This window comes from Nostoc sp. CHAB 5836, from assembly GCF_020829445.1.
GTDB lineage: Bacteria > Cyanobacteriota > Cyanobacteriia > Cyanobacteriales > Nostocaceae > Nostoc.
On the sequence record NZ_JAIVFV010000024.1, the window covers coordinates 1 to 57,671 of the forward strand.

Annotated in this window: 46 protein-coding genes; 13 read left to right on the forward strand and 33 right to left on the reverse strand. The window is 41.9% G+C overall.

What is annotated here, in order from left to right; genetic code table 11:
- Nucleotides 1–211 precede the first annotated feature (211 nt).
- Complete coding sequence (locus LC605_RS07345) at nucleotides 212–2,218, forward strand: AarF/ABC1/UbiB kinase family protein (protein ID WP_229546902.1); 2,007 nt, start codon at nucleotides 212–214, stop codon at nucleotides 2,216–2,218.
- A 375-nt stretch (nucleotides 2,219–2,593) separates the two neighbouring features.
- Here LC605_RS07345 and LC605_RS07350 read toward each other — a convergent pair whose 3' ends face one another.
- Together LC605_RS07350 and LC605_RS07355 are read right to left on the reverse strand one after the other, a co-directional pair.
- Nucleotides 2,594–3,028: a hypothetical protein gene (locus LC605_RS07350; protein WP_229546903.1), complete on the reverse strand. Its 435-nt coding sequence runs from the start codon at nucleotides 3,026–3,028 to the stop codon at nucleotides 2,594–2,596.
- Between the two features lie 155 nt (nucleotides 3,029–3,183).
- Complete coding sequence (locus tag LC605_RS07355) at nucleotides 3,184–6,195, reverse strand: valine--tRNA ligase (RefSeq protein ID WP_229546904.1); 3,012 nt, start codon at nucleotides 6,193–6,195, stop codon at nucleotides 3,184–3,186.
- Between the two features lie 57 nt (nucleotides 6,196–6,252).
- Here LC605_RS07355 and LC605_RS07360 point away from each other — a divergent pair, with 57 nt between their 5' ends.
- Nucleotides 6,253–6,675 (forward strand): GxxExxY protein, encoded by a 423-nt coding sequence (locus LC605_RS07360; protein ID WP_229546905.1) that lies wholly within the window; start codon nucleotides 6,253–6,255, stop codon nucleotides 6,673–6,675.
- Nucleotides 6,676–6,823: 148 nt separating this feature from the next.
- On the opposite strand, the gene LC605_RS07365 is transcribed toward LC605_RS07360, so the two are convergent.
- Entirely contained in the window at nucleotides 6,824–7,942 is a 1,119-nt protein-coding gene (locus LC605_RS07365; RefSeq protein WP_229546906.1) for a phosphotransferase enzyme family protein, read from the reverse strand.
- Between the two features lie 279 nt (nucleotides 7,943–8,221).
- Here LC605_RS07365 and LC605_RS07370 point away from each other — a divergent pair, with 279 nt between their 5' ends.
- Nucleotides 8,222–9,316, forward strand: a complete 1,095-nt coding sequence (locus tag LC605_RS07370; protein ID WP_229546907.1) for a phosphotransacetylase family protein — start codon at nucleotides 8,222–8,224, stop codon at nucleotides 9,314–9,316.
- A 61-nt stretch (nucleotides 9,317–9,377) separates the two neighbouring features.
- Here LC605_RS07370 and LC605_RS07375 read toward each other — a convergent pair whose 3' ends face one another.
- On the reverse strand, nucleotides 9,378–9,872 hold the full coding sequence (locus tag LC605_RS07375; protein WP_229546908.1) for a DUF4188 domain-containing protein: 495 nt from the start codon (nucleotides 9,870–9,872) through the stop codon (nucleotides 9,378–9,380).
- A gap of 94 nt (nucleotides 9,873–9,966) precedes the next feature.
- On the opposite strand from LC605_RS07375, the gene LC605_RS07380 reads away from it, so the two are divergent.
- The 4 genes from LC605_RS07380 to LC605_RS07395 all read left to right on the forward strand — a co-directional run bounded on the left by LC605_RS07380 (nucleotide 9,967) and on the right by LC605_RS07395 (nucleotide 12,204).
- Nucleotides 9,967–10,515: a PadR family transcriptional regulator gene (locus LC605_RS07380; RefSeq protein WP_229546909.1), complete on the forward strand. Its 549-nt coding sequence runs from the start codon at nucleotides 9,967–9,969 to the stop codon at nucleotides 10,513–10,515.
- An 81-nt stretch (nucleotides 10,516–10,596) separates the two neighbouring features.
- Nucleotides 10,597–11,100 carry a DNA recombination-mediator protein A gene (locus LC605_RS07385; protein WP_194045056.1) on the forward strand — a complete coding sequence of 168 codons (504 nt, stop codon included), beginning with the start codon at nucleotides 10,597–10,599 and terminating at the stop codon, nucleotides 11,098–11,100.
- A gap of 87 nt (nucleotides 11,101–11,187) precedes the next feature.
- Entirely contained in the window at nucleotides 11,188–11,586 is a 399-nt protein-coding gene (locus LC605_RS07390; RefSeq protein WP_229546910.1) for an MAPEG family protein, read from the forward strand.
- Between the two features lie 126 nt (nucleotides 11,587–11,712).
- Nucleotides 11,713–12,204, forward strand: a complete 492-nt coding sequence (locus tag LC605_RS07395) for a YajQ family cyclic di-GMP-binding protein (protein WP_229546911.1) — start codon at nucleotides 11,713–11,715, stop codon at nucleotides 12,202–12,204.
- A gap of 426 nt (nucleotides 12,205–12,630) precedes the next feature.
- Here the strand turns inward: LC605_RS07395 and LC605_RS07400 are convergent, their stop codons facing one another.
- Nucleotides 12,631–13,188, reverse strand: a complete 558-nt coding sequence (locus tag LC605_RS07400; protein WP_229546912.1) for a glutathione S-transferase family protein — start codon at nucleotides 13,186–13,188, stop codon at nucleotides 12,631–12,633.
- A 6-nt stretch (nucleotides 13,189–13,194) separates the two neighbouring features.
- A complete protein-coding gene (locus LC605_RS07405) occupies nucleotides 13,195–13,659 on the reverse strand; it encodes a hypothetical protein (RefSeq protein ID WP_229546913.1) in 465 nt (154 codons plus the stop codon).
- 45 nt (nucleotides 13,660–13,704) lie between these two features.
- Between LC605_RS07405 and LC605_RS07410 the strand changes: the two genes are divergently transcribed.
- Nucleotides 13,705–13,878, forward strand: a complete 174-nt coding sequence (locus tag LC605_RS07410) for a hypothetical protein (protein ID WP_229546914.1) — start codon at nucleotides 13,705–13,707, stop codon at nucleotides 13,876–13,878.
- Nucleotides 13,879–14,207: 329 nt separating this feature from the next.
- Complete coding sequence (locus LC605_RS07415; protein WP_229546916.1) at nucleotides 14,208–14,933, forward strand: tetratricopeptide repeat protein; 726 nt, start codon at nucleotides 14,208–14,210, stop codon at nucleotides 14,931–14,933.
- Between the two features lie 268 nt (nucleotides 14,934–15,201).
- On the opposite strand, the gene LC605_RS07420 is transcribed toward LC605_RS07415, so the two are convergent.
- Together LC605_RS07420 and psaM are read right to left on the reverse strand one after the other, a co-directional pair.
- Complete coding sequence (locus tag LC605_RS07420; protein ID WP_229546917.1) at nucleotides 15,202–15,612, reverse strand: hypothetical protein; 411 nt, start codon at nucleotides 15,610–15,612, stop codon at nucleotides 15,202–15,204.
- A gap of 406 nt (nucleotides 15,613–16,018) precedes the next feature.
- Nucleotides 16,019–16,108 (reverse strand): photosystem I reaction center subunit XII, encoded by a 90-nt coding sequence (psaM, locus tag LC605_RS07425; protein WP_040630342.1) that lies wholly within the window; start codon nucleotides 16,106–16,108, stop codon nucleotides 16,019–16,021.
- A gap of 344 nt (nucleotides 16,109–16,452) precedes the next feature.
- On the opposite strand from psaM, the gene LC605_RS07430 reads away from it, so the two are divergent.
- Nucleotides 16,453–17,730 carry an FGGY-family carbohydrate kinase gene (locus LC605_RS07430; protein ID WP_229546918.1) on the forward strand — a complete coding sequence of 426 codons (1,278 nt, stop codon included), beginning with the start codon at nucleotides 16,453–16,455 and terminating at the stop codon, nucleotides 17,728–17,730.
- An 826-nt stretch (nucleotides 17,731–18,556) separates the two neighbouring features.
- Here the strand turns inward: LC605_RS07430 and LC605_RS07435 are convergent.
- From LC605_RS07435 to LC605_RS07545, 23 genes are all read right to left on the reverse strand, one after another.
- Nucleotides 18,557–19,678, reverse strand: a complete 1,122-nt coding sequence (locus tag LC605_RS07435; RefSeq protein ID WP_229546919.1) for a glycosyltransferase family 4 protein — start codon at nucleotides 19,676–19,678, stop codon at nucleotides 18,557–18,559.
- Nucleotides 19,679–19,721: 43 nt separating this feature from the next.
- Nucleotides 19,722–21,164, reverse strand: coding sequence for an O-antigen ligase domain-containing protein (locus LC605_RS07440; RefSeq protein WP_229546920.1), 1,443 nt, complete (start codon nucleotides 21,162–21,164; stop codon nucleotides 19,722–19,724).
- 194 nt (nucleotides 21,165–21,358) lie between these two features.
- A complete protein-coding gene (locus LC605_RS07445; RefSeq protein ID WP_229546921.1) occupies nucleotides 21,359–22,297 on the reverse strand; it encodes a glycosyltransferase family 2 protein in 939 nt (312 codons plus the stop codon).
- Nucleotides 22,215–23,444: a glycosyltransferase family 4 protein gene (locus LC605_RS07450; RefSeq protein WP_229546922.1), complete on the reverse strand. Its 1,230-nt coding sequence runs from the start codon at nucleotides 23,442–23,444 to the stop codon at nucleotides 22,215–22,217. The genes LC605_RS07445 and LC605_RS07450 overlap by 83 nt, the downstream gene beginning before the upstream one ends.
- Before the next feature lie 134 nt (nucleotides 23,445–23,578).
- Nucleotides 23,579–24,571: a glycosyltransferase family 2 protein gene (locus LC605_RS07455; RefSeq protein ID WP_229546923.1), complete on the reverse strand. Its 993-nt coding sequence runs from the start codon at nucleotides 24,569–24,571 to the stop codon at nucleotides 23,579–23,581.
- 473 nt (nucleotides 24,572–25,044) lie between these two features.
- A complete protein-coding gene (locus LC605_RS07460) occupies nucleotides 25,045–26,211 on the reverse strand; it encodes a glycosyltransferase family 4 protein (protein WP_229546924.1) in 1,167 nt (388 codons plus the stop codon).
- Between the two features lie 373 nt (nucleotides 26,212–26,584).
- Nucleotides 26,585–27,424, reverse strand: coding sequence for a hypothetical protein (locus tag LC605_RS07465; protein ID WP_229546925.1), 840 nt, complete (start codon nucleotides 27,422–27,424; stop codon nucleotides 26,585–26,587).
- A 132-nt stretch (nucleotides 27,425–27,556) separates the two neighbouring features.
- The gene (hepA, locus tag LC605_RS07470) at nucleotides 27,557–29,398 is read right to left on the reverse strand and encodes a heterocyst formation ABC transporter subunit HepA (RefSeq protein WP_229546926.1); all 1,842 of its coding nucleotides are present in this window, start codon (nucleotides 29,396–29,398) and stop codon (nucleotides 27,557–27,559) included.
- Between the two features lie 385 nt (nucleotides 29,399–29,783).
- Nucleotides 29,784–30,515, reverse strand: coding sequence for a heterocyst development glycosyltransferase HepC (gene hepC / locus LC605_RS07475; protein WP_229546927.1), 732 nt, complete (start codon nucleotides 30,513–30,515; stop codon nucleotides 29,784–29,786).
- Between the two features lie 897 nt (nucleotides 30,516–31,412).
- Nucleotides 31,413–33,641: a polysaccharide biosynthesis tyrosine autokinase gene (locus LC605_RS07480; RefSeq protein WP_229546928.1), complete on the reverse strand. Its 2,229-nt coding sequence runs from the start codon at nucleotides 33,639–33,641 to the stop codon at nucleotides 31,413–31,415.
- Nucleotides 33,642–33,959: 318 nt separating this feature from the next.
- Nucleotides 33,960–35,060: a glycosyltransferase gene (locus tag LC605_RS07485; protein WP_229546929.1), complete on the reverse strand. Its 1,101-nt coding sequence runs from the start codon at nucleotides 35,058–35,060 to the stop codon at nucleotides 33,960–33,962.
- A gap of 275 nt (nucleotides 35,061–35,335) precedes the next feature.
- The gene (locus LC605_RS07490) at nucleotides 35,336–36,649 is read right to left on the reverse strand and encodes an NAD(P)H-dependent oxidoreductase (protein ID WP_229546930.1); all 1,314 of its coding nucleotides are present in this window, start codon (nucleotides 36,647–36,649) and stop codon (nucleotides 35,336–35,338) included.
- Between the two features lie 252 nt (nucleotides 36,650–36,901).
- Entirely contained in the window at nucleotides 36,902–38,116 is a 1,215-nt protein-coding gene (locus tag LC605_RS07495) for a glycosyltransferase (RefSeq protein WP_229546931.1), read from the reverse strand.
- Nucleotides 38,117–38,207: 91 nt separating this feature from the next.
- Nucleotides 38,208–38,765: a dTDP-4-dehydrorhamnose 3,5-epimerase gene (rfbC, locus tag LC605_RS07500; RefSeq protein ID WP_229546932.1), complete on the reverse strand. Its 558-nt coding sequence runs from the start codon at nucleotides 38,763–38,765 to the stop codon at nucleotides 38,208–38,210.
- Between the two features lie 254 nt (nucleotides 38,766–39,019).
- The gene (locus LC605_RS07505; RefSeq protein ID WP_229546933.1) at nucleotides 39,020–39,865 is read right to left on the reverse strand and encodes a phytanoyl-CoA dioxygenase; all 846 of its coding nucleotides are present in this window, start codon (nucleotides 39,863–39,865) and stop codon (nucleotides 39,020–39,022) included.
- 50 nt (nucleotides 39,866–39,915) lie between these two features.
- Nucleotides 39,916–40,923 carry a glycosyltransferase family 2 protein gene (locus tag LC605_RS07510; protein ID WP_229546934.1) on the reverse strand — a complete coding sequence of 336 codons (1,008 nt, stop codon included), beginning with the start codon at nucleotides 40,921–40,923 and terminating at the stop codon, nucleotides 39,916–39,918.
- A 126-nt stretch (nucleotides 40,924–41,049) separates the two neighbouring features.
- The gene (locus LC605_RS07515) at nucleotides 41,050–42,321 is read right to left on the reverse strand and encodes a class I SAM-dependent methyltransferase (RefSeq protein WP_229546935.1); all 1,272 of its coding nucleotides are present in this window, start codon (nucleotides 42,319–42,321) and stop codon (nucleotides 41,050–41,052) included.
- 313 nt (nucleotides 42,322–42,634) lie between these two features.
- On the reverse strand, nucleotides 42,635–43,663 hold the full coding sequence (locus tag LC605_RS07520; RefSeq protein ID WP_229546936.1) for an NAD(P)-dependent oxidoreductase: 1,029 nt from the start codon (nucleotides 43,661–43,663) through the stop codon (nucleotides 42,635–42,637).
- Nucleotides 43,664–44,005: 342 nt separating this feature from the next.
- Complete coding sequence (lhgO, locus tag LC605_RS07525) at nucleotides 44,006–45,220, reverse strand: L-2-hydroxyglutarate oxidase (RefSeq protein WP_229546937.1); 1,215 nt, start codon at nucleotides 45,218–45,220, stop codon at nucleotides 44,006–44,008.
- Between the two features lie 201 nt (nucleotides 45,221–45,421).
- A complete protein-coding gene (gene rfbF / locus LC605_RS07530; RefSeq protein ID WP_229546938.1) occupies nucleotides 45,422–46,195 on the reverse strand; it encodes a glucose-1-phosphate cytidylyltransferase in 774 nt (257 codons plus the stop codon).
- An 889-nt stretch (nucleotides 46,196–47,084) separates the two neighbouring features.
- The gene (locus tag LC605_RS07535) at nucleotides 47,085–49,253 is read right to left on the reverse strand and encodes a tetratricopeptide repeat protein (RefSeq protein WP_229546940.1); all 2,169 of its coding nucleotides are present in this window, start codon (nucleotides 49,251–49,253) and stop codon (nucleotides 47,085–47,087) included.
- A 57-nt stretch (nucleotides 49,254–49,310) separates the two neighbouring features.
- Nucleotides 49,311–50,093 carry a PP2C family serine/threonine-protein phosphatase gene (locus LC605_RS07540; RefSeq protein ID WP_229546941.1) on the reverse strand — a complete coding sequence of 261 codons (783 nt, stop codon included), beginning with the start codon at nucleotides 50,091–50,093 and terminating at the stop codon, nucleotides 49,311–49,313.
- Nucleotides 50,094–50,143: 50 nt separating this feature from the next.
- A complete protein-coding gene (locus LC605_RS07545) occupies nucleotides 50,144–50,818 on the reverse strand; it encodes a VWA domain-containing protein (protein WP_229546942.1) in 675 nt (224 codons plus the stop codon).
- Between the two features lie 751 nt (nucleotides 50,819–51,569).
- On the opposite strand from LC605_RS07545, the gene LC605_RS07550 reads away from it, so the two are divergent.
- Both LC605_RS07550 and LC605_RS07555 read left to right on the forward strand, forming a co-directional pair.
- The gene (locus LC605_RS07550) at nucleotides 51,570–53,012 is read left to right on the forward strand and encodes a response regulator (RefSeq protein WP_229546943.1); all 1,443 of its coding nucleotides are present in this window, start codon (nucleotides 51,570–51,572) and stop codon (nucleotides 53,010–53,012) included.
- 56 nt (nucleotides 53,013–53,068) lie between these two features.
- Complete coding sequence (locus LC605_RS07555; protein WP_229546944.1) at nucleotides 53,069–53,269, forward strand: type II toxin-antitoxin system VapB family antitoxin; 201 nt, start codon at nucleotides 53,069–53,071, stop codon at nucleotides 53,267–53,269.
- Nucleotides 53,270–53,388: 119 nt separating this feature from the next.
- Here the strand turns inward: LC605_RS07555 and LC605_RS07560 are convergent, their stop codons facing one another.
- On the reverse strand, nucleotides 53,389–53,628 hold the full coding sequence (locus tag LC605_RS07560; RefSeq protein ID WP_229546945.1) for a type II toxin-antitoxin system Phd/YefM family antitoxin: 240 nt from the start codon (nucleotides 53,626–53,628) through the stop codon (nucleotides 53,389–53,391).
- Between the two features lie 142 nt (nucleotides 53,629–53,770).
- Nucleotides 53,771–54,247, reverse strand: coding sequence for a hypothetical protein (locus tag LC605_RS07565; RefSeq protein ID WP_229546946.1), 477 nt, complete (start codon nucleotides 54,245–54,247; stop codon nucleotides 53,771–53,773).
- Nucleotides 54,248–55,183: 936 nt separating this feature from the next.
- Here LC605_RS07565 and pheT point away from each other — a divergent pair.
- Nucleotides 55,184–57,634, forward strand: a complete 2,451-nt coding sequence (gene pheT, locus LC605_RS07570) for a phenylalanine--tRNA ligase subunit beta (protein ID WP_229546947.1) — start codon at nucleotides 55,184–55,186, stop codon at nucleotides 57,632–57,634.
- Nucleotides 57,635–57,671: the final 37 nt, after the last annotated feature.

Below are 57,671 nucleotides of genomic sequence, written 5' to 3' on the forward strand. Positions count from 1 at the left end.
CAAAAGCTAGATGGCTAGTAGAGGCGACTGCGGTTGAGACGGGAAACCCAAAAGACGAATAAAACCGTCGTTGTTGTAGTTGAAATTGGAAGCCCCTTTTTCAGCGAAGCAAAAAGGGGTACTTCACTCCCAAATTGAATTGCCCGATGACCAATCCCTCAACATATTGTTACAATACTTAACGTGATCGTTCTGACTGGTGGCCTTCTTCATGATTGTTAAGACACTTCCCCCTAGTTCCCGACCGATTCAGGAGGACAGTAGCAACGGCACAAATGGCCGAGGCGAACTGGACGTTATTGATATAGTGCCAGAAAATGGTACGCAAAGCTTAGTTGTGCGTAGGCATAGCCCGTCGCAGACGTCGCCAAGACTCTTAGCTGCCCAAAAAGTCAGGACAACAGCCCAACCGGAGACGCTTTACGATCCCGTAGGCATAGCGGCGCATTACCAAAACAGAAAAGTGCAAGTTGTCCGGCGGATTTTCGCGGTGTTAGGGCCAGCTCTATCCTTTGTTTTTGGGTTGTGGTCGGATAGTAAACGGGGAATTGTCGTCAAAAATGACCGCCGCCGAGCCACTCAATTACGAGTATTGCTGACTAAACTGGGGCCTGCTTACATCAAAATTGGACAAGCCTTATCCACCAGACCAGATCTGGTTCCTCCCGTATACCTAGAAGAATTAACTAAGCTACAAGACCAATTACCGCCTTTTCCCAACGAAATTGCTTATCAGTTTATCAAAGAAGAACTAGGCGCACCTCCAAAAGAAGTTTACGCCGAACTCTCGGCCCAGCCAATTGCTGCGGCTTCATTGGGGCAAGTCTATAAAGGCAAGCTAAAAACTGGTGAAGAAGTCGCCGTTAAAGTCCAACGCCCCGACTTAAGAGAGGGAATCACCATTGACTTGTATATATTGCGTAACCTCGCTGCTTGGGTGCAGAAAAAGGTTAAGCGGGTAAGAAGTGATTTAGTTGGGATTCTCGATGAATTAGGCGATCGCATTTTTGAAGAGATGGATTACATCCACGAAGGCGAAAATGCGGAGCGATTTTTCCAGTTATACGGTCACATGAAAGACATATATGTACCGAAGATTTACTGGGAATATACTAATCGCCGCGTCTTGACGATGGAGTGGATTAACGGCACTAAATTAACCCAGACTGAAGAAATTAGCGCCCAAGGCATAGATGCTCGTTACCTAATTGAAGTAGGTGTCCAGTGTTCGTTGCGTCAGTTGCTAGAACACGGATTTTTCCACGCCGACCCCCACCCTGGTAATTTATTAGCAACACCAGATGGTAAATTGGCTTATCTCGACTTTGGAATGATGAGCGAGATTCAGCCAGCACAGCGTTATGGATTAATTGAAGCGATCGTCCACGTTGTCAACCGGGACTTTGAAGGATTAGCAAAAGACTACGTTAAGTTAGATTTCTTATCACCAGAAACCGATTTAACACCAATTATCCCAGCTTTTGCGAGAGTCTTTGCTGATGCTGAAGGAGCCAGTGTTGCCGATCTTAATATTAAAAGCATCACCGATGAACTATCGGCTTTGATGTATGAGTATCCTTTCCGTGTACCCCCCTACTACGCCTTAATTATTCGCTCCCTGGTGACGCTGGAAGGTATTGCAATATTTATAGATCCGAACTTTAAAGTTCTCAGTGAAGCTTATCCCTACGTTTCTAAACGCCTGTTAACTGATCCAGCACCGCAATTAAGAGCATCATTGCAAGATTTGCTATTTAAAGATGGTAGATTCCGTTGGAACCGCTTAGAAAACTTGTTAAAAAATGCGCGTAATAGTCAAGACTACGACTTTAATTTAGTGCTGAATCAGGGGATTGAATTTCTGGCATCTGAACGCGGTGCTTTTATTCGTGACAAGTTAGTAGATGAATCTGTTAACGGACTCGATGCTTTAGGTAAAAATGTTTTGCATAACTTCACCTATTTACTGCGGGAACGCGTTGGGTTGACAGCAGTTAATGAAACTCCGGCGGCGACAGTTGAGCAACAACAAACCTTGGAGCATATCAAACGTATATTAGGTATTCTCCGAGAAACACGGGGCTTTGATCCAATGCAACTTGTGCCCCAAATAGCCCAGTTATTGGTAAATTCCGATGTACAGCGTTTGGGTCAACAAATTGCCAACCGCTTTACGCAAAAAGCTGTAGCCAAGTTAATTCGGCAATTGTTGGCATGAAAATATGGTGCGCGGAAGATCCCCCCAACCCCAATACGGTTTACAAAAGGGCTGAAACTCTTTTTTTTACGAACCACAGAGGCGCAGAGAACACGGAGAGAAGAGAGAAGGAGGAAATGCTTAACCGAACCGTATTGGGTTGGGTTGAACTTTAGTGTTACCCAACAAATGCCCGAAAATGTTGGGTTTCGTTCCTCAAACGCCACGTGCTTCAAGTCGGGGAACCGCAAGGGCGCAGTGGCTCCCCAACCTACGCAAATTTATTTTTACGGCTTAACCCAAGCGTATTGGTTTATAAATGGTTTCTAATACAGTTTGATTTTAAGATTCCTGTTAATGGGCGCACAAGAGTAGGGGAGAATAATTTTTAACCTCTCATCCCTCATCTTGGGGATAACCATTTTTCTCGCGTTTGAGGCTTTCTTCTAAGGCTTGAATTTGTTCACGTCTGGCTTCTAATTCTAAGGAACGCCGTGCTAAGTCTTGGTTTTGCAACGTCAGGGATCGTCGCCAATCTTCTGCTCGCTCGGCTTCTTGGTGCAAAAATTCCGGAGTAATGCCCATAGTGAGGTAGTTTTGTACCAGATGGAGTACCCAGCTGGCGGCATCTTCTATTCTTTTAATCTCGCCTGTTGGGGAAAGTTGCACTAAAACAAGCAAGTTTTCACTCATGATCTTTCCCTTTCCTAGCAGAATAGGAGTCTCTTCTGGAATTATCGCCCACAAATTATCAGCTTCTTCACGTGCCAATAAGCGTAACTCGTACTGGTCTAAAAAATCGTTTTTACGCACCTGGGCTAGATATAGCATGAGGGTCGCTTCGCTCCAATTCAAAATTAAAAATTCAAAATTAATAAAAAAAATTGATATTGATATTTAGATTTTGTTAATTGGTAATGGGTAATTAGGAATTATTGACATTCCCATGACCCATTACAGTTATCCTAAGCTACGGAGACGATCGCCTACGACAACCCATTCAGGCGATCGCGCAAAATTTCAGCTTGCTTCTGTGCTTCTGCTAAAGCATCCCGCGCCCCCTGTACCACGTCGGGTCTAGCTCTATCAACAAAACTAGGATTGTTTAATCTGGTAGTTAGGGACTCAACTTCTACTTCAGCTTTACTCAAGCTTTTCTCTAGTTTGGCACGCACGGCTTCAATATCTACCACACCGCTAAGAGGAATTAGCACTTGTATTGTACCAATTACACCAGCACAGACGCTTTGCGGCTTGCCGTCAGGCATCGCATTTTCTGGTTCTTGTGGTTGTTCTAATTCTCTCTGCGGGAAAAAGCGTCCCCATAAACTTTGTCTTGCTTCAGCAGTGAGTAAATTTTGGCTAACAAACCAAGCTGTGTAACCAAAACCAACTAGTTCAAAGAAAGTTCCGACGATGGGAATGTCATCAATGGCATTTCCCGCAGCTAAACCTAATCTAGCAAAGACAATGGCGACGATCATTAAACCAATTGTCTTCAAACCCCTCTGAGGTTTTTTAGCAGCAACAGTTTGACTTTTTTCTTTGTCAGTAATGGTTAAAATCTCAACTTTCGCCAAATCTTTAATATAAGACTGTCCAGCAGTGAGAATTTCTCGCTCCTTTTCACTTTCAGTTTGCAAATTCGCTGTTACTTTAACCCCTGGTTTAATATCCGCTTCAGCACGCAAATTCCGAATTGTGCGGATAGTACCAATCAGTAATTCAAACTGTTCTTCTAAAACTGAATTAATTAAATTTGCATCCACCTGGGGATAGATTTGTAATGGCAAAGTTTCCGGGGAATCTGCTGGTTGTTGGGTGAGAGTTTGCCAAATTTCTTCGGTAATATGAGGCATCAACGGATGAAGCAGTTTTAAAATTCCTTCCAATATGTAGCCGAGGGTTTGCTGTGCTACCCGCCGCGATGCTGGATCGGCATCTGCTTGCAATCTGGATTTTACCAGTTCAATATATTGATCGCAGAAATCTCCCCAAATAAATTCGTACAATCCCTTAGCTGCTTCCCCTAAACCGTAATTATCGATGTAATTGGTGGTTTGTTTGACAACTTGATGATACCGCGAGATCATCCAGCGATCGCTCAATTCGATAGCGACTGGATTCCCCAATTGTTGCGGCGTCTGTCCATCCAAATTCATCATGACAAACCGGGCAGCATTCCACAACTTATTTGCAAAGTTGCGGGACGCCTCTACAGAAGCTGATTCATCCTTTTTGCGATCGTACTCCAAGCGGATATCTTGACCCGCACCAGCCACTTCCCTAATTAGGGTATAGCGCAAGGCATCAGTACCATATTTGTCAATCAGTAACAATGGGTCAATGCCATTACCTTTGGTCTTTGACATCTTCTGGCCTTTTTCATCCAGCACCAAGCCATGAATGTAAACCGTTTGGAAAGGCATTTGCTGCGTAAAATACCCAGCCATCATGGTCATTCTGGCTACCCAGAAAAAAATGATGTCAAAGCCTGTTACCAAAGTGGTCGTTGGGTAGTAAGTTGCTAAATCCTGAGTTTGTTCTGGCCAGCCCAAAGTCGAAAACGGCCAGAGTCCAGCAGAAAACCAAGTATCTAGCACATCTGGGTCTTGTTCTAAGTTGACATTTTCACCAAATTGTGCCTTAGCTTTCTCCCAAGCTTCAGTTTCCGATTTTGCCACCACAAAGGGCGTGTTATCGGTAATTTGCCCACCTGTTTCACTGATAGCGTACCAAGCCGGAATTTGGTGTCCCCACCATAATTGGCGAGAGATACACCAATCTTTGAGTTTTACTAGCCAATCACGATAGACCTTAGTCCAGCGTTGGGGGACAAACTGTGGAGAAGTTTGCTGGTCGAGGAATTCGAGAGTCTTGTCAGCTAGGGGGCGAATTTTGACGAACCATTGAGTTGAGAGGAGAGGTTCAATAGGTACTTTACCGCGATCGCTGTAGGGAATAGTATGCTTATAATCTTCAATCTTCACCAAAAAGCCATCTGCTTCTAGGCGAGAAACCACATTTTTTCTGGCAACAAAGCGGTCTTGTCCTTGAAACTCCCCGGCATTGGCGTTGAGAGTGCCGTCTTTATTCATAATGTTGATTAACGGCAGATTGTGACGCTTACCCATGTCAAAATCATTCTGGTCATGGGCGGGAGTCACCTTCACGCAGCCTGTGCCGAAAGTGGGGTCAACGAATTCATCGCCAATGATCGGAATTTCTCGTTGTACAATGGGCAGAGTTAAAGTTTTGCCAATGAGATGTTTGTAGCGATCGTCATTGGGATTAACTGCTACAGCTGTATCACCCAGCATCGTTTCTGGTCGAGTTGTCGCCACCTCTACAAAACCGGAACCATCGGTGAGGGGATAGCGAAAGTGCCAGAGATTTCCATTTACCTCTTGATTTTCCACTTCTACATCAGACACAGCAGATTGAGAAGCTGGACACCAGTTAACTAAATATTCACCACGATAAATTAAGCCTTCCTCGTAGAGGCGAGTAAATGCCTCGACAACAGCTTTAGACAAACCCTCATCCAGGGTAAACCTTTCCCGTGACCAGTCCACCGAGACACCCAAACGTCGCAGCTGATTCAGAATCGTTCCCTCAGACTCCGCCTTCCATTGCCAAGCGCGTTCTAGGAATTTTTCGCGCCCCAATTCGTAGCGAGTCTTACCCTCTGTCTTGAGTTGCTTTTCCAGCATACTATGCACAGCAATGCTGGCATGGTCAGTTCCCGGTAGCCATAGGGTATTGCGTCCCTGCATCCGGTGGTAGCGCACGAGGGTATCAATCAACGCACTTTCAAAGGCGTGACCCATGTGTAAGCTGCCGGTGACATTGGGGGGGGGAATGACGATGCAGTAGGGTTCGCCGCCTTTGTTGGGGTCAGCTTTGTAAACTTGGTTGTCTTCCCAGAATTTTTGCCACTTGGCTTCGGTGGAAAAGGGGTCGTAGAGGCTGGGGAGATTGGCAATGGTTGCGGTCATGCGGGAAAACTAAGGAAGGACTTTAATAAATTTTGCCACAGGGTTGGAGGGGGATTGATGGAAACGAACCGCAGAGGCGCAGAGAACGCAAAGGGAAGAGAGGTAGGAGAGGAATTGAATCGGCTTACGGGCGAGGTGATTGGGGCGGCGATTGAGGTGCATAGGGTGTTGGGGCCAGGGTTTTTGGAGGAGGTGTATAAGGAGGCGCTAATTATAGAATTTTTCAGGTGCGGGATACCTCATGTGGTTGAGAAGGGGGTAATAGTGAATTACAAAGGACATGAAGTTGGTAAGGGTAGATTAGATTTTCTGGTTGCTAATTGTCTAATTGTGGAATTGAAAGCTGTCCAAAATTTAGCCCCAATCCACGAAGCTCAAGTCCTCTCCTACCTTAAAATGACTAATTACCCCCTAGCCCTTCTCATCAACTTTAACGTCCCCCTCCTCAAAGACGGCATCAAACGCATTATCCTCTCCTAATCTCTCTCTGTGCCCTCTGCGCCTCTGCGGTTCGTCCCCCAAACCCATAAAACACCAAACAACCTCTTAATTTAGTGAGTATAGAAGTAATATATCGACGAAAATGGGGAGTAAAAAGGAAAGGATTGCAAGAAAAATGTCTGCCCGTTCATTTCATGTCTTGGATCATGTTGCGAATCTGTGTCTCTTGAAATTCGATACTTTCGGTAAGCTTAAACTGGACGATCGCTCTTGCTAAGTTATGTTCTGGGTGCTTAACTTTAAAGTAGACGTTGCCTGCTAAATAATCAGCAAAGAATCTTAGTCCTAGTTCAAAGGTGATCAGACGAATCGCATCATATATGTATGCATAATCGTTCTCAGTAAGAAATGCCTTTGCCACAGCGACATAACCCTGTAGGATTTCCTGGCACAGATCAGTATCGAAATAGACACTTTCCCAATTCTCAGTTTCTTCTCCAGCAGAATTACAACCCGATCGCAGGCAATCACCAATATCGTAATGTACTAGACCGGGTTTAACAGTGTCGAGGTCTATAACACTGACGGCTTGGTGGGTAACAATATCGAACATGATATTGTTGATTTTTGGGTCGCCGTGCATCAGACGCAGGGGTAATTTGCCTTCAAGTTTGGCATTCTCTAAGATCTGGGCAAAGGTATGGCGATCGCTAACAAACTGCAAGCAATAATTCACTTCACAAGATTGACGCTTACTAGTTTTTGCCAACACTTTCTCGTAATGTTGAAGATAAAGCGGTGTAATATGGAATCCTTCAAGGGTGTCAGCAAGTTTTTCTGGTGGCAAATCGCTGATCAGATTGTGGAACATCCCCAAGGCATAACCGATTTCTTTTGCGTGTGAGCGATCGCTCATACTATCAAAGGACTGGGAGCCTTCAATAAAGCTAATCGCCCGCCAAAAGGAGCCGTCTACATCCCTCCAGTGGTCTTGAGCATCTTTGGTTAATAGTACACGTGGCACTTCCCAGCGACGATTGAGGGATATATGCTGCAAGCGTTTGTGAACATGATCCGTGAAGATACGCATATTTTGCATAATCAGTTGTGGCTGAAGAAACACCTGGGTGTTGATGCGTTGCAGAATAAAATGTTGTTCTTGTGAGGAATCTAGGGTCACCAAAAAGGTGTCGTTGATATTACCACTTCCAAAAGCTTTAAGGTTTGTAATCTTCCCCAGTTGGGCGAATTGGCTAGCGATCGCAATCACATTTTGCGCATCCTGTCTATTGAATTCTTCGATCATGTGTTTGACCTGCACTACTCCTGAGCAAAGTTATCGGGTCGTGGAAGCCCCTAGCTTTTGGGTATGGGGTTGGCACTCAACTAGAGAACCCTGACCTACTTTGCACAAAGGCAATAGGGGATATCGTAGCGCAAATTTGAACTTCCCCCTGCTTGTTCAATCAGCAGGTAATTCTGGGAAACCTTAATTTTGTCAGAGTGAGAGGCTTTTGCCAGAAGGAACTAGAATTAGGAAACACCTAGCTGGGTTCTTCTGACTTTTGAAATTAGGAGTGCATGTGTGCCAAAATCCCCTAAATATTTGCTGATTGGATCAACCGAGACTTACAGCGGTAAATCTGCAACTGTTCTGGGTTTGTCTCATCAGCTACAGCAAAAAGCTCTGGATATTACCTACGGCAAACCTCTCGGTACGTGTTTTAATTCGTCTAGTGGAACCGTAATTGAGGAAGATGTCCAGTTCATCGCTCTTAGCCTCAATTTGCCAAAAAACCGCATTGCACCGACAATGGTGGCTTTGGATGAACCAAATGTGCAAAAGCGCTTGCGGGGGGAAGACAAAACTGATTATCAGCAGTCCCTAATACAGCAATATTTACATAAGTCTCAAGGAGATTTGGTGTTACTGGAGGGGCCTGGTGATTTGTCCGAAGGCAATTTGTTTGACTTGTCTTTGCTGCAAATGGCTGAAGTATTGGATGCTAGTGTGCTGTTAGTAGCCCGCTATAAATCGTTGCTTTCGGTTGAGTCCCTATTAACTGCAAAACAGCGTGTAGGCGATCGCTTGATTGGAGTTGTGATCAATGATATTCCTGTAACCCAACTAGAAGCGGTTGACACTCTCTTGCGCCCATTTTTGGAACAGCAGGGTATTCCGGTGCTAGCAATGCTGCCAAACAGCGATTTGCTCCGCAGTGTGAGTGTTGGCGAACTAGTCAAACAGTTAAAGGCTGATGTTCTCTGTCGCAACGATCGCATGGATTTGTTGGTAGAAAGTCTGGCAATTGGAGCGATGAATGTCAACTCCGCCGTGAAATATTTCCGCAAACGTCGGAATATGGCAGTGGTGACAGGAGGCGATCGGGTGGAAATTCAGCAAGCGGCTTTAGAAACTTCTACCCAATGTTTAATTCTCACCGGACAACTACCACCCCCACCGTTCATTCTCAGTCGTGCTGAAGAACTAGAAATCCCCATTTTGTCTGTTGACTTAGACACCCTCACCACTGTAGAAATTGTTGACCGCACTTTTGGGCAAGTCCGCCTCCACGAACCGATTAAGGTTGAGTATATTCGCCAGTTGATGTCTGAGCATTTTGACATTGACCGCTTGTTATCCAAACTAGGTTTAACTCCCGCAGCAGCATTGTCTTAAATTCATCAACTCAAACTATTAAGAGCATCTATGCTCAGTTATCAGTTAGGAGGCTGTGTTGCTAGGGTACAGATGGTTCGCCGTCACCTCCCAGGGGACGGCGTGCTGTTTCCTTCCGCCCCATAACTGGGATGTGCTTAGTTGCAGCAGCTAATCCAAAGACAGGCATATTCCCATAAATCGCCTTATATTTTCCCGGTTCTATTAAATAAGTTTCGTGCCAAATGCCAACACTGCCATCAGCACCAATGGCTTGATTAAACCTTTGCCAAGCTTTTAAATGTGCATCGGCTGGATTTCTCGCAAAAAACTCTAAATCCTCGAACGATCGCCAATATTGAATCAGTCCTACCCCTCGCGGGTAAATAAACCTTTCTCCTCCTAAAAACCCTTTTTCGGGATTCTGATTAAGGCTTCGTAGCATGGGCGACATTGCCCTGGCTGTGGGAATCCATTTGGAAAAAGCGAATAATTTATTAATTCGCATCCCAATCAGAAACACAACAAAGGGTTCATTAATCTCGGCTGTAAATCGTCCTGGTATTACTTGAGGCATCTCTGACTCCTTGTTGTTTAAGTTTATATGCAATTAGTTGCATATAATTATTTTATGCAACTAATTGCATACGTCAAGTAGTGAATTAAAAATTATGGCATTAGCGCACGCAATATTAGCGGCTCTGGTTGACGCATCCTGTAGTGGGTATGATTTAGCAAAACGATTCGATGGCTCTGTAGGCTTTTTCTGGTCAGCAAGTCACCAGCAGATTTATCGGGAGTTGGCGAAGCTAGAAGATCAAGGATGGATCAGTTCCGAGTCAATTCTTCAAGCCGGACGGCCAGATAAAAGGCTCTATAGTGTTACAGACTTGGGAGAACAGCACCTCAAAGAGTGGATTGCTCAACCTTGTGAACCCACGCCGATTAAAGATGACTTACTGGTAAAAATTTTTGCTGGTCATATTGTTTCTAAGCAAATTATCTTGGCAGAGCTAGAACATCATCAAAAAGCTCATCTCCAAAAATTGTCTACGTACCATAACTTAGAACAGCTTTACTTTCAGAATCCGCAAGAACTGCCAGAAGCAGGCAAATTTCAGTATTTGACTCTCCTAAATGGCATTAGTTATGAAACACATTGGCTAGCCTGGTGTTACCAAGTAATGGAGTTACTGAACCAAACAATTGAAAATTGGTAGCAATGTTTAACTCAAGTTTTCCTCGCATCTACACGCTGTTTGGTAAAATATCTGGGTCGTTTAATCTGATTATCTCCATCTTTGAGCCAATCAACAGACCTTATTAACCTCGATACATTAGCGCAAGAACTGGCGACAATCCAGCAAACGGGTTCTAAAAGAATTGCCTTGCTGGGTTCTCGTCATGTACCGATTACGCATCAGAATCTTATTGAAATGATGACATATGCCCTAGTTTTATCGGGTAATCGAATCATCACTTCTGGTGCTACAGGTACAAATTCAGCGGCCATCAAGGGAGCAACCCGGGCTGATGCAAATTTGTTGACGGTGATTCTACCTCAAAGCCTGGAACGCCAGCCTTTGGAATCGCGCCAGCAACTAGAACAGGTAATGCATCTAGTCGAAAATCCCAGTAATGATAATCTGTCTCTGGCGGAAGCTAGTTACTTGTGCAACAAGGAGATTGTTTCCCGTTGTCAGCAACTAATCTGCTTTGCGTTTCACGACAGTCGCACCCTGTTGCAAACTTGTCAGGATGCAGAAGAACAAAGAAAATTGGTGACGCTTTTCTACTTTGATTAGTCATTTGTCATTTGTCTTTTGTCATTTGTATTTGACTAATGACTAATGACTGATGACTGATGACTAATAACCAACGACTAATAAGTAATGATAATTTTTTTGTACTCGATCGCTGCTGCTGCCGTTCTAATTTATGTGCCATTTTTGGTGGTAGCTTATGCCCGTGCGCGTATTGGAAATGAAATGTTTTCTACTCCTCGCGCTCTGCTTGATCAATTGCCACCCTATGCCCAACGAGCTACTTGGGCACATCAGAACACCTTTGAAGCCTTTATGATATTTGCCGCAGCCGCATTGATGGCTTATGTAACTGGTGTAAATTCTTTTACAGCCCAAGTAGCTGCGATCGCCTTTGTGGCAGCCCGTTTCCTATACTCGATTTTTTATATTTTGAATATACCCCTTTTGCGATCGCTGATGTTCGCCATTGGCATCTTTAGCTGTGGCACTCTCATCTTACTGAGCATTATCCAAACTAGTAGTTAATTGGGGCATGAAGACTGGAGATTGGGGACTTGGGACTGGGGACTGGGGAAAAGTTTTCCCTATATTCCAGATATCCAACACCCAATCACCAATCCAAAATCTAAAATCTAAAATCCAAAATGTTTTATGGCTTCTACTTTTTCCTTTGACGTTGTGAGCGACTTTGACCGACAAGAGTTGGTTAACGCTGTCGATCAAGTTATCCGAGACATCAAAGGTCGTTACGACCTCAAAGACACTCAAACTACTGTCGAGTTAGTCGAAGAAAGCATTAACGTTAGTACTGACAGCGAGTTTACCTTAAATTCTGTACATGATATTCTGCGGGAAAAAGCTGCCAAGCGTAATCTATCTCAGAAAATCTTTGATTTTGGCAACATTGAATCAGCCAGTGGTAATCGCGTGCGTCAAGAAATCAAACTCAAAAAAGGCATCAGTCAGGAAATCGCCAAACAAATTTCCAAATTGATTCGTGACGAGTTCAAAAAGGTACAAGCCTCAATTCAAGGGGATGCTGTCCGGGTTTCTGCCAAATCGAAAGATGACTTGCAAGTTGTCATGCAGCGCCTGAAACAAGAAGACTACCCAGTTGCTTTACAATTTACAAATTATCGTTAACAGATTCGTAATTCGTGGTGACGCATTCAATTACGAATTACTGTCTTCGTAGCGGTAGCGACGCAGGAGCGTCATTACGAATTATTTTAACGTGTCGCCCAAGTCCCCACCTTTAATGTACTCATAAGGTGGGGATAGGGAGCGGGGGTTGAGGATTACATCTGGAATTGATTTAAAACTCAAGTAAAAACAAGTTCTGGATGGATGACGAATCCCCAGGATTTTCTGGTAAAATATATCCTATCTTGACCATCAATGCCATAAGCGAAAACCAAGCTAATAGGTATATGTTGCAAGAGAAAGATTTGGGTCTTGGGAACCAGGACTCCTGCCCTTGGAGGGAATGTCAGACTTTCTAGTACTACGAAGTCCTAGAGGCTATTCCCGATGAATTGGGAAGCTCCGTCCGTCTTAGGTTGGAGTAGTTCACGCCCGTCCGCCAATACTCCTTTGAAATGCCGGACGCTCAGATAATTGCTTGATATAGTTCAACACAGCTGGGTAGGAACTGAGGTCTAGCTTTAGCATTATGGGAATGTAATTCAAAATAGATCCCACTGCTACATCAGCAACAGTAAACTCATTGCCAAGTAAAAAAGGTTGCTTACTGAAAATTTCATTTAAGGGAGTCAACAAGCGGGGAGTTTCTCGCTCCCGACTTGCTTCTACAAAAATCCCTGTCCCAAGGGTAGCATTGGCAAACAACACCCATTGGGAGAATACAGCACGTTCCTCTGGTGAAAGTGGAGTCTTACTGTACTTATCAGCAAGATACAGCAAAATTGCCCCAGATTCCCAAAGCTGAAAATTCCCATCAACAATGGCTGGAACTTTGCCAAATGGATTGATTGCTAAATACTCAGGCTTGAGGTGTTCACCCGCTTGCATATCAAGCTTGAAGAACTCGTAGGGAATTCCTAATTCTTCTAAATACCAGTGAACAATTGACGCTCGACTACGAGCGCCACCGGAAAGTTTGAGCATAATTACTTAAAGAACTTTGTGAGTGTGAGAGTGCTGTTTAATATTGTCTTCTTTGGTGACAACTCTAGCGGCGTTTAACACTCGCTTTCGCTCAATGGAATATTTAAATTCAGTGTAGTTTGTACCTAAAGGAATCAGAGATTTTGCAGATTCACGACGCTTGTAGGTACGAGCGGCTGCAAATGCCCGTGGCACAAATTCCTCTCCAAACTGAGCCGACTCTGGGAAGCCATCTGGCACTAGTTGTGAATCGCCATCCAGCACAGATCCCAAAGTTGTGGCATGAGCCAGCTTATAGGAGGTAGGAATGCCCTTTAACAGCGCTTCCAAAGCCGCAGAGGGAATCGGTTCTATAACTTCGATTTGATAAACTTCTCCATCTTCTTTAACGAAGCAGGTTGCCAAGCCGATAACAATGTAGTCATCACTTGCTAAATCAGTGGCATTGGGATAGGAAATTGCAGTTGTCATCGCGAAATTTCTCAAAAGTTAAAAATTAAATCTAGGGCATTGGACATGGGGCATCCCTTCTGGTGCGATCGCACTCGCGTTCGACAACTCTTGGAGACGCTACGCGTAGCTTGCTTAAGAGCAGGGGTACGCTCAGGGCAAGTGGGCATTGGGCACAAGAGGCAGAGGGCAAAAACTTACTCCAACCTCTCCCCTGCTCCCTCATCCCCCGGTTGGTGAGCGAAGTCGAACCACATCTCCCTCATCCCCTCTTTAACGAACGGCTTGTTGGCATTCTACCAATTTGTCGCTGTCACTACTTCACTAGTCTTTGAGATTAAAATCTGCTATTTCTGGAATTCACCTTCGGGATCAAGTATCCATGATTAGGTTTGAGAAGCAATTGTTTATTTAGAGCATAGATTTCTACTGATGTGAGTAGTTAAAATTCAGTCTTGAGATAGCTTTCAAGTAACTATGACTACGTTATTAATAAACAACTTGGTAAAACCACTAGAGTTAAACAGATCGACCTTTATTTCAAGAAGCAGAGATTTTAGGCAAAAAAGATGAATATTCACCCATTTTTAGCTGACGATAACCAGCAAAGCAAAAAAGATAAGTATGTTTTAAATACTACAAATAAAGTTCAAGAGCGGAGGAAAAGCGATCGCAGCAAATCTACTTTAGAGGATAGCCACTTACGCCCTTTTGCTTTGAAGTTGGCTCAACAAGGAGAATATACTGAGGCGATCGCACTTTTAAGCCAACTAATCTTCCGCCATCCCCACAATGCTGTTGATTACAACAACCGGGGATTAATTTATTTTCAAAGTGGTGAAAGGCAAAAAGCTCTTTCCGACTATAACACCGCCCTCAAACTTAATCCCTATTTGGCTAGTGCTTATAATAACCGGGCAAATTACTACGCTGCTTGTGGAGAATTGGCAGCAGCACTTGCTGACTACGATCAAGCGATTAATTTGAATCCTCGCCATGTGCGGGCGTGGATTAACCGAGGCATTACCTGGCGTGACTTGGGGCAATATGAGGAGGCAATTGATAATTTTGAAGTCGCACTGCTTTTGGGTCAACTAGAAGGTCATATCTGGGCTGAACGCGGCAGGACTTACCATCTTTGGGGGGATTGGAATTGTGCGATCGCGGATTATCGTCGCGCTCTCACTCAACTGCCCTCTCTCGACAACAATCATGATATTACTGGTTCTCGCTTGCGTTTACAACTCGAAAATTGGCTAAACGAGTTGCTATCTCAACAGTGTCCTAATTGGTAGATTAAGTAGAGTGACGCAAATAAAGCTAACTGGCTAAGGCTGTCATTTGTCATTTGTCATTTGTCATTTGTCCTTTGTCCTTTGTCATTTGTACTGAGCGAAGTCGAAGTATTTGTCATTTGTCATTTATCATTTATCAGGGTTTAAGGTGTATTTACCTTTCGTAATATAGTTTCGTTTATTCTTGCCGACTTACTTAGTCCTTATGGAGGATTCAAAATTCAAAATAAATTATTAGATCTAAATAATTGCAAACTTGCTATTTATTTTAGGGTGATGACTGTGTTTGTTCATCTTCTCTACGATCCTGATTCATCAACACGATCTGACGTTGGCTGGGATCAAATCGGTATCCTTGTTGTTGTCTAATCCTTTTAGCTTGTTGTGGATCGAAGTTACGGTTAAGTTCTGCCTGCAAACCATTGACGTGTCCTTCCATCAACTTGACTTCAGTATTCATTTCTTGCAACTTTGCTTGTTGTAACCAGTGATAAGGCAAAAGTTGTGCTAAGGCAGATGTTGCAACGGCTGTAATGACCAGATTAACCGCTATTTTAGCTGTGCTTTCCAGTGCCATCATCTGGTAAGAACGTTGACGAAGATGCCGCTTTGGTCGAGGAATGACCCGGCGTTTTTGTATAGGTTGTAACGGGGGTCTGGAGGGTTGAATCGCGTTCATGATGCTAAAAAATAACCTCGCTTAGTGAAGGGAAGCACTATCAAGAGTGCTGAGTTTTTAGTGCTGTGAGCGGAGCGTTTAGCCCGTGCTGAGTAAAAAAGCGATCGCACTCTGCATCAAATGAGTTCCGAGTAGCTGGGCTTATAGTGTTGAGTGGGAAGATTCAAAAGTACTACTTATTACTCATTACGTCCTCCTGGGCACTCAGCGCTCTTGAATGCTTGATTTAGCTGTCATATTACTTCATTTTTTGGAAATAGCCACAAGTGTTGTAATAGTTAAAAAATAACCTGGCTTACGTAAGTGCAAGGTTTCTAACTGCTTGTGGCATAAAGCCACAAGCTTCTGGAAATTGCACCCTGTACTGCCAGGATTATTAGCTTTTCAACTGTGTCACATCGTAGGGTTATTTGTAAAGTTCTGTGGCTAATCGCCAAGCAAGAACTCCTGGGATCAGCGCCACAACTAGAGCGATGTAGACTTGTGTATCTGAGATGGAAGATATCTGAGCGATGTACAGAGTATCTAAGATAGGCATGGCTGAAAACCTCCTAACATGAATAGATTTTGAACAGTTCGTTTACTACTTTTCCTTGTTTTGCCAAAATTGTGGAATATCTTGTTACAAGATGCAACAAAAGCAGTTGTTAATCAGTAGTCCTGAGTTATTCTCCTTTAAAAAAATTTATAAGAATAACGCCATGTGCAACTTTACTCTCAAACCTAACCCCCAACCCCTTCCCTACCAGCGTTGGGGAGTAAGAATCAAAGCCTCTCACCGTTTCGGTGAGAGGAATGGAAGTGGGGTTTTAAGAATAACTTGCACATCGCGTTAAAAATATGAATTTGTATTTGGGTATCGACTTCGGCACATCTGGCGCACGCGGTGTGGTGATTGAGGAGGAAGCTTGTTGTATCCAGGCTGAGATGCGATATGCCTTCCAGGACTCACCAGCCGCCGCTACGCCAAAAATTTGGCAGGAGGCTTTGTTTGTGCTGGTGGAACAAATACCTGACCAATTGCGGCGAAAAATTAAAGCGATCGCAATTAATGGGACTTCTTCCACGGTCTTGCTGGTCGATGCTGCGGGCAATCCAACAGATGCACCATTGCTGTATAACGATGGGCGGGGATCATCTGTCCTAGAGCATTTGAGAAGTCTAGCACCCCCTAATCATACCGTAGTCAGTGCCACCTCCAGCTTGGCCAAACTTTTGTGGATGAGGCAATTACCCTCTTTTAGTGAAGCTACATATTTCCTGCATCAAGCAGATTGGCTGGCGTTTCTCTTACATGGTCAGTTGGCTATTAGCGATTACCATAATGCTTTAAAGCTGGGTTATGACGTGGAAGAGTTGAAATACCCAGAATGGCTAGAAAAGCTGCAAATACCGATTCAGCTACCGAAAGTTTTAACTCCTGGAACTCAGATTGCCGAATTGCTTCCTGAAATTGCCCATAAGTTCGGTTTACGCCGTGATTGTGTGGTATGTGCAGGTACAACCGATAGTATTGCCGCTTTTCTTGCCAGTGGGGCAAAGTTACCTGGTGAAGCCGTGACTTCCCTTGGTTCAACGTTGGTACTAAAGTTATTAAGTCGTACCCGTGTAGAAGATGCCAGATATGGGATTTACAGCCATCGTTTGGGTGATTTGTGGCTGACTGGTGGTGCTTCTAATACTGGTGGTGCAGTACTGAAGCAATTTTTCACAAAGGTTGAGTTAGAAAGCCTGAGCCGGGAGATTGATGTATCAAAAGCCAGCAAGTTAGATTATTATCCATTATTGAAAGCAGGCGATCGCTTTCCGATTAATGATCCCAACCTATCCCCACGATTGGAACCACGCCCAGATCATCCAGTGGAATTTCTACATGGGTTATTAGAAAGTATTGCCCGCATAGAAGCGCGAGGGTATGAATTATTACAAACAATGGGCGCAGACAAGTTGAGCCGTGTTTATACAGCTGGCGGTGGTGCGGCGAATGATACTTGGACTGCCATTAGGGGGCGTTATCTAAAAGTGCCTGTAATAGCATCAGTCTATACAGAAGCTGCTTACGGGACAGCGCTGTTGGCGATGGGGGGCGGTTCTCAATTGCGTGGAATACAGACCTAATGCAATAGACATCTGGTGAAATTAAATATGCGTTACCCAGAACCCTTGTAAAGACGTAGCACTGCTACGTCTCTACATTCATTTTCACTCCTATGTCTTTTCTTCTCTTTCTTTGCGTCCAACTCTTACGAGACGCTGCGCGAAGGCGGTTCGTTAAAAAAATTGACTTTAACAAAGAGTTAGGACTTACGCAAAATAATGAAAAACGAACCGCATAGACGCAAAGCGGCTTCCCGCAGGGTAGGGCGCAAAGGAGAGGCAGCGCGGTCTTGGGGGTTTCCCCCATGAGCGACTGCCGTCACAAAGGAATAAGAGTTTCAGAGAGTTATTGCGTAAGTCCTAAGAGTTTTAGCCCAAGTGTATTGTCTTCTAAATCAGTATCTATCCCAGTGACAATCGACATATCTCGGCCCATACTGTGATGATTAGATACCGGACTATAGATTCCAGGTTAATCATCTGGGCAGCTATTCGGGGATGGGTGCTTCGCAGCAAGCGAATGTCATCTGTCCCCTTTACTATAGCGGTTCTCGTTTGGATACGATACACTTTGACCTCTCTCCAAACCTCTCTCCTAAAAGGAGAGAGGCTTTGAACTAAGTTTGGGGTTTAAGTCCCCAGCAATATAGGCAGCCCGAATTGAACGCCTAAATCTAAATCCCCGTCACAAAACGTAATTGCTCTCTTCGCAGCGTTAGCGACGTAGGAGCGTCATGGGCGAAAAAGCGAATTGTTTTAATCTTACTCCCCTTCCCTTGTAGGGAAGGGGCTGGGGGTTAGGTCTGTATTGCACTCAATCGAGAAGCGCTATAATTACCGGTGTAATTTAAGAAACCCTTGGCATTACAGAACGAATCGCATTAATAAAATTGTGAGCATAATTCTGCGTTGAAAAATCGAGGGCACGTTGTCTGGCGGCTACTCCCGCACTCTGGGCAAATTCTTGCTCGTCAAGATAGCGGAGAATTGCGATCGCTAATTTATCGGCATCGCCGTAAGGTGTTAATAGTCCATTCATGCCATCGGTAATAATCTCTGTCGGCCCGCCTGCATTACCAGCAATCACAGGTTTACCCAACGCCATCGCCTCAATAATTACAATCCCAAAGGGTTCTTTATCTGATGCATGAACAAATACATCCATCCCTTGCACCCACTCGGGGATATTACGCTGTAGTCCAGCCATAATTACTTGGTCTTTCAAGTCTAATGCGGCAATTTCTGCTTTTAAGAAGTCCTCATAGTCCGGTTCTAAATCGTGCTTACCGCCAACTACTACACAATGAGCATCGGGATACTTCTGTAAAATTTTGGGCATCGCTTGCACCAGTACGTGCATTCCCTTCCATCGTTGCAATCGTCCAACAATTCCAATCAACGGCCCGTGTAAAGGTAAGCCCAACTTCCGTCGTGCTTCCTCAGAAGAGGGTAAAGCATTAGGCTCAAATCGGTCTAGTGCGACACCAGGATAAACTAAGGGTGTTGGTCTGTGGGGCCAAATTTCTGCCTGTGCTTGCTTGCCATCTTGAGAGAGGGTGATAATTGCCCGCGCGGGGATTAAAGTAGCGATTCGTACCAACCAAGTCTTATCACTAGGTACTTCTAGTTGATACCACACAGCAGGCAAGCCCGCCAGCATTGCCGCCAAACCTCCAGATATATGTGTGATCCACATCCAATTGACAATTATATCTGCACCTTCGCGGCGAGCGATCGCAGCAATCCGAAAAACAGCAGTAATAAAACGGTGGATTTGGCGTAAACGTCCACTTTCTACAACTCGCGCATCAATGCCAAGGGACTTTACTTGTTCGACCATCGGGCCGTCTTCCAAAAAGATCACCAACCACTCAACACCCGCATTACGTCCTTGCTGTACCAAATCCCAAAGCATCATTTCACCACCGCCTCGTTGCTCGGCTAGTGGCATTACAATAATTACTTTCATAATATAGGACTCCTATTAATAACAAATGACAAATGACAAATAACTAATGACTACTTAATGAATTATTTTGATGTTGATAGTATTTATGTCCTGCCATAGCCATAGCTAAAAATCCCCAAAGAATCATCCCTGCCACGCTCAACATACCGCTACCGATAATTAGCTGTGCAGAAGAACTGATTCCAATAGCGCGGGCAGCACTGATAAAACTATCAAAACGACCTTCACCATAATTGCTGACACTAATAATTAAAAAAATTAATCCACCCATATAAAAAATTGCTCCAAACCAACCCAGGGTGAAAAACATATCTAAAATGCCACTATCAATCACCACAACTTCAATTTGACCAGTTTTTTCGTTGACTTTCCAAATATTTCCTAAGCCGTTACCTAGACCATTAGAAAGGGCTAAACCAAGGTTTTTGTCGTAACTTCCCGATCTATCTTTAAAACTGTTATCTTCTTCAAGATTAGAAAATGTTTCCAAACGGGCTGCTACAACCCCAGCAATTGGCTCGATGGTTGTCAATGGTACAACACAAATTGCCATCACCACAATTATGGTAATTAAGCGTATTTTAATTCTGGCTCTGACTGAACCCATAATCATAATTATTCCTAATAACCAGCCTCCCCAATTAGTACGTGCTTGGGTCAACAAGAAGGACAAGTAACCAACAGCTGAAGCCGGAAAAATTAAACTTCCTGAACTGGTAAATAACAACAGCAACCCCGCTTGCATGACCGAACCAAAGGGGCCGACTGAGTGCAATGTACTCCAGACGCGCATCCCGAAAGGTACAGGGTTTCCAGAACTCATGAATAGTTTTGATTGGATGAGCCAATACCTATCCCACTCAGGTGCTACTACAAATTGATATACGCCATAAGTTCCTAAAATCAACACAGACCAGAGGAATGTTCGCTGAATATTCTGGCGATAGCTGGGATAATCTCGCCAGTTTATAAACAAGTGAAAAGCGAAGATGATCGGACTAAGCCAATCCATCAATCCGCGTGCTACAGGAATAGGTGGATTATAAATCAGACCAATTAGAAATCCATAGAAAACTCCAATAAAAGCCAAAACAAACGGTAAACCCCCTTGGCGAGAGGCGCGGGGAAAGTGCCGCAAGAAAGTTGCTATAGTTACAAACACCACCAAGTAGGGTGCTATGAGCATTTGCCGGGTAGCGTCCCAGCCTATCCGATAGTCAACTAAACGGGTAGCTAAGGGCGTGATAAACCAGATCCACCAGGTAAAGCTGATGTAGAGAATGGGATGCCGCAAGTATAAAAACACGGCTACTGCTAAAGCTGTCACCGGGTAAATTAGGCGCAATGCGGCAGTAGCACCGGCAAAATAGCAAACTACAGTTAGTAATATAAACCCGGCGATCGCCATCCAACCCTGTTGCGATCGCTCTTCGGGAGAATAGTTTTCTTGTAAAAAACTATTGAAAAGTATCTGCTTAGAAGTCATTCAATTTTGGATTTTGGATTTACCAAGTCGTTTCCAGGTTCCAGTCTGGCAACTAGAACACCAATTGAGTAATCCTGGAAGAACCTCTCCCCCAACCCCTCTCCTAGGAGGAGAGGGGAGTTTTGCTCCCCCTTCCCTTGTAGGGAAGGGGGCTGGGGGGTTAGGTTTTTGATTACTGAATCAATCCTCTACAGCTAAGAATAAATTGAATTACGAATTACGAATTGTTTATATCCCTGCCAACGCCCACGCCAGGATGCTAGCAATTTTTTACCTGCCAATTGCCCTTGGCTGGGTAAAAATCTCAGCCATTGTACTAAGCCCAAACTATCGCACGTACCCACGAATACTGCCCAGAACAAAAATACAATCCGGCGGATAAATGGCAGATGCTCTAACAAAACTAAGGTTTCATTATGGACTAAATTAATAAAGGCAACTTCATTAAAATTATTTCGTTGATCTTCATCAAAACGTTGGGCTGGATAGTGATCTACAGCAACATTAGGATCATAAATTATCTTCCAACCAGCCCGCTTTAATGCCAGAGTAAATGCCATTTCAAAATGTACCTGCGCTCCAGTACCACGCATCCGCTCATCAAAGCGCAATTGTCCGATTGCTTGGGTACGAAAACTCATGTTTACGCCCTTGAGAATATCGACTTCACGCGGTTCTCCCACTCCCAGGTGATGGTTGCCAATGACTCGCCCAAACCACTGCAACTGTCCCACTACTGGGCGGGATTCGTCTTCTAATTTGCTGCCGTGGTGTATCCAATCACGCCCACCAAGTCCACCGAGGTGACTATCACAGGTAAAGTAAGCGGCGATGCGCTCTAACCAATCCGGGTGGGGTGCGGCATCATCATCAGTAATGGAAACAATATCGCCTTGCACTGCTGCTAATCCAGCGTTGAGGGCTGCTACTACTCCGGGTTGTGTGACTTTCACAGTATGCAGTGGCAAATTGTGCGCTGTGTATTGGGCAAGAAATTGCCAAGTTTGTGCATCCGTATCGCGGACAACCACTATTACCTGATCAACAGGTTTAATTTGCTCCTGTAGCGCCAAAAGGCAGCGTGAGAGGTCTTGTGGACGGCGATAAGTCGGTATGAGAACAGTGTTCCGCATTCTTGCTTAACTCCTCAAATAGATCCACATAAGTTTGTGCCATAGTAGTCCAGCTATATTGTTCTGCCACAGAGCGAGCTGCTTGACCCATCTGTTGCATTAGGGCGCGATGTCTGCCCACAAGCCGCTCTGCGTCTGGGCTTACGAAAGACATTAGCGCCGTACTCAAACCATCGATATCATCTGAGTCCGGTAAGACGATGCCACATTCTGGTGTCACCAACTCTGCACCTCCGGTAGCTGTGGCAGTAATTACTGGTAATCCTGAAGAAAGTGCTTCTAACAATACGAGAGTGCAAGCTTCGTATCGGGAAGGAAAAACAAATAAATCTACTGCTCGCATAATTTCGGCAATGTCACGTCGATATCCGACAAAATGCACCCGTTCACTTAACCCCAAGGAAGCCGCTAGTTGAGGGAAAGGACTACCTTCGATATGACCCACCACCGCCAGATGTAAATTGGGAACTTTCACCAAGGCGTGCAACACTGTATCTAAATTCTTTCTAGGTGTGCGGATGTCTCCGGCGAACAGCGCTAGGTTGACATTCTCCGGTAAACCTAATTTTTGGCGATCGCTTTGGCCAGGGGTAAATTCTTCTAAGTCTACGCCATTGACAATTACGCGAATCCGAGAACGCGGCACACCAATGTTAACTAATTCCTGCGCTACCTTTTGGGATACAGCTACCACAACCTGCGCTTTTTGGAAAGCCTGTTTTTCCCAACGGGCATTAAAAGCCGTAAATAGCCACTGGTACAAACCATACAAATCGCGGCGATTGCGGGAAATATGAACAGGCGATCGCAACCATGAACTATGGACAAAATGTACCGCATTCACATCAGCCGCAGCCAGATTAATTGCTCCATTGACTTTAACCAAATCAATCTCAGAGCGATATTTTCGCAACCAATCTGCACTTTTTTGAGCAAATATAAAATTCCGCACCAATTCTGTAGGATAGCCTTTGACTGGAATTTTAATCCAATTAACTTGGCTACTATCTTCTAATTCCGGTGCAACTTCACTAGCTAATAATGTCAACTCATGACCACGACGAATTGCTTCATTAACAACCTCATAATTTACCCGACCTTGCCCATCACCTTTTTTGATTTTATGAGTAACAATACAAAGTTTCATCCACTACCTTCCTTAATCATCAAAGCTACACGCAAAAACCTTAAAAATCACATTATTTTTATTCTCTCTGTGTCCTCTGCGTCTCTGTGGTTAGTTGAAAAAATCAATTCCCCAACTTAGATGTACTTGCTCTATTATTTAGATATTCCTATTAAATTATGAGCCAAAACTCGCGGAGTAAAACTCAGACTAAGTGCCGCTATAGTTCGCACATTAAATTTTTGTTTATTCAGCGCTTGCCAAAAATAAGCACGTGCTGCCGCTATCTGTTCACTTCGCAACAAACCAATGCCCAAAGTAGTATTAGCTTCTAACCATTTATGTTGAAAGTAAGTCCGAAATTCCTGTAAACAAGAGTCTTCCATAAAGACTTGATAACAAAACATTTCGCTTTTAGCCTTGCGGATTTTTGCCTGGACATCTCGACTACCACTGAGCATGGTATCAGCTTGCTCATGGGCACGATATCGCGTCAATCTTTCGGGATAATAGTAAGCACCACGACCAGATATAGAGCAGAGGTAAGTTAAATATAAATCCCACATCCCGCCAGCTTCCAAGGGAATACTATCCCAATCCACAAGATTATTACGAATCACACAAGATGCCGCAGTGGGTATGCTTTTATCTACCAATCCAATTTTGTAAAAAGGTTGATGAATTCCTTTTGCCAATTTGTCCCGCTTATAACCGCGTGTATTTGCTTCAGTCCCAGCATGATTAATTATGCTATTAGCATCTATAATATACTGGTCACAAAAAGCGAGAATTAACTCCGAATTTGCTTCTAGTGGTGGTACAAGCTTGGCTAAAAAATCTTCATTCCAGATATCATCGTCATGGAGACTAGCAACATACTTACCTCGCGCCATCTTGAAACCATGTTGCTGATTAGCTAACATACCGACATTTTGCTGATGTCGCCAAAATCGGATGCGTGAATCAGCAAAAGATGCCACGAGTGCTTGGGGATTTTCTGGACTACAATTATCACAAACAATAATTTCGATATTTTGATAAGTTTGTTTAATAGCACTAGCGATCGCTTGCTTGAGATACTCTGGACGACTATAGGTGGGAATAATAACGCTAACTAAAGGTTGTTGGGATTCTTGATGTAATGACATATTTTTCTCCTTTAATTTTTTCTAACTAAGAAGGATTATTTACCTCGATAGATGCATTTTCTTTCTCTTTGTTGGGTTTCGCTTACGCTCAACCCAACCTACACATTTTTATTTTTAGTCTTAACCGAACCGTATTGGATGCTGTTTAAGAGGTTGTTTTAAAAGTCCTCTGGTCAGTAGCAAAACGTTTTAGATCCCCCTAAATCCACGCCACTTGCTTCACTTGGGGAGACCCCAAGACCGCAGTGGCTCCCCTTTTTAAGGGGGACTTTGATTCTTCCGGTTCCCCCCTTTTTAAGGGGAGCCAGCGCGGTCTTCTCCCAAGGGGAGACGCCAAAGGCGATAGCGCAGCGTTAGCGAGTCCACGAGCGTCTGGGGGTTTCCCCCATGAGCGACTGGCGTGGGTTAGGGGGGATCTAAAAGTGCCTAGAATTACAGCCCACCACTTTTCAAACATCCTCTAAGCTTTTGCCTTAATAATCAAATTCAGCTATTGTTTTTGCATAAATTGTTTGAAGATTTTTTACATGATAATTCATCGTAAATTGTTTCATCAATAAAGCATGACCTTGTTCACCCATGTGTCGGCTTGTTTGATAATCTGTAGACAAATGATTAATGGCATCAGCCAGTTTTTTGATATTATTACCTGGAACAAGAATACCCGTTTCTCCATCTCGTAAATGTTCTGGAATCCCTCCGACTGCACTACCAATTACAGGTCGATAACGAGCATAAGCTTCTAGAGTTACAAGACCCGCAGGTTCAGGCCAAACACTGGGAAAGATGACTGCAAAACACTGTTGATAAAGTTTATTTATCGTGTCGCGATCGCACCAGCCATGCCAAGTAATACGGTTCCTTAATCCGAGGGTATTTGCTAACTCTTCTAAGCGGGAACGTTCCCACCCTTCACCTGCGATATCAAGTTGAATTTGCGGGTCTGTATGTATTAAGGTTTTGAGTAACCATTCTAAACCTTTATCAGAAACAATCCGTCCCACAAACAAAATTCTCTGATTTTGGTGGACTCCTAAACTTAAGGGAGTAGTTGCTGTTTTTGGTAGAGATATACCACAGTGTAACGTGACAGTTTGCTCAGGAGGTACACCGTTTTTAATCAACTCTTCCCGGACATATTCGCTATTAGCAATAAAAGTAATTTTTCTCGTTTTTAATACATCTAAAAACTGATGAGTTGTTTGAAGTTCTCTAAAAGTTCTTAAAGGTCTACGGCTACCACATTTATCTACTAATTTACCCCAGGTACATCCTAAGTAAGAGAAGTTGCGATCGCAGGTTGTTTGCTGCCCTGCTAAATATTTAGTGCCACTAGGACAATACAATGAGTGATTATGAACGCTGAAGATGGTAGGACACTCGCCTGTAAGCTGCAACAATAAATCTGGACTGTGGATATGCAACAATCTAAACTGGCTTTGGTCAACATTCTTGAGCGATTTTATCACGCGATCGCTAACATTATCTGGCCGATGTTCAAATAGGGAAGCTAAATAAGTTTCAACACCTCCGCTCCCACCTACCTCAAAATTTGAGCATTGATAAATCAGGTTTTTTTCCCAAAATACCCTGTCTAATTGTTTCTCGCTTTGCTTGATATCATTGATTGAGTTAGGCATTAATCACCAGCTATTTTTACTTAATTATTAATTATGTTCTTCATAGAAATATCAGGGCTATTTCATTCTAGACATAAACCACCAGGAACTGAAGTTCCTGGCTCATAGCTAAAGTCCGTTAAAACGGACTATAACCCAATACACTTGGGTTAAGCATTTCCTCCTTCTCCTTCTCTCTGTGTTCTCTGCGCCTCTGTGGTTCGTAAAAAAACAGTTTCAGCCTTACTTAACAGCCTTAAGTGAACCGTATTGGACTATAACCCTTTCTCAGTAGTCTTTAGACTACTTTCACTATTAGACTCATAATTCATTCTGAGGCGGGCTAGATGAGAATGAAATAGCGCTGTAGAAATATAGGCTGCTCTTCATAATTTTATCTGCCAACGTTAAACCAAAACTTGTGTCTAACATCATTAACATAATGCCTGAGAGCATTGTTTTTACTTGCAAATTTGTCTGAATACATGAACTGATCCTCTACATTTAGAACATATTTTTTGGAGCATAAAGGCTTACCATGATTGTGATGCATTGTCAAATGCACAATTGTTTGTTCAGTAAAATAAATCGGAGCTTCTTGAAGATTTGCTAACCGTTCAATAGCAAAACTCCAGTCCAATTCATGCCTAAATAATAGAAATCCACCATTTACTGGATTTGTCTTCTCGGCATCATCATAAATAATTCGATCGTCTAGTGAAATAGAACAATCGGGTAAATAAAGAGAGTATTTTTCCTCAGAATTACTCAAATTAATTAAGTCAATACCGCCAGGAAAAAATAAAATATCTGAATCAGTATAAATCGTAGTACCATTAATAGGAATTGACATTAATGCCGACAATTTTTTGCCCAGTGGATGCAGTTGAGCATAATCAAGAACACATTGAGGTAAATCCCTTCTCAGGAAGTTTTGTAAAGGTATTACCCGAACGCAGGGATGGATGCGGCAGAGTAAATTACAACTAGAATCAGTATAACTGCCATCAGAAACTACAGTGAATGTCTCTGGAATGCCGACATGACCGATGAAAGAGCGAATACTTGCCACTTGTTCTGGAAGATCGCGTTCACATGAGAAGGCATAGAGACTGATCGCAACTTGCCGAGTTTGTTTGATGGGGATGCTGACAATTTGAGAAAGGACTGCTTTATATAAGGATCGATTAAATTTACCCTGAATTTTAGCAGCGTGGTAGCCTATATTCACCATTTATTTATCCTTTTTAAAACTAGAAGTAATTGAGCAGGATAAGGAATTCATAAATTACGAATTACGTTAGCGAAGCGGTAGCGAGTCATCTCCCAAGGGGAGACGCCAAAGGCGAACAAGCATCATTACGAATTACGAATTATAATATTGCATCTTGTGATATTCCCAAAGCTTACCTTTAAGTTCCAATAGTTCTTGATACTTACCTTGCTCTACTATCCGCCCCTGTTCTAAAACTACAACTTTATCTGCTTTAGAAATGGTCGAAAGACGGTGAGCGATCGCAATCACTGTTTTCCCAACAGATAGCTTTTCTAATGAATCTTGAATTAAGCGTTCAGATACAGAATCTAAAGCGCTGGTTGCTTCATCCAAAATCAAAATTTCCGGGTTCCGTAATAAAGCTCGTGCAATAGCAATTCGCTGCCTTTGTCCTCCAGAGAGCCTAACACCCCGATCTCCTAATTGGGTGTTAAAACCTTCAGGCATTTCCAAAATAAACTCCAGCGCATTCGCTAGTTTAGCAGCTTCTTGAATTTCCTCATTAGTAGCTTGTGGAGTACCATAAGCAATATTCTGCCAAACATTAGTATTGAAGATAAAAGTATCCTGACTGACCACAGCTATTTTGCGACGTAGGGAGTTAATTTCAAATAGCCGTACATCAACTTCATCGATGTAAATATTTCCCTCTGTGGCATTGTAAAATCGCGGAATTAAATCAGCCAGTGTTGTTTTACCAGCCCCAGATGCTCCGACTAATGCTGTCATTTTCCCCTTTTCAATGGTTAGGGTAATATTATGTAGCACTAGATTTTCATCGTCGTAGCCAAAATCTACAGATACTAAATTTATTGACCTTTTTAAAGAATGAAACCTAATTTCTCCATTCTGAAAATAATTTTTATCGTCACTTTTTAAGAGGTTTTTAACGTTGTCTGCTGACCCATGTAAAGTACTGAGAAATGCTCTCGTACCATTAATATCTTGAACGAATGGGATAAAACGAAATAGCACAAAGAAAAATGTTAGTAAAGAAGCAACTTGTAGCGTTCCATTCGTAACTAGGCTAGTGAATGCCAAAATAATCATTCCCACCAATACTGTAGTAGCTACCCCTTCAGCAATTGGCTTGACAATTGTCCAAGTGAAGACAACTTTAGTTGTAGTACTTACTATCTTGTCACTAGCTTTGTAGTAACGCTGGCGCTCAAATTCTTGAGTACCACAGGAGTGAACAGTGCGAATGCCATTAATAAATTCTATGGCTGTTGATGTAAAATTAGCATTAGCAGTTGTCAGACCAAAACTCGATTCTCTGACTCTGGCATTTAGATTGGATAATCCTACACCTAAAAGAGTAAATAGTAATGCTGAAATCAGAGTTAGTTGCCATGATATCAAAAACATTGATATTAAGTAGACAACAGTTGTTAGTCCTCTAGTAAATAAAAATGCTCCACCACTGAAACCCTGTCGTATCCTTTCAATTTCTGTGGTAATTGTGTTAATGAGTTCGCCAGAACGCGTTTGAGAAAAGTAACTTAGTGATAAGGATTGTAACTGTTCAAAAATTTGCTTACGTAAGCGATCGCCAAGATGCAGTTGAGATAATTCAATATAGACTTGTGCAAAATAATTGAAGGCAACACGTAACCAAGTACTCAATAAAATCAGCGAAGATATGCGGTATAAACGATTGAGCGACGATGTTTTGGCTCCCAAGATCCAAATATCAAACCATTCTATTCCTATTTGGACAGGTTGAGCGTTGGGACTAGTTAAGCTTTGCAAAAATGAAAGTAAAAAACCAATACTCACACCTTCAAAAGTTGCAGCCAAAATAGAGAATGTCAGAGCTAAAATTGCAATTTTGCGAAAGTGTTTAAATTCTTGCAATATCAAATAGTTTTCCTGCCAAAAGCTGCTAGCTTTGAGCAGATTACTGAGTGATTGAGGAAGTTTTAAATGCATGGATTTTTCTAACAATAATTTGGTAAGGTAGATGGACTGTTATAGAGCAATACGGTTTAATTAAGGCTTAACTCTTTGTCAAAGTGATTTTTTTAACGAACCGCATTCGCGTTAGCGTCTCCCCCTGGGAGAAGGGCGCATTCGCGAAGCGTCTCGTTAGAGAAGGAAGAAATGCCTAACTCAACTGTATTAACCTATAGATTCTACGTAAGCAATTTTTGCTGTAGCCCAAGTGCGGTAAGTAAGTTAGCGCGAAAAAATTAAAGTATGTTACGAAACGTAAATAGCCTTAAAATCTTTACTAATGACCAATGACAGCCTTAGCCAGTTAGCTTTAATTGCGCCGACCTACTTAGATGAAATCATCGATTACCGCACAGATAAATTACAGTGTTTGGCTATCCAGATGTAAGAGGTGAGACTGGGCTTCTATTTCCCATGAAGCTGTAATTTCTGGTAGTTTATTTAGCTGTACTGCATCTTCCAAAGTCCAACAATAAGATCCGGTCAAACTCATGTCACCCCGCAGCACGTTAAATAACTGGGGTAAATTTTCAAGACCGTATTTATGGATCCAATGCCATAGCGGTGTGATGTTGTGCTTTGTAGTTGTACAAAACTTAATTGTCCGAAACAGTTTACCCCGTTCTCCAACACGCCACTCACGACAAAAAAGTGACCCTGGCGAGTAAACCTGCATCAACACAATCAATCCCAACATGACTGGACTGATTAATAGCAGCAACACCAAAGCAGCAATGCAATCAATTATTCGCTGCAATTGTCCCAAGGGTTGGTTAGGCAGTTTATTGCCAGGGGGTATGCTTAGGAATATTGGTTTTTCAGCTTCTTCACACGCATCTGCCCAAAACCTGACTAAAGTCTCACCCAGTTTTGGATCTATGGTAACCAAACTTACAGGAGAATGTTGTAAGCATTCTACTAGCGATCGCTTACTATCTAATGAAGGCAGATATGGTTGTTTAACTCGTCCAGGCGGCTTCACCAACAGTTTACCCCGCCGCCACTGGAGTGTGCAGTACCCAGAGTGATTACCTTGATGTTGCTGGGTTACGTCATATAAATTCTCTAGAGTTGGAATTATTGAAGTCGTCATATGTCTTTGGGATTATACAGGAGTGAATTGTTGAAGAGTTATCAAAGGCTATCAATGCCAAAGACCAAAATCCAAATCTTGTTGTAAGTCCAAAAAGTTGGAGATATTCGTAATTAGGTTTTATATCATATCCGCCTAAACATTTATTAAAAAACTCTCCGCAACAGTCTAAACAATGAGTCTTTCAGCGAACATGATATTAAATGTAGTCTAAACCCCAGTGTGAAAAAAAAGCTAAATGTGGAGTTGGGTATCTGAAACCTTATGCTTAATTACGAGCAACTTTACTATTAACATTCATAGGCAAATCATGATTTTCCGGGAACTACTGAAAGTCAATAACTGTAGAGGGAAATTACCTATGAATCTATATCTACGTTTAATTGCACTGAGGTGTTGATTGTGTCGATAGATTTAACAAAACAAGTCCACTATTGTCTTCTAAGTACAACATTTCACTAATTCGTAGCGAATTCTCCGCGCCCCTTTGCGTTTACCTTTGTGCGTTCCTACCCTGCGGGAAGGCGTTCGCGTAGCGTCTCGTAGAGAAGCGCCTATGCGTTTAAAATTCAACCCTCAATTCGCCAGAATTTTACGCAAAGCTGTACTAAGCTTTTGGGAAGTGCTTTAATCTCTAGAATATAAGACTATATAGAAATAGCGATCGCTCAAATAAATTCTTTATTTACTCTTTAAAGAGCCAGTGGTTTCTCTGAAAATGCATAAAGATAGCGTAAATAGTGCCTAAAATCACAGTCAAATACTTTTCAAACATCCTCTTAGGGACTTCCAAGAAATAAATTACCCAAGTAAACGAACCACAGAGCCACAGAGAACACAGAGAAATGAGGAGGAGAGAGTTTTTTGAGTATTTTTTATTTGGAAGTCCCTTAGAAGCTATTTTTCTACACCTTGGCGTAGAGCTAATTGCTGTTGTTTGATGTAGGGTACGTAATTACTGCTAGAGTTTGATACTCCATTAGCGACAACACCAATCAGATTTAACTTACTCAGCATGGCTGTAGCTTGAGTTAGCTGGCTTCGCGTCACAATACCAATACTTGCCACCATGACCACGCTACGACAAGATGATGCAGTAAGCATGGCATCCACCAAGCCGAGAACTGGAGGAGCATCTATCAGTACCAAATCATAGTTTTCCTCAAATGCTGCCATTAATTGCATCATTCGAGGGGAACTCAACAAATTAGCTGGGTCAGCAGGTTTTGGCCCAGCAGTCAAAATATCGATGTAGGCGGAGCCTGAGTATTGCAGACTAATCTGGTTGGGTAGAGTTGCATCACTGGCCAATAAAGTTGAAAGCCCCTGTTCATTGGGAAGATTCAGTTGTTCGTGCAGACTAGGATCACGTAAATTGGCATCAATCAGCAGTACCCTTTTGTGTAAACGGGCAGCACTCATTGCCAAACCCAACGCCAAAGCTGACTTACCCTCATCAGGTAAGGCTGAGGTGATCATCAAAGATTTCAAGTTTGTAACAGTATTTAAAAGTTCAATGTTTTTGTAAATCAGATCCAGCGATTCCCAACGCGGTGGAGATTGCAATACCTGAATTGTCCAGGGGGCGAGAACTTCTGGCTTACCAAAAGGTAACTTGATCATTGATTCTCTGGGTTTGGCTGGTGGTAACTTGGGAGTTGTTCCCAACAACGGCATGGCCATTTGCTTCTCTAACTCAGCAGTGGTGTGAACTGCATCATCAGCCGATTCCCGAATAAAGGCAGCAATGCCTCCTAACATTAACCCAACTACAGCGCCTAACAGCAAGTTCTGCTGGAGATTGGGGCCTAATTGTGCGCCTTTTTGAGGATCTTCTACCACTTCCCAATTAAATCCACCTTTGGAAAGTTCTTGCCGCAATTGCTGTTCTGCTCTTAAAAGCTGTTCTAACCTTTCACGACTAAATTGCAACTGCGGTAGCATCCGATTGTAATAAGCCAACAGAGGCGGGAAGCGTTTGATTTCAAAACGCAGCTCGGTTTCTTTTTGAGCCAAAGTTTGATCGCGAGCAGTTAAAGCAACTATATTTGTCTGTGTTTCTACTAGCTGACCAGCAAGGCTGAGATCAATTTGACCGAGCTGTCCTTTTTCGAGAAGAGAGTCTCCAGAAGTGAAGGCACTAGCAGACTTTTCGCCTAAAGTTCTTCCTACTTCTTGTTGCAATAACTCCTTCTGGCTGTGAAGCTGTTCTTTGAGCTTTTGCACATTCGGAGTCTGATCTGTAAAGCGTAATCTTTCTTGTGCTAGTGCCAGTTCGCTTTTTTGGATTTCGTTCAGTAAGCCTTGATAGCGAGTAGATTGACTTAGACGAGAAGCAACTAGAGCATTTTGGGGAGAACGGTTAAGTTGTTCTTCTAAAGATTTTTGGCGTGCTAAAGCTTCCCCATACTGAGCGCGAGTGGTTTGTCTTTCTTGGGCAATATTATTCAAAGCTGTTTCAATCGCTTTGGCCTGTGACTCTGGATCAATTAAGTTCTGATTTCTGCGAAACCTTTGTAAATTTGTCTCCGCCGCGTTTACTTCTTCACTGGCTTTACTTAACTGTTCCCTAATAATTTGCAGACCTTTCTGTAAACGCGAATTCTGCTGTTGTTTGTTATATTCCACATAAACTTGTCGAATTGCACCCAGAACTTTTTGTGTTTTTTCTGGATCTCCAGCAGTGTATTCAACTTGAAAGATTTTAGTAGCGACATTATCTTCTTTACTCCTTAATTGAGTTAAAACCAAAGAAGATTTAATTTCACCTGAACTTATATCTGGATAATCAGACTGAAGTTTATCAACTGCTTTTTGAATAAGCCCTGAACTTTGCATCAAGTTCAGCTGGGTGGCAGTATCTATGACCACATTAGAATCTGTAAACTGGTTATCTAAGCCAGCACTTTCTGTTTTACCTTGGTAGTTAGGTTCTACTAGCAGTTGCATGGAACTTTTATAAGTAGGCTTTGTCTTTACAGTTACCATGCTTGCAATAGCGATAGAAGTAATAAATACTGCTAAAAACCAAGGAAATCTCCGGACAAATACGGCAAACAATTGTCCATAGCTTGGTTCACTTTCAGAAGCTGGAGTTATCTGAGGATTTAGACTAGTTTGAACCACTTTTATAATCCTTGTCTTTGAGATTTACGCTAAGAGATACTCCGAAAAATACCTATCCTTTTTACGAACCGCTATCGCGTAGCGTCTCCCCTTCTCCCAAAGGGAGAGGCTAGCGCCAAGGGAGAAGGACGCCAAGGACGCCAAGTAGGAGAGAGAAAATAAATGGGTAATCTGATCGTGAGAAGGGAGTCAAAAATTCAGTACGTTGGTGTGAAAAAGCTCAAGTATGTTACGAAACGTAAATAAGCTTAAAACCCTTACTAATGACGAATGACAAATGACAGCCTTAGCCAGTTAACTTTAATTGCGCCGACTTACTTAAATGAAGAATTGATGCACGCCACAGGCTTGGTTAATAATTTGCTCAACTTTCCTAAAGAAGGCATTTTCGGAAAAGTTTACTACTGCATGATTGCGGATGCGATCGTAATCCCAAGATATGCCCTTGGCTTCTAGTAATGCAAGTTGTAAGGATTCGGGTGTTTGTCTTTTGAAAAAGACTCCTGTTTCACCTGGGATTTGAGTATCTAATACTCCACCTGCTCCATAGGCGATGACTGGTGTGCCGCTAGCATTAGCTTCTACTGGCACTAATCCATAGTCTTCTAGGGCTGCGACAATAATAGACTTGGCTTTGGAAAACAAGTCTTTGCGGGTTCTATCACTTACGTGTCCCAAGAACTCAATATTTTGTAATGCTTTGGATTTTAACCGTGCTTGTTCTGGGCCATCACCTGATATTAATAATCGCCATCCTAGCCAATTAAATGCTTCGACTATTATATCAAGACGCTTATAGCTAATCATCCGGGCTGAGGCCAGATAATATTCATCTTTTATATCTGAAAAAAGGAATTTACTAGTATCAATTGGATAGTTCACCATCATTGCCTTTTTGCCATAAATATTTTCGATCCGGCGGGCAACAACACTAGAATTAGCAATATAGAGGTCAGGTTCCTGTGCATATTTCAGGTCTACCTTTCTCATTAATTGAAAAACTTGTTCGATTAAAGGAGCAAAATATCTATAGTCTCTGTACTCTCTTAAATAAGTTTTTGTATCCCATAAGAAACGGGTGACATTATGGCAAAAACAAATGTGGCGGGCATTGGAGTTTTTTCGCACTGCTTTGGCGAAGCTGGTGCTACTGCTAATAATTAAATCGTAGTCTTGTAGATCTAAGGCACGAAAGGCAGGAAAATATAGAGGAGCCATCGACCTGAAATATTTTGCTGCGTAGGGAATCTTTTGTAAGAAAGTTGTATTAACTATGCGATCGCCTAAATCAATAGTTTTTTGTGGATCGTACAAAGATGTGAAAATATCTGCTTCGGGATAGCGCTTACAAAGCAGTTCAAACACACGCTCTGCCCCACCTCGCTGGGTTAAGTAATCATGGACTAGAGCAATTTTCATGAATTTGACTTAAAGTTTCGATCAGGTTTGTTTGAACGCTCCCCAGCAAGTTCCTATCAACAACTTTAGTTAAATGGGCGGTTAGAAACCGCGTCTACACGAGGCTTTACCGACCTCCGTCGGTTAATAACCCTCAAATTTTCCTCAGTCCACAGAGGTGGACTTCTCTTCGAGACGCTGTTCGCGAAGGTTTGTGTAGCCGCGAATTCTATTCGCCCTGTCTCTACGCCCCCCCGCCCCTAGATCATTTATTACAAATATTTTTGGAACCGATATTACCCAACTGCTACCAAGATTTTTTCTGGGGCGAAATAAGTGTTTTGCTCAAATCGTAGTTGGTCGCAGAGTCTACCTTCAGGCAATTCTACATCCTCGTAGGTGAGGACTTGATCCTGAGAAATATCTCGTTTTAGGCGACATCCTTCGGCTAAACCGATTGGTAGGAGATTTTGCTGTTGGACGATATCGGAATTCTCACATTGTCCGTAGGTCATGTAGTAGCCGATGCCATCTAAGGTTTCTCCTGCTTTCAAGTCGATTTTGGCAGTGGTGACAACATCTACTAAGGGGCCTGCTAGTGGAGACATGACCGGATCACCGAACAGGACAACACGGGCTACGGACAAGGGAACTTCAAAATGACAGAGGTGATAAGGAGTATAGAAGCTGTAAAGTGGGCCTTCGCCTAATTTGTATAAGTTGAGATAGTGGCGTTGCTTGGGGTCATCGTGGGTGGCTAATACATATACGCCTGGGCCAGGTTTTGCTCCAACTACATAATCGACAATGCCGCCCAGTTCTTTGAGTTGTTCAAAATCATATATATGGGCCATTTCATCGACATAACCGTTGAAGTCATATCCCAGCATTCCCCGTTTGGCGACTTTCATGCCTGTGGCATTGGCAACGATCGCTTGCTCGAAGGAAATTTTGGTTCCGTCGGCGAAGCTAGCCACCATGTGGGGCTTTTGACCCCAACGTTTAGCAAATCCTTCCTGGGTGGTGGGATTGCGATAGGGGTCTTGAAGTCCTTTAATGTTACCGCACAATAAGGGATTTAAACCAATGCTTTTCACAAAGCGATAAAGGTTCATTTGCACCCCTGGCTGATCGCCATCACAAGCAGTGAGGATGACACCTGCTTTGTCGGCATACACTTTCAGGATGGGGCCAATGGTGCCGTCGAGTTCGGCATTCATCATGATCAGATGTTTGCGGTGGGCGATCGCTTCCATGACGATCCGGGCGCCAAATTCCACTGCACCTGTGACTTCGATTAATGCATCAATGCCTTGGGCCCGACACAGTAACTTAGCGTCTTCTGTGACTGCATATTTACCGTTAGCGATCGCATTTTCTAATTCGCTGACAGTTGCAACAACTTGAATCTCTTCAATTCCGGCTTCCGAATAAGCTTGTTTAGCTGCATCAATCTTACGATTGGAGATTGCAACTAATTCCATTCCTGGCACTGAATTGGCAATTTGGTTGGCAATTGCTCGACCCATAAAACCAGCACCAATCATTCCCACCTTGATGGGATTGCCTGCTGCTGCTCTGGCTTGTAAGGCGCGATCAATAATAATCATGAACTAAACTCCTTTATAGAACTGTTTATTGTGATACCAATTCTCTATAAATTTGCACTTAATAATTGATCACAACTAAATATTAAGTACATTTTCATGGGGAATCAGGATTAGCGATCGTTACTAAGTAAGTTGGCGCGAAAAAATTAAAGTATATTACGAAACGTAAACAAACTTAAAACCCTTACTAATGACAAATGACCAATGACAAATGACAGCCTTAGCCAGTTAACTTTAATTGCGCCAACTTACTTATGCTAGCAAACCAGTCTGTTTCTTCTGGCTGTGATTTTCGATAATTTGCTCCACAGCATTTCTGTAGGCTTGAGCAAACTTTTCTTTGGTATGATTTGCTCTTGCATATTCCCATGCCTTAAGAGACATCAGTTTTAGGTCTTCAACAGGCAAATTGGAAATACTTGTAACTTTCGCCTTAATTTCTTCAATTGAAAGATTATCAAAAATCACACCAAAATCGTGAACATCCACACCTGATTCGTAACTTAAAATCGGAATTAATCCGGCTTGTAAGCAACTGATTACTGCTCCTGACTGTCCTTCAGAAACGGAAGGATAAAGAAGCCCTAGGCAGTTATTTGTCACCTCTATAAAGTCAGGGCTACTAACGTCAATCCAACCATAAGTGTGAATATTAGGTGTTTCGTAAAGTTCTTTGTAGAAAGCTTGCTCAAATTCTTTGTCATTACTTACCGGGCCACAAACTGTTAAATGGTATTCCGGCATTTGAGCAAAGGCATCTAAAACTAAGTCTAATCCTTTGAGGACTAAAGCACTACCACCAAACCACATAAAACGCTTTCTTACCGCTTCAAAATCTTTTTTGTCGGGATAAGGATAAACCACAGGCGAAGAAATTGGGATACGATACATTGGTTTATTAGCATACTTGAATGTATCAGTTGTGAAATCGTTACCCAACACAATCGCACAATCGGCATATTCAATTCCTAAGTTAGGAACCTCAAATCGCTGTGGTTTTAAGGTTACACCTTTGCGCTGTTGTAGTTCTAAAAGCCTGTTGCATTCAGCTGCATTGCGAAACACCATATTAGCAATGTCAACGTGGAAAATCTTGATGCAATCTTTGTTGAGTTTTGGTGCAAGTGCTTCCATTCGATGACGGATATCAATGAAAAATGCGTAGTCTTTTTGCGGAACGAATTTATGATTGTGGAACTGGATCACATCAACGTTATAGCCTAAGTTTAAAAAAGTTTGGGCTATTTGCCAAACTTCCCAGTACCAAGTATGGTCATTAGGCATTGGCTGACCTGGTTTTATCAGGAATGGCTCAATGCGATAAGAAAGAAGTACATTTGCTCTGGAAGGCTGTTTAGGCTTTAGAGAAACAACCTGTAAGGTCTTAGCATAATTGATGCGAGCTTGGATTTTTTGGGAGAAAAAAGAGATAGTATTACCGACACGAGATAGAAGATTATTTGGCATTTTTTCTACCCGAATTAATTATTGTATTACCTCATGCAGAGGAGCCAGTGTGTTGTACAATAAACACCTGGCGCAGAGAAAGAGTCTATAATTATCTGGAAGCTGTACCGCCAACAGTCATCATTCTCAACAAAGGCCAATTTAAATCTTTCTCAGATATTTCAGTCACATCTAGAGGCCAATCAATGTTAAAAAATGGGTCGTCATAGCGTAAACCTCTCTCATACCCTGGTGTGTAAAATTCACCCACTTGATATACAACTTCAGTCTCATCTGTGAGTGCTTGATAGCCATGAGCAAACATTTCTGGAACATACAAAGCACGGCGGTTTTCTGGTGTTAGCTCTACACCAATGTGTGATAAAAAGCTAGGAGATTCAGGACGCATATCAATAATTACGTCGTAGATAGCGCCTTTAGTACAGCGAATTAATTTCGTTTCTGCTGCTGGCAGAATTTGATAGTGCATTCCCCTGATAGTGCCTTTTTTATAGTTAAAAGACAGGTTACATTGGGCAACTGTTGGCTTTAAACCATGTGCTTCAAATTCTTGAGCGCAGAAAGACCGGGCAAAAAAACCACGGTGATCTGGCTTTTCTTCTAAATCAATAATGAATGCATCTTTGAGTTCAGTTTCGGTGAAAATCATCTGATTCCTTTGCGATGAATGTTGAGTAAAGAAAATACTTGCTAACTGCTTAGTGTTTGCGCCAGAAAATAAACGAACCACAGAGGCGCAGAGGGCACAGAGATATGAGAGTTTGATAAATATTTTGTGTCGGTAACCTACAAGTTTTATCGGGTGTAACTCTTTCCTTCTCTTCCTCTGTGTTCTCTGTGCCTCTGCGGTTAATTAAATTAGATATTCTTCTGGTAAAAAAAGACTAATTTACGTTTTTAAGTCTAAACTTTAATTGTATCTGATGCAGAATGTAACTCTGCTCTCGGATAAGTATCATCCCAGTATTGAGTGCAGAGGTCTGGTCTTTCAGGAGGGTTGGCGGTATAACAAAAGAATAGTGTTGACCGTTCTTTTGTGCGAACTGTGCCGTGATGCAAAGCATTTTTCGTATCTACAATAATGACAGTACCTGCTGGCCCTGGGCAGGATTTCCAAGCTGATTTGGGGATGACTGGCTTTACTTGTTCATCATCGATACCCATATAGCCTGACTTCCCAAGTTTGTAGTAAAGCCGCAAATAATTCCAACTAAATAAGGGAGTTAAAGAGCGGGGAATGTATTCAAAAGGCCCAGTTTTTTCTTCTACATCATTCAAGTAAATGAAGATTTTGATAATGCGACGATCTTCTGCATCACTATGCCATAGCAGTGTCCCGAACTGATGTTTACTCTTGAAATCTTTGCGTAAATGTACACCATGAAAAGCAATAGGAAGACCAATGTAATTTTCGATGATGTTGAGAAGTCTTTTCTCCATTCCCCAAGCATAAAATTCTGCTAAACCTGTAACTGTGGAAATTTGTGGCAACTTTTCATCTAGATGGTCGTTGTTGGGATTTCCCACCTGAGACAATTGATGGTAAGCAGCTTTAAGCAGTTCTGAGCTAGAGTTTAACCCTAAATCTGCCAGTGTTGTGACATAAACGCCATCTTTTTTGAGAGCATTCAGGATGTGGCGATCGCGTCCTTCCAAGGCTGGCAGATTTCTGCTATGCTTCCAACGGGCTACGTAGTATTCAAAGTCAGAAGATAGTGTAGATATTTTGCGTTTAATTGCACTAAACATGGCGTAAATCTCTTCTAGTTTCGATGTATATTTATCAGCAACTTAGTAGCTTATAGTTTATAAATCCGTACTTCTGAACGAGAGATTTCACTTGATTCTGCTAATCTGAACTCTTTAGAAACCATCACGTCCAAAGCACACAAACTGACTAAAGCCAAAAATGGAATTACTGTCTTGATGGCGGACATAGGCCATCTTCTTAAAGCACCCAAGAAAACTTTTAAGTTGACTTCTTTGCCGTTCTGCAAAAGCATCCGTCTGCAAAACTGCTTAGAATATCCACTCTTTTCCAATTTCAAAATCACTTCGGGTATGTGTTTGTATTGCATTAACAGTGCAGACTTTGGTTCTTTCTGCCAATAACTCACACCAACAACACATTCCAAATAAGTTTCTTTCGTGACAATTACACGACCATTAGCAGCACAATAGCCGGCTAAATATGCTAAAGATATCCAGTTATTCTCAGCATCTTGCCAATTTCGGAGAGCGCGTTTCACTAAATCAGTGCGGTAGATTGTAGCAGTCAGAAAAATGACTGCACCGACACTTTTTGAGAAACAATGTTCAAATATAGTTTTACCATCACCTTCACCATCTTCACTATCTATATCAAACCAGCGATTACCAACAATTGTGGGTGGATGAACTGGTTCACCAGTTATTTGGTTACGTCCAGAAAAGTTGAGGAACAATAATGATAAATCTTCATATTGCTTGAGTTTGCTAATCACATAAGCAATGGCTCTATCTTGAATTGGGTCATCATCACCAATTGTCCAAACGTATTTTGTTGTTGTATAATTTAGGCAATACATAATATTTTTGACAACACCTAAATTCTGAGAATTTTTATTGGAATTGAATGTAATATTGCTAAGTGTTGTTTGCCATTTTTTAATCACCTCCTGAGTATTGTCTGTTGAACAATTATCAGAAACTAAAATTTCACAATTATCCTCAAAACCTTTGATAGCTTGAGCTAGCCATGCCAACTGTTTATCAAGCAACTTAGCACGATTATAAGTCGGTATAGCAATCGTCAGTAATTTATGCATGGTAAGAAATAGTAATTAAGTTGGTATAGGAGTTGTCATTGCCAATAGTTAGTGTTAACTATAACTTGGCATCGAGGAATCATATTTTATTTTTGAAGAAAATTAGTTACGCGAAATGCTCAGTAATTACGACGCAATTAAAAGCCTATCCAGAGTAGGACATGGATAAATTTGTACTTCAGGAATTGGCACTACAAACTGTCCACCCCATTCGCCAATAAATGCCATTTGTTCCATAATTTCCTCCTTGAGATTCCAAGGTAAAATTAGGACATAATCTGGTTTAGTTTCGCGGATTTTCTCTGGGTCAAAAATGGCAATATGAGTTCCAGGTAGAAACAAGCCCTGTTTGTAGGGATTGCAATCTACTGTGTAATCGATAAAATCTTTCCCAATCCCACAATAATTGAGCAATGTGTTGCCTTTAGCTGGTGCGCCATAACCAGCGATTGATTTACCTTCTGCTTTAGCCATCAAGATAAAATTTAATAGCTTGTGCTTTGTTTCTTTGACTTTTTGACCAAATGTAATGTAAGTCTCTATGCGATGCAGTCCAGCAGAGATTTCTTTTGCTTTCAAATCGCTAACTCGTTCACTGGTGATCGGATGATCAGCGTAGTCATGTTTAGCATAAATTCTTAAAGAACCGCCGTGAGTTGGCAATTCCTCTACGTCAAAAAGTTGCAAGTTGTGTGCTGCAAATATTTTTTCGATCGCGAGGAATGAGAAGTAAGAAAAATGCTCATGATAAATTGTATCAAACTGATTGTGTTGAATCAGTTGTAAAATATGAGGAAACTCCATCGTCAAAATGCCATTGGGTTTGAGGATGAGTTTCATCCCAGCGACGAAATCATTTAAATCCGGTACATGAGCTAAAACATTATTGCCTATCAAAAGGTCAGCTAGTTTTCCTTGGATCACGAGTTCTTTGGCAGTTTCAACTCCAAAAAACTTGTTGATACTAGGAATGCCTTTATCTTCAGCAACCTTGGCGATGTTTGCAGCTGGTTCTATTCCTAAAACGGGTATTCCCTTTTCTAAAAAATATTGTAGTAGATAGCCGTCGTTACTCGCAATTTCAATAACTTGATGATCAGGATTAAAGCTAAACTTTTCTAACATCATATCGGTGTAATATTTCGCGTGTTTTAGCCAACTTACCGAATAAGAAGAAAAGTAGGCATAATCGCTAAAAATGTAATCTGGAGTTTCAAATTGCTCTAATTGAACCAAGAGAGTGTCTTCAGAAATATAAGCGTGGAGAGGATAAAACTTTTCGGCATTATTTAGCTGTTCTGCCGTCAAATAGGCATTTGCTAAAGGTGACATTCCTAAATCAACAAAAATTTTGTGTAGAGGTTGACCACTAAAACGACATTTTGCGATCGCCATCATTTTTAACTCACTGATTGCAAATAATTTTCGGGATAAAATAATAGGACTTACGCAACTGGCATATCATTTTGAGTTTGTAGTGAGGACTTTAGTCCTCAAAATCAGGACTGAAGTCCTTACTACAAACTAAAAGCTTTTATTTTTTGTGACACTTGCGTAAGTCCTAAATAAGTCAGAATAAATATTTTTATGCTGCTATTAGTGTGTATATTTTGCTTTCATAGGTTCATAGCTTCCACTTTAATGGAAAAGGAAAAACTCCGACTGCTTCCTCTGATTAAATTATTTATTTACACACTAATAGCTAACTCATCTACCTTTTATTCCAGAAAAAATCTTTGTCGATTTGCTCGGTGCGAATCAGATACTCTAGCTGCTTTAAGCGAGTAAATCCTCTAAATAAGAAAGTATCTTCAGCCATATGTATTTGACTGAACAAATTAAATAACTGTTCAGCACCAAGTCGGGCATTCCAATCACACTTAAATCCGGGTAGGATTGTGTTAATTTTCTCGAAGGATACCCGATAGCTGCGATTATCTGCGCCGTTGTCACCAAAGGACAATTTACAATCTGGGAAAACATCAGCAATAATTTCTGCGATTTCTTTAACACGATAGTTGTTCGCTGTATCTCCTACGTTAAAGATTTGGTTATGCACAATGTCTCGTGGTGCTTCTAAAGTGCAAACTATTGCTTTGCAAATATCCAATGCGTGGACTAATGGCCGCCAAGGTGTACCATCACTGGTCATTTTAATTTCTTTGCTAGTCCATGCCAACCCTGCTAAGTTATTTAAAACAATATCAAAGCGCATCCTGGGAGAAGCACCAAAGGCTGTAGCATTCCGCATAAAGGTGGGAGAAAAGTCATCATCAGCCAGTGGTCTGACATCTCTTTCTACCAAAGTTTTGCATTCTGCGTAGGCTGTTTGGGGATTAATTGGAGATTTTTCTGTGACATCACTTGTGGTAGCAACACCGTAGACACTGCACGAAGACATATATACGAAGCGACGTACACCCATAGTCTTAGCCAGACTAGCCAGACGAACTGAACCTACATGATTAATTTCGTAGGTAATATTGGGTGCTAATTGTCCGGCTGGGTCGTTGGAGAGTTCCGCCATGTGAACTATTGCTTCAACACCTTCCAAATCATCAGGAGTGATGTTGCGGATATCTTTGTTGAGGGTTTTGGGTGTGACTCCACTAGCGTTGTACAGCCAACCAACTTTATAGAACCCGGTATCTAGACCGATAACTTCATGTCCCCGTTCAATTAACAGAGGCGGTAATAATGAACCAAGATAGCCTTCTGTACCAGTTACTAATATTTTCATGGTGGTTAATGCCTTTGTATTGATGAGTTAAATTCTTCGTTTAGTGGGGGTGCCCCCTCACAGATGTGCATTGGTGTCAACTTAACGTGAAAGTTATGTCCCGCAAGGAACTGAAGTTCCTTGCTAATAGCTCAAGTCATCTAAAAGATGACTAAATAATCGGAAAAATTTTTAGTCTACTGAAGTAGACTTTAGCTAAAAGCCAAAGAAATTTATTTCAGGGCGGGCGTGTCAGCCAACAGATAAGAGATTTCTAGCAAAAGTAGACACCAATGACAGATGTGTGCCCAAAGGACGTGTTGCATCTAAAGCAGCACCGGAAGTAACTATCAACTATGATATCTATGCAGTTACTACACTATTTAGATGCGAAAGTTGGGAAATTTCTGCCACAAGCGCTTTGCCGATTTCTAGAGAAGAAGTAGCAGCAGGAGAAGGAGCATTGCAAACATGGATGGAGTTTTGACCGGAAACAATCAAAAAGTCGTCTACAAGCTTGCCATCGTTCATTAAGGCTTGAGCGCGGACTCCTGCATGGGTGGGAACTAAGTCTTCTGCTTGAACTTCGGGAATTAGTTTTTGCAAACTTCTGGTGAAGGCTGCTTTACTAAAGGAACGAATGATTTCTTGGATGCCTTCAGGCGCGTGTTTTGCTGCTAATTTCCAAAAACCGGGATAGGTGATGACTTCCAGAAAATCCCGTAAGTCAAAGTCGGTTTTTTTGTAACCTTCGCGTTTGAGCGACAGAACGGCGTTTGGCCCTGCATGGACGCTACCATCAATCATCCGGGTAAAGTGGACACCCAAAAAGGGAAAATCTGGATTGGGAACTGGGTAAATTAGTGTTTTGACCAGATAGCGTTTTTCCCTTGTGAGTTCGTAGTACTCTCCCCGGAATGGGACAATTTTTGCTTGGGGTTCAACTTGACCTAATTTGGCGGTGCGATCGCTATGCAATCCAGTACAATTAATTACAAAGCGTGTTTCAAAGCTACCCTTGTTTGTTTCCAGTACCTGATTTTTACCACTTGGCGAGATTTTCAGAACTTTTGTATTCAAGTGCAAATCACCACCCTGCTGTTGAATTAGCTGGGCATATTTTAAACAAACTTGCTTGTAATTAACAATACCAGTTGAAAATACCCGAATTCCACCTACACATCTTACATGAGGTTCGATTTCTTTGACTTCTTCGGGACTAATTCTCTGCACTTCTATGCCATTGTCTAAGCCGCGTTTGTAGAGGTTTTCTAAGGGTGGTAGCTCTTGTTCTTCTGTTGCAACAATTACTTTACCACAAACTTCATGGTTAATTCCATGCTCTTGACAGAATTCTACCATAGAGCGAGAACCGTCACGACAAAATTTAGCTTTGAAACTCCCTGGCTTGTAATAAATACCAGAATGAATCACCCCGCTATTATTACCGGTTTGGTGAAATGCCCATGCGCTTTCTTTTTCTAGGACTAAAATACGCGCATTGGGATAGCGTTTTCCTAAAGCCAAGGCTGTGGAGAGTCCAACGATTCCCCCACCTATAATCGCAAAATCATACATTAGTATTATTCTTCAAGTTACAGTAAATCTATAAAGTCATTTGTCATTTGTCATTTGTCATTTGTCATTTGTCATTTGTCATTTAACTCCAAACTCCAAACTCCAAACTCCTAACTCCTAACTCCTAACTCCAAACTCCAAACTCCAAACTCCAAACTCCAAACTCCTAACTCCTAACTCCTAACTCCTAACTCCTAACTCCTACCATACCTTCCAAGGAGCCTGATTCTTCTTCCATAGCTCCTCTAGGTAGTTTTTATCGCGTAAAGTATCCATCGGTTGCCAAAAACCATCATGTTTAAAAGCTGATAGCTGTTCCATATCAGCTAGCTTTTCTAATGGCTCTTGCTCCCACACTGTAGAATCATCAGCAATTAAGTTAATTACTTCTGGTTCTAACACAAAATAACCGCCATTAATCCAAGCTCCATCACCTTCAGGTTTTTCCCGAAAACTGGTGATTTTAGTTTGCTCATATCCTAATGAAATGGCTCCAAAACGTCCGGCTGGTTGAACGGCTGTGAGTGTTCCTAATGTCTTTTGTTCTTGATGAAATTTAACTAGCTCGGTGATATTAATATCACTTACACCATCACCATAGGTGAAGCAAAAAGTTTCATTACCAAGATGTTCGCTGATTCGCTTTAAGCGTCCGCCTGTCATTGTATTATCACCAGTATTTACTAAGGTGACACGCCAGGGTTCAGCATAACCAGAATGCACATTCATCTGGTTAAATCTCATGTCAAAAGTTACATCTGACATATGTAAGAAGTAGTTAGCAAAATACTCTTTAATTATGTAACCTTTATAACCACAACAAATGATGAAGTCATTAATGCCGTGGGTAGAGTAAGTCTTCATTATGTGCCACAGAATTGGCTTACCACCAATCTCAACCATCGGCTTGGGTCTGATACTAGTTTCTTCACTGAGGCGTGTACCAAGCCCTCCAGCCAAAATCACCGCTTTCATGCAATTACCTCGGAGATTTGTAGGGATATTATTATTTGATCGTGCCCATTTTAGATTTTAGATTTTGGATTTTGGATTAAAAGAGTTTTTTGGTATATGCCCGGCGCTGAAAGTGGGCAAAACAGATATACTCATGAACTCGTGACGTTCGATAACTAATCCAAAAGATGCTTACAGAGTCCTTAACGCTACGCGATCGCAAATCTAAAATCTAAAATTGGTTGACTTTTTGGAGATGAAAAGGATGCACTTAGGTAGAGAAAAATTTATTTCTTTTTTCTTTTTCTCCGTCAATAATCTAACCGTAATTTTCGCCAAAATTATGAAGGAAATATAAATTAAAATCTTTTCTATATAAAAGCTCTATGAATATCGATAAAATAGCTGTAAGTACGTTGTTGCGAAAAAACCCAAGTATGTTAACAAACGTAAATACGGCATCTGGAAAACCTCTCTCTAAATCTCTCTCCTAAAAGGAGAGACACTTTGAATTTTCCCCCTTCCCGCGTCGGGAAGCAGGGTGGTTTCATACAAGCAGAGAAAAACAACAACTGGGTTTCAAAGCCTCTCCCCGAAACGGGGAGAGGAATGGAAGTGGGGTAAAAAGCCATGCTACAAAACGAGAAATCAAGACTTATGTATTTTTCTTTTTTCGTATAAAACCACCCTGCCCTTCCCGCGCCGGGAAGGGGGTTGGGTTTTTGGTGGACTTTTCCACATAACGTGAAAAGTCAGCTTTTATTATGAGTAATTTGACGGAGATGGTCTTACTCTCTTTAATAAAAATGTCACCTATAAAATAACTAGGATTAGCGGCAGCTAACCCTAGTCCAGCTTGATTTTTTCAATCAAAACCAGTGTTACGCAAGTAGCAAAAGTTACTTTTTTTTTAGTGAATTTTCTCCAGAGTACTTGAGCTTTGGAATAAAGGGTCACATTTGTTTTCTACAACTACGCACATATTACTGAGTGCTTGCTGATAATTATCCATATCATCTTGCTCAAGAAAGATTTTGGCAGATGCCTGTATATCTTCGATAGCTTTCGTTTGGTTTGTGTTAGATTGACTACCGCCATACTGTGCCAGTTCATAGCGAACCATACCTCGTTTGAGATACACTTTTGCTAGTTTGGGGCTAATAGTTAATGCTTCGTTAAAGTCAGCGATCGCTTGATTATATTCTTGCTCATAATTGCTACTATATTGAGCAATTTGATAATAGACAATACCTCGCTGAAAGTAAGCTTCGGCTTTGGATACATTAAGTTTTATTGCCTGAGAAAAATCTGCGATCGCTTTTTTGTAATCTTGTTGAGATTCACCGCTATATTTAGCCATTTGGGTGCGGACAATTCCCCGTCTGATATAAGCTTCAATTTCATGATGATTCAGACCGATGGCCCGATTATAGTCTGCGATCGCCAGATTATACTCTGTATCAGGATCATTGCTATATTCGGCGAGCATATAGCGGCCATTACCTCGATTTACCAGAGCTTTGGTTTGATTGGGACTGATTTGCAGAGCTTGGCTATAATCTGCAACTGCTCCTTCGTAGTCTTTGAGGTTATAACGGGCATTGCCACGATTTACAATCGCTCTGGCGTGTGTAGGCTCTTGTTCAATTGCTTCGCTAAAGTTGGCAACTGCTTTTTCATAGTCTCGCTGTTGGTAAGCAATATAACCTTGCTGATAGTAATCAGCGAAGCTGAGTTTGTTATTTATCGAGTGAGACTTCAATGTTTGTTGGGTGTAAGCATTTTGGGAAACCAACGGCTGAGTAAATTTAATCATGACATCGGCATATCCCAATAAACCAAAACCCAACAAACAACAAATAACCGGGTACAATTTTGACTTCTTAGAACGTTTATAAAATGAACCACTGGGAGTTATTACTGGCTGCCAGTAATTAGCTAGCTGCGGTGACATGGCTCGCTGTGGAAAACGCGGTGTCTGGGTGTAGTGCTTTCTCGATTTGATTCGCGGTTGTAAATGTTCTTTAGCTTCTATAGCCCGATGTGATGGAAAGGGGTCGCGTCCACCTAATCGCACGGTACGTTCACACCACGGACAGCTACGCATATGGTTGTTGTAGCGATGCTGAGGATTTGTCGTGCAGGTAATTAGGGAATCTTCGGCTTCAGCTATTGCTGAGAGCCAAGTCTGGGCACTGGGGCGCAGCTGTGGGTTGTTATGACCCTCTTCAAAACAACGGATAAATAGTTCCTGTAAGCTGGGATGGAGAATTTCCCAAGGGGGTGCAATGGGTGTAGGTAGGTAGGGTACGTATCGCTTTTGGCTGTAAGTGAAATGACCCGATGCAATGCGGGCTTCGTAAGGTGGTGGCTCAATAGCACCTTGAAAAATCCCCGAAAATGGATGAGTACCTTCCATTAGGAGTTGAAATACCAGCACCGCTAACCCAAATAAATCGTGAGAGATTTCGCGATCGTGCTGGGCAAAAGTTTTATTCTGTAGTTCTGGTGGGGTAAACTCTGGTTTACCTACCGGACAGCGATAAACAAGATTGTTATTTGGGTCGAGTACTTGGAAAGAATCTGTGTCTATCAAAGTCACCAGTGCTGTGTCACTGACGAGGATATTTGACTCGTTCACATCACCAATGCAATATCCACTAGCGTGTAAAGCTGCAAAAGCTGCTGTCAGGTTACGAGCCGTGCGGAGCAGGTACTGGTAGTTGAATAGGGGGCAGTGTTGGCGACGGGTTCTGGGGTTGTAAAAGTCGATGATTGGACGCATCCCCTGAATGCGTGGCATTAAAAAGCCAAGGATACTATTTTTGCCATCTGCCGCCCGTAATAAATCCTCTGGCCAAGCGATAGATATATGCCCCAAACTCGCCGTCGGATTTTCCGGGGGGTTGGCCAGCATCGCCTGGAGTTTTTCAGCATGGGCAGTTGTTGGCTTATGGTAAATCTTTGCCACCAAGTTATTATCAGATGGCACTGCATAAACACAAGCCTCACCGCCACGCCCCAAACTGACATTGAGGCTGAGGATTTCTTTTCTAGGAGAACAACGTAGTACCTGCATAATAAAATTACCGCTAACGGGAGTTATTGTAAGATGTGAAACCTGTAGATTTATTGCTCATGAGTCGTTGAATGCAGCTATGATGAGTGTCAAATCATCATCAGTGCGTTGTGTAATCCGCTCTGAGCGTAAAAATTTTACCAACTGCTCTTTCGCTTCTGTCTTATCTTCGGTATTGGCCACAAATTCAAATAGCGGAAAAAAGAATGGTTTGTGAGGTTCGCCAACAACCATATTCAAGGCCAGCATTTGGAGTCCGTCGGTGATGATACCAACATTTGCTATGTCTGTGCGCCATAATCTCATCTGCACCGTATCTAAGGCAGTAGGCGAAGTTAAAAAAGTGGTTTCGTTGATGTATTCACCGCTATCAGGCATAGTCAATGCCAGCAGGTTGCCCGTACCATCTTTTGCCACTGCTAAACCATCACCTATTTGTGCCACAGCGACAACTTCTGGTGTAGCAACCATGATAATTAAGGTAGTTGCTAAATCTTGAGGCTGTTTGTCAGAAGTAGCCGCCTCAGCTTCCACAGCTTTTTTGGCGGCTAGTATGGCATCATTTAAAAGCGATCGCACATGGACATCATCAGTTAAAATTTTTCGCGTCACTCCAATGGTTGAAATGTTTTCTATTGCTGTCTCCACAGCAACCATCGCTCCCACTTTTCCCAGGCTAGCAGAACCCGCGCCATCTGCTGCGGCTGCCACTAAAACATTATCTGACAATATCTGCCAGTGATGAGCATCCTGACATAACTGGTTGTTTTTTAAGTGACTTGTGCCACATACAGATGCAGCCACAATCCGCCATTGAGCAATCTCTTTTGATATTTTCATAGATTTTTTTCCAGCAGCCAGCTGTCTAAACATCAAGCTGCGATTTTTAATTAAACAGTCCCCCAACCAATGGGCGGTAGTGCTACCTGTTCGTCCACCTGCGAATGAGAAACAGTTGACATACTCGTTGACAACCAGACAAACATTTCGATAAAATTTAATCCTTTAAGCTTCAGGGGGGTACGCACAGCTATTTGATTTAAACGCGTCATATTCGCATTTTCTACACCCACTGTAAAAAATGCGACCCTTTTATTCGCTTCATCTCCCTGTAGGCGCTGGGATGCTTGTTCTACCACATGATCTAACTCGCCTTGCGGTTCTCCATCGGTAATCATGAATACCCAAGGACGATAGTAAGCAATCCCATTGGCACGATACTGAGATTTCCGCTCTTGAATTATGTCTAAAGCTTTATGAATTCCTGCACCCATTGTAGTCAAGCCCTGTGCTGTCAAAATCGGTGGATTGAATTGATCGGCAGTCACAAAGTCTTGTACTACATTGATATTACTATCAAAAGTTACGATCGCCACTTCCACCCGCCTTGCGGCTAAGGAATTTTTGACTAATTCATCCTTTAAACTTAGTAAACCCTGATTTAAAGCCTCAATAGGATCTCCTTGCATCGAGCCAGATGTGTCTAGCAAGAGTACACAAGGACAACGTGGTTCTGGGTTCTCAGCAAATTCTACTACTTCATCAAGTCTTAATGTATCATGCATAACTTTTTGTGTTATGTTAAAGTCCAAAACTTTATTTCCCTTTTATCAGAGTATATAATCTTAATCACCGAGGCGACTACAGAATATAGTATTTACTAGTAGACGCTCTCATCTTTAATTAAACAAATTATTTTCATGAACTTCACTATATCTTTAAGAAGAACTTTAGGACAGCTTAGTTTTGCAAAAAAGAGTTTATCAAAACCCAGTGTTACCTGTTGTAATGTATCTACCAACAATTTATATCCATTAAATCTACAGTACAATAAATACTTAATCTTTCCTACATAAGATTTTAAAGATTTTATGTAGAAGAATCGTTCATTTCTACAAAAGCAGTTAACCATAATTAAGATCGTTTGCTCTAGAAGTATAACAGTGTAACTGCGCGAATTGGGGTTCAAATCTGCCTCTTTAGGTTATTGGGCATCAATAAACCTCATCATTATAGTCTTTAGCCAAGAGTTGTCATTGGTCAGTAAAATCCGCAATTAACCAATACCTACTGATAGGCTAGCTATGACAAATGCTTCACTTTATTCATACCTACATACTTGTTTTTTGAGATAAATTAAGTAGAAAGTGCCAAATTTAACAAATGAGTTATAACAATAATTATTTTAATATATCTACATATATTAAAATGATTATTTCGTGAACAGAGAAATATTACAAAGAAGAAAAGATTTCATCGCTGATATTTTCACTCTACAAATCTTCGGTTGTTGATTCCGCAAAAAATTTCAAAAATATGAATAATTCAGGTACATTCACCAAACTACGTCCTCTAAGTTTATTAAGACAGTTATCTAATTGCTCCGACAGTACTTGTTTGCAAGCGTTGAGTAACTCAGTTTCTTGGTGGATTTACGTAGAACAGGGCAAAATAACTTATGCTACTCATTCCGTGGAACCATTTGATCGATTAGAACGTCATTTGCGTCGCCTCAGCCACCAAATTCCCCTGCTTACTAGTGAAGTTCGTGTTCAAGTACGTCTGATGTTTGAACCTGACTCACACAGTCAGTTAATCGAACATGATAGTAATTCCACAAGCCACCTTCCTGAGTATCAGGCTATATCCTGGCTTGTTAGTCAACAACATATAGATTCTACACAAGCAGCAGTGCTGGTTCAAGAATTAGTCAAAGAGGTGATTGAGTCATTTTTGCTAATCAAAGAAGGTACTTATGAACTAACAGAACCACTTAATACAACGCCAACAATTTGCCGGCTATATGTAGGCAAAATTTTAGAAAGTTGCCAAGTAAGATTACAGAATTGGCAGGCTTTTGTTCCTAAAATTTCTTCTCCGTATCAACGTCCATATCTGTTAATTAACAGCAACCTTCAGGAAAAAGATTTACCAAATCTTCAGCCAGATTTAACTAATTGGATGAAGGGTTTTAGCCTGTGTCATCTGGCTGCAATTTTAAATCAAGATGAAATTCAACTAGCTCAAAGTTTATACCCTTACATCCTTAAGGGCGGGATTATCTTGCATGAACCTGATCCACCATTTGATAAATTACCAAAGATTTTTGAAGAGCGATATCTACGACGGTCACTGAGCGAAGTGGTTGGCGCAGCCTCTCGTAGAGAAGTGCGGGCGACGCCTAAGCTTTTATCAAAATTGTTTCTGGGGTTAGTTGACACCAAAGAAAAACTAAGTGGTACCGTTAACGATATTTCTGAAGAGAATATAGCTGCTGTTCAACAATTACCACAGATTTATCCTCCTCTCAATGAAAACTTTCAGGAACCAACAATATTAAATAACATAAATCCTGCTTGCCAAAGAGTAACGGCTGCTACTGTAACGGCACAAAAAGTTCACAAAATTGTTTCTGTAGATGATAGCCCGACAATTCTTAAAGAAATTAGCTATTTCTTAGAAAATGAAAACTTTTCTGTAGTGACTATCAATGATCCACTAAAAGCCGCTTTGTCAATTATAAGGCACAAACCTGACTTAATTTTGCTGGATTTAAATATGCTAGGGATCGATGGTTATGAGTTGTGTCGGATTATACGAAATAATTCTATATTTCAGAAGACTCCCATCGTCTTTGTCACTGGGAGTAAAGGAATTGTACACAAAGTAAAAGCCAAATTAGTAGGAGCATCTGGATATCTTACCAAACCGTTTACCCGCGCCGAATTACTGAAAATGGTGTTTATGCATTTGACTTAAATTAACCACTCCAATGAGTCTTTTTTCTCCACATTACTTTGTGCGATAATCTACACATGACTACTAATCTAGAAATTGACGAAAACTTAATTAAGGAAGCTCTCGAACTTGGTGGTCATCCAACTAAGGATGCCGTTGTTGAAGAGGCATTACGAGAGTATGTACAACGTCGAAAGCAACTGAAAATTCTGGAGCTATTTGGCACAATTGAATATGACGATGATTATGATTACAAGCAACAGCGCCGGAGTCGATGAAAGTTATTGTTGATACTTCAGTCGGTCTTTAGCTAAGTTTACTTCTCAAGACAATATATTTATTATCTGATTCCGAAATCGCCAGAAAATAATAAAAATATGAGTATCTAATAAAACCTTCATAAACCCCAAAAAGAATCTGGTAAAGGCTCATCAAAATCATCACTCATTACCATAGAGCCACGATTTAAACCCGCTTTGGAAACTACAGGCTGTTCTTGGGGTTGAGACAAAGGCAAAACCCTTGCCCAAGGGACACCCTGCCGAGTTAGCGTCACTTCAACATGATTTTGGATATCTGACAATAAATCAGCTAAATTATCCGATAAGTCAGCAATATCGAAAGTTTTTGATGACATTTTTATTTATGCCCTACTCATTACCAGTATTATATAATAGCAGTCCTAAATCAATTGCTCAGAGCAAAAACCTGGGCTTGTTGAGAACAAAAAAAACAAGCCCAGGTTATATTGTTATCTTGTATATAGCTCTACGGCATTTCTAAGGATATGCAAAAATGATAATTCTTACAGGACGAAACTGAAAGGCAGTTGAATTTATTATTCCCTGTACATCTGAAGTATTCCACCAAAATCGATTGTCAACAGAATTACTAAATTCTAGAGTGTGCCAATTTCCATTAATATGTTGTACGGCTACTTGGATTCCATAAATGTAAGAGTTCCCCAAACCATGTGGTACAGAAAAGAAACCATCCACGTTTGTTGTAGTCGTTAAATAGAAAGTCCTGGGAGTTATCGGGAAGGCAGCAGCAATCAGGTAGTTATCTTTTGCATATAACTCTACCGTTTTTCCTTGTTGAAAGTTTTTTAAATCATCATTAAAATCACCTCTTCCAGGAAGAGTTACTATTTGATTGGATTGTTGAAATGAGTTGCTTGAAAGCTCAACAGCTTGAGCAGAATTAATTTTAAAGTTCGTCAGAGTTACAGCAGTAGCCGCCAAAATGGTAGACACACATAATTTTTTCAAATTTATCATAATAGATTAAACCCCTCTAAAAATTGTTATTAACTGCAAACATAAACGCTTCAAACTAAAAGTTACGTCATGCTGTTTGCTAGTTACTATATATATTCAAACAAAGTATTTAATTAGTCAAGTATTTGAGACTACTAATTTTAAGTAAGTCGGCGTTAAAAAATAAATCTATGTAACGAAATCTAAACTTAGAAAATAGCTTACAAATGAATCGTTCCAGGGTTTTTACAAATAATTGTTGATCATCTAAATGACTTATTGAATGATTTCCTCTCCGTTACTCAAAATTTCTACTTGAATATTTGCAACTCTTAGCACTACTATTCTTTGCGATCTGAAAATGTGCGGTGTTCAGATCCCCGACTTCTTGAAGAAGTCGGGGACCTAATTTTTCACGAATGATTTAGGATTGCTATATATTGTTCTGCTAGCCTAACGTAGTAGGATTGTTCAAGTGAAAGGGTACGCCTTGGGGGATGAGTAGTCATCGATCGCTAGCAGACACCCTAAATAGGACTTAGCGACTTGCAAATAAAAAACATCCCATGACAGACGCAAAAATTATCTCTATTTCTTCTCTCTCTGTGTCGCGCCAGGTGCTACAACGGGGAGGCAGCGAGGTCTTCTCCCTTGGCGCCAGCCTCTCCCCTTGGGAGAAGGGGAGACGCTTTAGCGCATGGGGGTTTCCCCCATGAGCGACTGCCGTGGGAACCCCCGCAACGCACTGGCTTCTCTGCGCCTCTGTGGTTCGTTTATTTGGATAATTTATTTCTTGGAAGTCCCTTACGCACAGTTAACGGAAAACGAACCACAGAGGACGCAGAGACCACAGAGGAATGAGAGTTTGAGAGAGTTTTTGCGTAAGTCCTATAAAATTAGAACAAAAGACGATTCCTAAAACAAGCACATTCCATGCGTATTTCTCTAAATTGGCTGCGCGAACTAGTAGAGATAAAACTTAGTCCAGAAGAATTAGCGGAAACCCTGACAATGGCAGGGTTTGAGGTAGAAGAAATTGAAGACCGCCGCACTTGGGCAAATGGCGTCGTGATCGGGAAAGTGCTTGAGCGTCAACCCCATCCCAACGCTGATAAATTGAGTGTTTGCCAAGTCGATATCGGTGCAGATGAGACTTTAAATATTGTCTGTGGCGCTGCTAATGTGAAGGCAGATATTTATGTGCCAGTGGCAACTACGGGTACTTACTTACCCAAGATCGATTTAAAAATTAAACCTGCAAAACTACGTGGTGTCCCATCTCAAGGCATGATTTGTTCTTTAAAGGAACTGGGTTTACCCACCGATGTAGAGGGAATTCATATTTTTACTCAGGAAAATTTACCATTGGGTAGTGATGTGCGGCCGTTGTTGGGTCTAGATGATGTAATTTTAGACCTGACTGCAACTGCTAATCGCGCTGATGCTTTGAGTATGGTAGGCGTAGCCAGGGAAGTAGCAGCTTTAACTGGTGGAAAGTTGAGCATTTTTCAACCAAGTGAAGTCTCTATTACCAATAGTGCTAGAAATTTAACTTTAAAAATTGCTGATACCCAAGCTTGTCCCGCATACATTGGTACGGTAATTGAACAGGTGAAAATTGCTCCATCTCCGGAATGGTTGCAACAGCGTTTACGGGCGGCTGGGGTACGTCCCATCAGTAATGTGGTGGATATTACTAACTACGTTTTGCTGGAATGGGGACAACCACTACACGCCTTTGATGGCGATCGCCTAAAATCTCTTGGAAGTAGCGAAAATTTAACAATTGGCGTCCGCTTCGTCAATAATGGCGAATCCCTCAAAACCCTGGATGGACAAACTCGCACCCTATCAACCCAAAATTTGTTAATTACCGCTAGCGACAAACCCGTTGCACTGGCGGGAGTCATGGGTGGAGAAGAAACAGAAGTTCATCAAGGGACTCAAAGCCTAGTTTTAGAAGCAGCTTTATTTGATTCCGTGGCAATTCGCCGTTCTTCGCGGAGTGTAGGCTTAAGAAGTGAGGCTTCTGGGAGATATGAACGGGGAGTTAACCGGGCTGAGTTGGAAATAGCTAATCGCCGCGCCTTATCGTTAATTAGCGAATTGGCTAGTGGAATTATAGTCCAGCAGGAAATTGCCGACACCCGCCCCGATCCGTCTACCTGGAGTCGTTCCATCGCCCTGCGTTTAGACCGAGTTAATCAAATACTCGGGCCAATCGATTTGGCAGAGGACACAGGTGAACTGCAAAGACAAGATGTTGAGCGCATCCTGACTGCATTGGGATGTCAGTTGACTTCTTCAGGAGAAGATAGCAACCATCAACCCACATGGTCAGTTTCCGTACCACCCTATCGTTACCGCGACTTAGAGCGAGAAATTGATTTAATTGAAGAAATCGCCCGTCTTTATGGCTATAACAAATTCTGTGATACTCTACCAGAAAAAGCGGAAGCTGGTTATCTACCTTTAGATGAGGAATTGATTCGCAAATTACGAGCTTTCCTTCGGGCTGAAGGATTGACAGAATTAATCCACTATTCTTTGGTCAAACCAGGAGAAGACAGAAATATAGTTTTGTCCAACCCGTTATTTGTTGAATATTCAGCGCTGCGAACCGATTTGATCTCTGGATTAATTGATGCCTTTCAATACAATTTAGAGCAGGGTAATGGTGCCCTTAACGGTTTTGAAATCGGGCAAATTTTCTGGCAAGAAGAAGACGGTTTGCAAGAAACAGAAGCGCTGGCTGGGATTGTGGGAGGGGATATTTCTGTTGGGAAATGGTCAAAAAGTGGACGCGAAGAACCCATCACCTGGTTTGAAGCCAAAGGCATTTTAGAAAGTGTATTTCAGCAACTGGGCTTGGAAATCGAATTTCAACCCGATCGCCGCGACGATCGCCTACATCCAGGGCGTACTGCTTCTCTGTGGATTAGGGGTACGAGGCTGGGAATTTTTGGACAACTCCATCCGCAATTGCGACGAGGAAAAGGTTTACCAGATTCCGTTTATGTTTTCCAGTTGGATCTAGATGTGCTTTTAGAATCTCTAGGACAAGATGAAATGCTCGTCCCCACATTTGCGCCTTATTCTACCTATCCAGCTAGCGATCGCGACATCGCCTTTTTCGCACCCGTGAAAATCTCAGTTTCCGAAATTCAAAAAGTAATTACCAAAGCGGGTAAAGATTTGCTCGAATCGGTGCAATTATTTGATGAATATCGGGGCGAAAATGTCCCCGAAGGGCAGCGGAGTCTAGCATTCCGGTTAATTTATCGGGCTAGCGATCGCACTCTTACTGAGGCTGAAGTCGAACCAGTACACAATAAAGTGCGTGAAGCCTTGGTGGAGAAATTCGGCGTCAATTTGAGGAGTTAGGAGTTAGGAGTTAGGAGTTAGGAGTTAGGAGTTAGGA

Coding starts and splice junctions, on each gene's coding strand:
- LC605_RS07345 (WP_229546902.1), top strand. CDS start 212: ATGATTGTTAAGACACTTCCCCCTAGTTCCCGACCGATTCAGGAGGAC.
- LC605_RS07350 (WP_229546903.1), bottom strand. CDS start 3,028: ATGCTATATCTAGCCCAGGTGCGTAAAAACGATTTTTTAGACCAGTAC.
- LC605_RS07355 (WP_229546904.1), bottom strand. CDS start 6,195: ATGACCGCAACCATTGCCAATCTCCCCAGCCTCTACGACCCCTTTTCC.
- LC605_RS07360 (WP_229546905.1), top strand. CDS start 6,253: ATGGAAACGAACCGCAGAGGCGCAGAGAACGCAAAGGGAAGAGAGGTA.
- LC605_RS07365 (WP_229546906.1), bottom strand. CDS start 7,942: ATGATCGAAGAATTCAATAGACAGGATGCGCAAAATGTGATTGCGATC.
- LC605_RS07375 (WP_229546908.1), bottom strand. CDS start 9,872: ATGCCTCAAGTAATACCAGGACGATTTACAGCCGAGATTAATGAACCC.
- LC605_RS07380 (WP_229546909.1), top strand. CDS start 9,967: ATGGCATTAGCGCACGCAATATTAGCGGCTCTGGTTGACGCATCCTGT.
- LC605_RS07390 (WP_229546910.1), top strand. CDS start 11,188: ATGATAATTTTTTTGTACTCGATCGCTGCTGCTGCCGTTCTAATTTAT.
- LC605_RS07395 (WP_229546911.1), top strand. CDS start 11,713: ATGGCTTCTACTTTTTCCTTTGACGTTGTGAGCGACTTTGACCGACAA.
- LC605_RS07400 (WP_229546912.1), bottom strand. CDS start 13,188: ATGCTCAAACTTTCCGGTGGCGCTCGTAGTCGAGCGTCAATTGTTCAC.
- LC605_RS07405 (WP_229546913.1), bottom strand. CDS start 13,659: ATGACAACTGCAATTTCCTATCCCAATGCCACTGATTTAGCAAGTGAT.
- LC605_RS07410 (WP_229546914.1), top strand. CDS start 13,705: ATGGGGCATCCCTTCTGGTGCGATCGCACTCGCGTTCGACAACTCTTG.
- LC605_RS07415 (WP_229546916.1), top strand. CDS start 14,208: ATGAATATTCACCCATTTTTAGCTGACGATAACCAGCAAAGCAAAAAA.
- LC605_RS07420 (WP_229546917.1), bottom strand. CDS start 15,612: ATGAACGCGATTCAACCCTCCAGACCCCCGTTACAACCTATACAAAAA.
- LC605_RS07430 (WP_229546918.1), top strand. CDS start 16,453: ATGAATTTGTATTTGGGTATCGACTTCGGCACATCTGGCGCACGCGGT.
- LC605_RS07435 (WP_229546919.1), bottom strand. CDS start 19,678: ATGAAAGTAATTATTGTAATGCCACTAGCCGAGCAACGAGGCGGTGGT.
- LC605_RS07440 (WP_229546920.1), bottom strand. CDS start 21,164: ATGACTTCTAAGCAGATACTTTTCAATAGTTTTTTACAAGAAAACTAT.
- LC605_RS07445 (WP_229546921.1), bottom strand. CDS start 22,297: ATGCGGAACACTGTTCTCATACCGACTTATCGCCGTCCACAAGACCTC.
- LC605_RS07450 (WP_229546922.1), bottom strand. CDS start 23,444: ATGAAACTTTGTATTGTTACTCATAAAATCAAAAAAGGTGATGGGCAA.
- LC605_RS07455 (WP_229546923.1), bottom strand. CDS start 24,571: ATGTCATTACATCAAGAATCCCAACAACCTTTAGTTAGCGTTATTATT.
- LC605_RS07460 (WP_229546924.1), bottom strand. CDS start 26,211: ATGCCTAACTCAATCAATGATATCAAGCAAAGCGAGAAACAATTAGAC.
- LC605_RS07465 (WP_229546925.1), bottom strand. CDS start 27,424: ATGGTGAATATAGGCTACCACGCTGCTAAAATTCAGGGTAAATTTAAT.
- hepA (WP_229546926.1), bottom strand. CDS start 29,398: ATGCATTTAAAACTTCCTCAATCACTCAGTAATCTGCTCAAAGCTAGC.
- hepC (WP_229546927.1), bottom strand. CDS start 30,515: ATGACGACTTCAATAATTCCAACTCTAGAGAATTTATATGACGTAACC.
- LC605_RS07485 (WP_229546929.1), bottom strand. CDS start 35,060: ATGAAAATTGCTCTAGTCCATGATTACTTAACCCAGCGAGGTGGGGCA.
- LC605_RS07490 (WP_229546930.1), bottom strand. CDS start 36,649: ATGATTATTATTGATCGCGCCTTACAAGCCAGAGCAGCAGCAGGCAAT.
- LC605_RS07495 (WP_229546931.1), bottom strand. CDS start 38,116: ATGCCAAATAATCTTCTATCTCGTGTCGGTAATACTATCTCTTTTTTC.
- rfbC (WP_229546932.1), bottom strand. CDS start 38,765: ATGATTTTCACCGAAACTGAACTCAAAGATGCATTCATTATTGATTTA.
- LC605_RS07505 (WP_229546933.1), bottom strand. CDS start 39,865: ATGTTTAGTGCAATTAAACGCAAAATATCTACACTATCTTCTGACTTT.
- LC605_RS07510 (WP_229546934.1), bottom strand. CDS start 40,923: ATGCATAAATTACTGACGATTGCTATACCGACTTATAATCGTGCTAAG.
- LC605_RS07515 (WP_229546935.1), bottom strand. CDS start 42,321: ATGATGGCGATCGCAAAATGTCGTTTTAGTGGTCAACCTCTACACAAA.
- LC605_RS07520 (WP_229546936.1), bottom strand. CDS start 43,663: ATGAAAATATTAGTAACTGGTACAGAAGGCTATCTTGGTTCATTATTA.
- lhgO (WP_229546937.1), bottom strand. CDS start 45,220: ATGTATGATTTTGCGATTATAGGTGGGGGAATCGTTGGACTCTCCACA.
- rfbF (WP_229546938.1), bottom strand. CDS start 46,195: ATGAAAGCGGTGATTTTGGCTGGAGGGCTTGGTACACGCCTCAGTGAA.
- LC605_RS07535 (WP_229546940.1), bottom strand. CDS start 49,253: ATGCAGGTACTACGTTGTTCTCCTAGAAAAGAAATCCTCAGCCTCAAT.
- LC605_RS07540 (WP_229546941.1), bottom strand. CDS start 50,093: ATGAAAATATCAAAAGAGATTGCTCAATGGCGGATTGTGGCTGCATCT.
- LC605_RS07545 (WP_229546942.1), bottom strand. CDS start 50,818: ATGCATGATACATTAAGACTTGATGAAGTAGTAGAATTTGCTGAGAAC.
- LC605_RS07550 (WP_229546943.1), top strand. CDS start 51,570: ATGAATAATTCAGGTACATTCACCAAACTACGTCCTCTAAGTTTATTA.
- LC605_RS07555 (WP_229546944.1), top strand. CDS start 53,069: ATGACTACTAATCTAGAAATTGACGAAAACTTAATTAAGGAAGCTCTC.
- LC605_RS07560 (WP_229546945.1), bottom strand. CDS start 53,628: ATGTCATCAAAAACTTTCGATATTGCTGACTTATCGGATAATTTAGCT.
- pheT (WP_229546947.1), top strand. CDS start 55,184: ATGCGTATTTCTCTAAATTGGCTGCGCGAACTAGTAGAGATAAAACTT.